The organism is Pedobacter terrae, assembly GCF_036946585.1.
GTDB lineage: Bacteria > Bacteroidota > Bacteroidia > Sphingobacteriales > Sphingobacteriaceae > Pedobacter > Pedobacter terrae_C.
In genome coordinates, this window is sequence record NZ_JAQIIV010000020.1 from 1 (window position 1) to 57671 (window position 57671).

Annotated in this window: 50 protein-coding genes and 2 tRNA genes (1 of these 52 running past the window's edge); 27 read left to right on the forward strand and 25 right to left on the reverse strand. The window is 38.4% G+C overall.

Annotation, left to right across the window (positions count from 1 at the left end):
- The 9 genes from PGN18_RS19395 to rodA form a co-directional block, all read left to right on the forward strand.
- Positions 1-1849, forward strand: a 1849-nt coding sequence (locus PGN18_RS19395; RefSeq protein ID WP_335321237.1) for a peptidase domain-containing ABC transporter, incomplete at its 5' end; no start/stop codon positions are given.
- A gap of 210 nt (positions 1850-2059) precedes the next feature.
- Positions 2060-3007, forward strand: coding sequence for an HlyD family secretion protein (locus tag PGN18_RS19400; RefSeq protein WP_335321238.1), 948 nt, complete (start codon positions 2060-2062; stop codon positions 3005-3007).
- Positions 3008-3011: 4 nt separating this feature from the next.
- Complete coding sequence (locus PGN18_RS19405) at positions 3012-3365, forward strand: HlyD family secretion protein (RefSeq protein ID WP_335321306.1); 354 nt, start codon at positions 3012-3014, stop codon at positions 3363-3365.
- Between the two features lie 179 nt (positions 3366-3544).
- On the forward strand, positions 3545-5071 hold the full coding sequence (gene purH, locus PGN18_RS19410) for a bifunctional phosphoribosylaminoimidazolecarboxamide formyltransferase/IMP cyclohydrolase (protein WP_335321239.1): 1527 nt from the start codon (positions 3545-3547) through the stop codon (positions 5069-5071).
- A 262-nt stretch (positions 5072-5333) separates the two neighbouring features.
- Entirely contained in the window at positions 5334-6356 is a 1023-nt protein-coding gene (locus tag PGN18_RS19415; RefSeq protein WP_010601761.1) for a rod shape-determining protein, read from the forward strand.
- An 80-nt stretch (positions 6357-6436) separates the two neighbouring features.
- On the forward strand, positions 6437-7276 hold the full coding sequence (gene mreC / locus PGN18_RS19420; RefSeq protein WP_335321240.1) for a rod shape-determining protein MreC: 840 nt from the start codon (positions 6437-6439) through the stop codon (positions 7274-7276).
- Positions 7269-7784: a rod shape-determining protein MreD gene (locus PGN18_RS19425; RefSeq protein ID WP_335321241.1), complete on the forward strand. Its 516-nt coding sequence runs from the start codon at positions 7269-7271 to the stop codon at positions 7782-7784. The genes mreC and PGN18_RS19425 overlap by 8 nt, the downstream gene beginning before the upstream one ends.
- On the forward strand, positions 7785-9794 hold the full coding sequence (gene mrdA, locus PGN18_RS19430; protein ID WP_335321242.1) for a penicillin-binding protein 2: 2010 nt from the start codon (positions 7785-7787) through the stop codon (positions 9792-9794).
- On the forward strand, positions 9794-11059 hold the full coding sequence (gene rodA, locus PGN18_RS19435; protein ID WP_205056604.1) for a rod shape-determining protein RodA: 1266 nt from the start codon (positions 9794-9796) through the stop codon (positions 11057-11059). The genes mrdA and rodA overlap by 1 nt, the downstream gene beginning before the upstream one ends.
- Positions 11060-11283: 224 nt before the next feature.
- Here rodA and PGN18_RS19440 read toward each other — a convergent pair whose 3' ends face one another.
- Positions 11284-12513 (reverse strand): hypothetical protein, encoded by a 1230-nt coding sequence (locus tag PGN18_RS19440; protein WP_335321243.1) that lies wholly within the window; start codon positions 12511-12513, stop codon positions 11284-11286.
- 666 nt (positions 12514-13179) lie between these two features.
- Between PGN18_RS19440 and PGN18_RS19445 the strand changes: the two genes are divergently transcribed.
- From PGN18_RS19445 to PGN18_RS19460, 4 genes are all read left to right on the forward strand, one after another.
- Positions 13180-13761 (forward strand): thymidine kinase, encoded by a 582-nt coding sequence (locus tag PGN18_RS19445; RefSeq protein ID WP_265850395.1) that lies wholly within the window; start codon positions 13180-13182, stop codon positions 13759-13761.
- A gap of 45 nt (positions 13762-13806) precedes the next feature.
- A complete protein-coding gene (locus PGN18_RS19450; protein WP_335321244.1) occupies positions 13807-14406 on the forward strand; it encodes a Crp/Fnr family transcriptional regulator in 600 nt (199 codons plus the stop codon).
- 128 nt (positions 14407-14534) lie between these two features.
- Positions 14535-15467 (forward strand): NAD-dependent epimerase/dehydratase family protein, encoded by a 933-nt coding sequence (locus PGN18_RS19455; protein WP_335321245.1) that lies wholly within the window; start codon positions 14535-14537, stop codon positions 15465-15467.
- Positions 15468-15514: 47 nt separating this feature from the next.
- Positions 15515-16333, forward strand: coding sequence for an NAD(P)-binding domain-containing protein (locus PGN18_RS19460; protein ID WP_335321246.1), 819 nt, complete (start codon positions 15515-15517; stop codon positions 16331-16333).
- Positions 16334-16651: 318 nt separating this feature from the next.
- Here PGN18_RS19460 and PGN18_RS19465 read toward each other — a convergent pair whose 3' ends face one another.
- The 12 genes from PGN18_RS19465 to PGN18_RS19520 form a co-directional block, all read right to left on the reverse strand.
- On the reverse strand, positions 16652-20038 hold the full coding sequence (locus tag PGN18_RS19465; protein ID WP_335321247.1) for a DEAD/DEAH box helicase: 3387 nt from the start codon (positions 20036-20038) through the stop codon (positions 16652-16654).
- A gap of 25 nt (positions 20039-20063) precedes the next feature.
- A complete protein-coding gene (locus tag PGN18_RS19470) occupies positions 20064-20369 on the reverse strand; it encodes a helix-turn-helix domain-containing protein (protein WP_335321248.1) in 306 nt (101 codons plus the stop codon).
- A 37-nt stretch (positions 20370-20406) separates the two neighbouring features.
- Positions 20407-20703 carry a type II toxin-antitoxin system RelE/ParE family toxin gene (locus PGN18_RS19475; RefSeq protein ID WP_335321307.1) on the reverse strand — a complete coding sequence of 99 codons (297 nt, stop codon included), beginning with the start codon at positions 20701-20703 and terminating at the stop codon, positions 20407-20409.
- 91 nt (positions 20704-20794) lie between these two features.
- Entirely contained in the window at positions 20795-21826 is a 1032-nt protein-coding gene (locus PGN18_RS19480; protein WP_335321249.1) for a GntR family transcriptional regulator, read from the reverse strand.
- A 42-nt stretch (positions 21827-21868) separates the two neighbouring features.
- Entirely contained in the window at positions 21869-23254 is a 1386-nt protein-coding gene (locus PGN18_RS19485) for an FGGY-family carbohydrate kinase (RefSeq protein WP_335321250.1), read from the reverse strand.
- 14 nt (positions 23255-23268) lie between these two features.
- The gene (locus PGN18_RS19490) at positions 23269-24549 is read right to left on the reverse strand and encodes a sugar isomerase (protein ID WP_335321308.1); all 1281 of its coding nucleotides are present in this window, start codon (positions 24547-24549) and stop codon (positions 23269-23271) included.
- A gap of 175 nt (positions 24550-24724) precedes the next feature.
- Complete coding sequence (locus PGN18_RS19495) at positions 24725-26845, reverse strand: bifunctional aldolase/short-chain dehydrogenase (protein WP_335321251.1); 2121 nt, start codon at positions 26843-26845, stop codon at positions 24725-24727.
- 21 nt (positions 26846-26866) lie between these two features.
- The gene (gene rhaT / locus PGN18_RS19500) at positions 26867-27961 is read right to left on the reverse strand and encodes an L-rhamnose/proton symporter RhaT (RefSeq protein ID WP_335321252.1); all 1095 of its coding nucleotides are present in this window, start codon (positions 27959-27961) and stop codon (positions 26867-26869) included.
- A gap of 291 nt (positions 27962-28252) precedes the next feature.
- On the reverse strand, positions 28253-29110 hold the full coding sequence (locus PGN18_RS19505; RefSeq protein ID WP_335321253.1) for an alpha/beta fold hydrolase: 858 nt from the start codon (positions 29108-29110) through the stop codon (positions 28253-28255).
- Between the two features lie 17 nt (positions 29111-29127).
- Positions 29128-29595 carry a nucleoside triphosphate pyrophosphohydrolase family protein gene (locus tag PGN18_RS19510; RefSeq protein WP_335321254.1) on the reverse strand — a complete coding sequence of 156 codons (468 nt, stop codon included), beginning with the start codon at positions 29593-29595 and terminating at the stop codon, positions 29128-29130.
- 277 nt (positions 29596-29872) lie between these two features.
- Complete coding sequence (locus PGN18_RS19515; protein ID WP_335321255.1) at positions 29873-30610, reverse strand: LytR/AlgR family response regulator transcription factor; 738 nt, start codon at positions 30608-30610, stop codon at positions 29873-29875.
- 68 nt (positions 30611-30678) lie between these two features.
- Positions 30679-31686, reverse strand: a complete 1008-nt coding sequence (locus PGN18_RS19520) for a sensor histidine kinase (RefSeq protein WP_335321256.1) — start codon at positions 31684-31686, stop codon at positions 30679-30681.
- 204 nt (positions 31687-31890) lie between these two features.
- Here PGN18_RS19520 and PGN18_RS19525 point away from each other — a divergent pair, with 204 nt between their 5' ends.
- Positions 31891-34308, forward strand: coding sequence for an outer membrane beta-barrel family protein (locus tag PGN18_RS19525; protein ID WP_335321257.1), 2418 nt, complete (start codon positions 31891-31893; stop codon positions 34306-34308).
- Between the two features lie 80 nt (positions 34309-34388).
- On the opposite strand, the gene PGN18_RS19530 is transcribed toward PGN18_RS19525, so the two are convergent.
- Positions 34389-34871 (reverse strand): GNAT family N-acetyltransferase, encoded by a 483-nt coding sequence (locus PGN18_RS19530; protein WP_335321258.1) that lies wholly within the window; start codon positions 34869-34871, stop codon positions 34389-34391.
- Positions 34872-34975: 104 nt separating this feature from the next.
- Here PGN18_RS19530 and PGN18_RS19535 point away from each other — a divergent pair, with 104 nt between their 5' ends.
- Both PGN18_RS19535 and PGN18_RS19540 read left to right on the forward strand, forming a co-directional pair.
- Positions 34976-35257, forward strand: coding sequence for a hypothetical protein (locus PGN18_RS19535; RefSeq protein WP_335321259.1), 282 nt, complete (start codon positions 34976-34978; stop codon positions 35255-35257).
- 64 nt (positions 35258-35321) lie between these two features.
- Positions 35322-35924: a hypothetical protein gene (locus tag PGN18_RS19540; protein ID WP_335321260.1), complete on the forward strand. Its 603-nt coding sequence runs from the start codon at positions 35322-35324 to the stop codon at positions 35922-35924.
- 68 nt (positions 35925-35992) lie between these two features.
- Here the strand turns inward: PGN18_RS19540 and PGN18_RS19545 are convergent, their stop codons facing one another.
- Positions 35993-37591, reverse strand: coding sequence for a S41 family peptidase (locus PGN18_RS19545; protein ID WP_335321261.1), 1599 nt, complete (start codon positions 37589-37591; stop codon positions 35993-35995).
- A gap of 361 nt (positions 37592-37952) precedes the next feature.
- On the opposite strand from PGN18_RS19545, the gene PGN18_RS19550 reads away from it, so the two are divergent.
- The gene (locus tag PGN18_RS19550) at positions 37953-38375 is read left to right on the forward strand and encodes an SRPBCC family protein (RefSeq protein WP_335321262.1); all 423 of its coding nucleotides are present in this window, start codon (positions 37953-37955) and stop codon (positions 38373-38375) included.
- A gap of 60 nt (positions 38376-38435) precedes the next feature.
- Here the strand turns inward: PGN18_RS19550 and PGN18_RS19555 are convergent.
- Together PGN18_RS19555 and PGN18_RS19560 are read right to left on the reverse strand one after the other, a co-directional pair.
- Positions 38436-38508: transfer RNA gene (locus tag PGN18_RS19555), tRNA-Phe, on the reverse strand.
- A 245-nt stretch (positions 38509-38753) separates the two neighbouring features.
- Positions 38754-38826, reverse strand: a tRNA-Phe gene (locus PGN18_RS19560).
- 227 nt (positions 38827-39053) lie between these two features.
- Between PGN18_RS19560 and PGN18_RS19565 the strand changes: the two genes are divergently transcribed.
- Both PGN18_RS19565 and PGN18_RS19570 read left to right on the forward strand, forming a co-directional pair.
- A complete protein-coding gene (locus PGN18_RS19565; protein ID WP_335321263.1) occupies positions 39054-40349 on the forward strand; it encodes a (Fe-S)-binding protein in 1296 nt (431 codons plus the stop codon).
- A 93-nt stretch (positions 40350-40442) separates the two neighbouring features.
- Complete coding sequence (locus tag PGN18_RS19570; protein WP_335321264.1) at positions 40443-41231, forward strand: (Fe-S)-binding protein; 789 nt, start codon at positions 40443-40445, stop codon at positions 41229-41231.
- 931 nt (positions 41232-42162) lie between these two features.
- Here the strand turns inward: PGN18_RS19570 and PGN18_RS19575 are convergent.
- A complete protein-coding gene (locus PGN18_RS19575) occupies positions 42163-42624 on the reverse strand; it encodes a hypothetical protein (protein ID WP_335321265.1) in 462 nt (153 codons plus the stop codon).
- A 50-nt stretch (positions 42625-42674) separates the two neighbouring features.
- On the opposite strand from PGN18_RS19575, the gene PGN18_RS19580 reads away from it, so the two are divergent.
- From PGN18_RS19580 to PGN18_RS19590, 3 genes are all read left to right on the forward strand, one after another.
- Positions 42675-43154, forward strand: coding sequence for an ABC transporter ATPase (locus PGN18_RS19580; protein ID WP_335321266.1), 480 nt, complete (start codon positions 42675-42677; stop codon positions 43152-43154).
- Between the two features lie 4 nt (positions 43155-43158).
- A complete protein-coding gene (locus PGN18_RS19585; RefSeq protein ID WP_335321267.1) occupies positions 43159-43446 on the forward strand; it encodes a YciI family protein in 288 nt (95 codons plus the stop codon).
- Positions 43447-43542: 96 nt separating this feature from the next.
- Positions 43543-45954 carry an AsmA family protein gene (locus PGN18_RS19590; RefSeq protein ID WP_335321268.1) on the forward strand — a complete coding sequence of 804 codons (2412 nt, stop codon included), beginning with the start codon at positions 43543-43545 and terminating at the stop codon, positions 45952-45954.
- 67 nt (positions 45955-46021) lie between these two features.
- Here the strand turns inward: PGN18_RS19590 and mtgA are convergent, their stop codons facing one another.
- Positions 46022-46750, reverse strand: coding sequence for a monofunctional biosynthetic peptidoglycan transglycosylase (gene mtgA, locus PGN18_RS19595; protein ID WP_335321269.1), 729 nt, complete (start codon positions 46748-46750; stop codon positions 46022-46024).
- Positions 46751-46981: 231 nt separating this feature from the next.
- Between mtgA and PGN18_RS19600 the strand changes: the two genes are divergently transcribed.
- Both PGN18_RS19600 and PGN18_RS19605 read left to right on the forward strand, forming a co-directional pair.
- Positions 46982-47791, forward strand: a complete 810-nt coding sequence (locus PGN18_RS19600) for a 3-keto-disaccharide hydrolase (protein ID WP_335321270.1) — start codon at positions 46982-46984, stop codon at positions 47789-47791.
- Between the two features lie 30 nt (positions 47792-47821).
- On the forward strand, positions 47822-48523 hold the full coding sequence (locus PGN18_RS19605; protein WP_335321271.1) for an SDR family oxidoreductase: 702 nt from the start codon (positions 47822-47824) through the stop codon (positions 48521-48523).
- A 469-nt stretch (positions 48524-48992) separates the two neighbouring features.
- Here the strand turns inward: PGN18_RS19605 and rplI are convergent, their stop codons facing one another.
- The 4 genes from rplI to PGN18_RS19625 form a co-directional block, all read right to left on the reverse strand.
- Positions 48993-49436, reverse strand: coding sequence for a 50S ribosomal protein L9 (gene rplI / locus PGN18_RS19610; RefSeq protein ID WP_090499059.1), 444 nt, complete (start codon positions 49434-49436; stop codon positions 48993-48995).
- Positions 49437-49448: 12 nt separating this feature from the next.
- Positions 49449-49712 (reverse strand): 30S ribosomal protein S18, encoded by a 264-nt coding sequence (gene rpsR, locus PGN18_RS19615; RefSeq protein ID WP_010599582.1) that lies wholly within the window; start codon positions 49710-49712, stop codon positions 49449-49451.
- Complete coding sequence (gene rpsF / locus PGN18_RS19620; RefSeq protein ID WP_090982636.1) at positions 49712-50068, reverse strand: 30S ribosomal protein S6; 357 nt, start codon at positions 50066-50068, stop codon at positions 49712-49714. Before rpsF ends, rpsR begins: the two co-directional genes overlap by 1 nt.
- Positions 50069-50375: 307 nt before the next feature.
- Positions 50376-50969: a hypothetical protein gene (locus PGN18_RS19625; RefSeq protein WP_335321272.1), complete on the reverse strand. Its 594-nt coding sequence runs from the start codon at positions 50967-50969 to the stop codon at positions 50376-50378.
- A gap of 182 nt (positions 50970-51151) precedes the next feature.
- On the opposite strand from PGN18_RS19625, the gene PGN18_RS19630 reads away from it, so the two are divergent.
- The 3 genes from PGN18_RS19630 (at position 51152) to PGN18_RS19640 (ending at position 55459) form a co-directional block, all read left to right on the forward strand.
- Positions 51152-52015, forward strand: a complete 864-nt coding sequence (locus PGN18_RS19630; RefSeq protein WP_335321273.1) for an AraC family transcriptional regulator — start codon at positions 51152-51154, stop codon at positions 52013-52015.
- Between the two features lie 751 nt (positions 52016-52766).
- Positions 52767-53525 carry a DUF1570 domain-containing protein gene (locus PGN18_RS19635; RefSeq protein ID WP_335321274.1) on the forward strand — a complete coding sequence of 253 codons (759 nt, stop codon included), beginning with the start codon at positions 52767-52769 and terminating at the stop codon, positions 53523-53525.
- A 107-nt stretch (positions 53526-53632) separates the two neighbouring features.
- A complete protein-coding gene (locus tag PGN18_RS19640) occupies positions 53633-55459 on the forward strand; it encodes a DNA polymerase III subunit gamma/tau (protein ID WP_335321275.1) in 1827 nt (608 codons plus the stop codon).
- A 78-nt stretch (positions 55460-55537) separates the two neighbouring features.
- Here PGN18_RS19640 and PGN18_RS19645 read toward each other — a convergent pair whose 3' ends face one another.
- Positions 55538-55945, reverse strand: a complete 408-nt coding sequence (locus PGN18_RS19645) for a hypothetical protein (RefSeq protein ID WP_335321276.1) — start codon at positions 55943-55945, stop codon at positions 55538-55540.
- Between the two features lie 591 nt (positions 55946-56536).
- Positions 56537-57671, reverse strand: the 3' portion of a protein-coding gene (locus PGN18_RS19650; RefSeq protein WP_335321277.1) for an NADP-dependent isocitrate dehydrogenase. 1085 nt of this gene lie beyond the right edge of the window; only the last 1135 of its 2220 coding nucleotides appear in the window; its start codon lies beyond the right edge, outside the window — the gene reads right to left on this strand; its stop codon occupies positions 56537-56539.

The following is a 57671-nucleotide window of genomic DNA, read 5'->3' on the forward strand; positions in this document are numbered from 1 at the left end:
AACAACCAGAGAAGGCAGTGGCCTGCAAGGGCTCAGCAATGCGGCAGAAAATTTAGGTTTTAGAACTTTAGGAGTTAAAATAGATTTTAAAACCCTGGTTGCAGATGCACCTTTACCTTGCATTGTACACTGGAATAAAAACCATTATGTAGTAGTTTATAAAATTGATAAAACTGAAAAAGTTTATATCTCGGATCCCAGTTATGGCTTAATCACTTACACAAAAGAAGAGTTTATTAAACATTGGATTGGTGAAAATGCGAACGAAGAAACCGAAGAAGGTATTGCACTTGTTTTAGAAACCAGTCCGTCATTCTATCAGGATGACTTTGAGGATGAAGAAAAAAAGACAAGTTTCACCTTTCTATCCCGATATCTATTAAAATATAAATCGCTCGTCATTCAACTTGCTTTTGGCTTACTTGCTGGAAGTTTGCTATCGCTCATTTTCCCGTTTCTTACCCAGAGTGTGGTAGATGTAGGGATACAAAATCAGGATATCAATTTTATTTATCTGGTTTTACTGGCACAGGTAATGCTATTCATCGGTAAAATGGGCATTGATATCATCCGTAGCTGGATATTGCTGCATCTTTCTACCAGGATCAATATCTCTATCGTTTCCGATTTTTTCATTAAATTGATGAAACTTCCCATCAGTTTCTTTGATACCAGAATGACGGGAGACATTATGCAGCGCATTAACGATCACCATAGAATAGAACAATTGCTCACAAGCTCTTCGCTGAGTACATTATTCTCTATGGTTAACCTGATCATATTTAGCATCGTATTGCTGATGTACGATTATCGTCTGTTTGCAGTTTATTTAATTGGCGCTATCCTATACATAGCGTGGATTACCTTCTTCCTTAAAAAACGAAAAGAACTAGACTACAAAATGTTCTCACAGTTTTCTCAAGAGCAAAGCGCTGTAATTGAGCTTATTAATGGCATGCAGGAAATAAAAATGCATAATGCGGAGAAACAAAAAAGGTGGGGATGGGAATTTTTACAGGTTAAATTGTTTAAAATCAGAATAAAGGCCCTTTCTTTAGAACAATGGCAATCTGTAGGCGGTGGCTTTATCAATCAGATTAAAGATATTTTAGTGAGTTTCCTTTCAGCAAAATTGGTACTTGATGGGAATCTTACATTAGGTATGATGCTTTCTGTACAGTATATTATCGGTCAGTTAAATAGCCCTTTATTACAATTGATAGATTTTATTAAACAAACTCAGGATGCCAAAATATCTTTGGAAAGACTTGGCGAAATTCATGATAAAAAGGACGAAGAAAATATTGAAGAACAATATATAACAGAAATCCCACAAAAAGACATTGCATTAAACAATGTATCGTTTAGGTACGTTGGCTCAGACACGTTCGTTTTCCAAGATTTGAACCTGGTTATCCCCTATCAAAAAACCACTGCAATTGTTGGTGCCAGCGGCAGTGGAAAAACCACGTTATTAAAACTGCTTACCAAATTCTACGAACCAGAAAAAGGAGATGTTCAGCTTGGAGGTACCGATCTTAAAAGCATATCACCCAGCCACTGGCGAAAACATTGTGGCGTAGTGATGCAAGAAAGTTATGTGTTTAACGATACCATTGCCAATAATATAGCCATAGGCGAAGATATGATTGAGAAGCAAAAACTGAGAAAAGCAGTCGAGATTGCCAACATCCAGGAGTTTATTGAAAATTTACCACTGAGCTACAATACTAAAATAGGCAACGAGGGCATTGGCATGAGTGGCGGCCAAAAACAAAGATTATTTATTGCCAGGGCAGTTTATAAAAGCCGGATTATATCTTTTTTGATGAAGCCACAAGTGCATTAGATGCCAACAACGAAAAGGTCATTATCGAAAATTTAGCGCAGTTCTTTAAGGGAAAAACTGCAGTTGTTATTGCACATCGGTTATCAACGGTTAAACATGCGGATAAGATTATAGTGCTGGATAAAGGAAGCGTGGTAGAGGAAGGCAGTCATCATCAATTGGTTGCAAAGAAAGGTGAATATTATAGATTAATTAAAAATCAGCTCGAACTTGGAAACTAAAAAAGATAAACTAGATGAGATTCAGCTTCGTTCTGAAGCTGTCCAGGATGTATTATCAAACCCTCCACATTGGATGTTCCGCTGGGGCAATGCCGTTATTTTGGGTATTCTGTTCATGATTTTGCTGATGAGCTATTTTATCAAATACCCAGAGTTTGTACCAGCTTCGATTATAGTTACCTCACAAAACCCACCAGAAAAACTTGAAGCCAGAATAGACTCTAAAGTGGAAAAAATCTTAATAAAAGATCACCAGCGCGTTCATAAAAATCAGGTTTTGATGGTGCTACAGTCGACGGCAAACTATGCGGACATTTTACAACTCATCAACATAATTGATTCAACAACTCCGGCTCAAATGGCCTCTTTTCCGGTGAATAAGGTATCAGCATTTAAATTGGGCGAGCTCCAAAGCGATTATAACAGTTTCGCAAAGGCATTCCAGGACGAGAAGTTATTTGCATCACTTAAGCCCTACGAACCAGAAAACAAAGCCGCTGAACAAAATATCACAGCCAACAGAAGTAGGGAACTCGCGCTTAAAAACCAAAAAAAACTAGAGCTGGCCAAATTTGAACTGATTAAGAAAAATTATCAGCGGACGTTGCAGCTTGTTAATCAAAAAGTAATCTCTACCGCTGAATTTGAAAATGAGAAGATTAAATTTATACAAGCCGAACAAAGCATACAGAATATAGAAATTTCCCTATCGCAAACCCAGGAAGCCATTGCAAACCTTAACAAAACCAGAAGTGGGATCAATATTAATCATGAGAAAGACAAAAGCAATTTTGCTTTACAAACCTTACAGTTATTTGAACAATTAAAAAAATCGTTAAGGCAATGGCAGCAAAATTATTTAATCACCTCATCAACAGATGGTATAGCCAGGTTTCCAGCAGTTTTGGGGCGAAAATCAGTTTTTAAAACGGGGTGATGCCATATTAACCGTACTTCCAGATAATAAAAAGGCGCTAATTGGCAGATTACTAGTTCCTGCAACCAATTCTGGCAAAATAGCCCGGGGCGAAAAGGTGCTCATCAAACTGGATAATTATCGTTTTCAGGAATATGGCATTTTAGAAGGCCATGTACAGAATATTTCCTTTACCCCAGACGAAAAGGGAAACTACTATGTAGATGTTAACTTGCCTAAAGGATTAACCACTACGTATAATAAAACCCTTACTTTTGACAAAGAATTAAAGGGTAATGCGGAAATTGTAACTCAGGATTTGAGATTAATAGAACGGTTTTTATACCAAATCCGAAAGTTATTGGGATACCAGAGTTAGCCGGAAAATAGTGATTACAAACGTAGAAAGAAGTTAATATAGCTACGCATTTGGATTGCTCCAATTACCTTAAACAAAACCGAAATAACTGTCGCAAATCTTATTCTTTTTTACTCTATCCAACATAATAAAAAAACCATCCGATTTTACTACCTTTGCGGCTCAAAATTTACAGTAGAATGAGTCAATCCATTAAAATCAAAAACGCTTTAATTTCAGTATATTATAAAGATGGTTTGGAGCCATTGGTAAAATTGTTGGCCGCACAAGGGGTTCAATTATTTTCTACGGGCGGAACAGAACAATTCATCAAAGATTTAAACCTTCCTGTTACGGCGGTTGAAGATTTAACAGGTTATCCATCTATTTTAGGCGGACGTGTTAAAACCTTACACCCAAAAGTATTTGGCGGGATTTTAAACCGCAGGGCATTAGCTGGCGACCAAGAGCAGATTGCTGAATACGAAATTCCTGAAATTGACCTGGTTATTGTTGACTTATATCCATTTGAAGAAACTGTAAAAGCTGGCGGAACTCCAGAAGAAATCATCGAAAAAATAGACATCGGTGGTATTTCACTAATCCGTGCCGCAGCAAAAAACTTTAATGATGTAGTAATTATCGCATCAAAAAACGATTACCCTACTTTAGAAGCCCAATTGGCAGCACAAAATGGCGAAACTACTTTAGCACAACGTAAGGCATACGCTAAAAAAGCATTCCATACTTCTTCTCATTACGATACTGCCATTTTCAATTATTTTAATACTGAAGAACCACTTGACGTTTTTAAACAGAGTGTTACTGAAGCCAAAACTTTACGTTACGGAGAAAATCCTCATCAAGGTGGCGTATTTTATGGCGATTTAGATGCCATGTTCACCAAACTTAACGGCAAAGAGCTTTCTTACAATAATCTGGTTGACGTAGATGCAGCTGTTGCTTTAATCGACGAATTCGAAGAGCCAACTTTTGCCATTTTAAAACACACCAATGCCTGTGGCATAGCCTCACGCCCAACCGTTAAACAAGCATGGATTGACGCTTTAGCTTGTGATCCCGTTTCGGCTTTTGGTGGCGTACTGATTACTAACGTTGAAGTTGACCTGGACACAGCAGAAGAAATCAACAACCTGTTTTTTGAGGTATTGATTGCACCCTCTTACCAGGCAGAGGCAGTGGAATTGTTCAGCAAAAAGAAAAATCGCGTTATTTTACAGCGCAATGAGGTTGAACTGAGCAAAAAACAATTTAAAACATTATTAAATGGTGTAATTGAGCAGGATAAAGATTTAATTATCGAAGGTCCGGAGCAAATGACAACCGTTACAGATAAAGCACCAACCGAACAAGAACTAAAAGATTTATTCTTTGCAAACAAAATTGTAAAACACACTAAATCAAATACCATTGTTTTGGTTAAAGACGATGTTTTAATTGCAAGTGGCGTGGGCCAGACTTCGCGTGTTGATGCCTTAAAGCAAGCGATTGAAAAAGCGGCTTCTTTCGGTTTCAGTGTTAAAGGTGCTTCAATGGCCTCTGATGCTTTCTTTCCATTCCCAGATTGTGTAGAGATTGCTGCCGATGCTGGAATTACGGCTGTGTTGCAACCAGGCGGATCAATTAAAGATGCCGATTCTGTTGCAAAAGCAAACGAAAAAGGTATCGCTATGGTAACTACCGGGGTAAGACACTTTAAACACTAGTTTTTAAGCTTGAAGCAGAAAGTCTAAAGCTTAAAGTGAAGATAAGCTGAAAAGAGTAAAGCTTAAGGCACAGTGCAAATCGCTTTATCCTTTCTGCTTTGGACTTTTACCTTTGGTCTTTCACCTTTTTATTTTCAAAATATTTTAATTGCCTTAAAAACAATTTAATAACTTAAGAAAATAAAACTTAAAACAATAAAAATCCTATTTTTACATTAGGAATAGTATAGATTTGATCAAATAAAGAAAACATACCTTATACATGGGATTATTTAACTGGTTTACGCAAGAAGTTGCCATCGATTTAGGCACCGCGAATACCCTGATTATACATAACGACAAAGTAGTGGTAGATGAGCCATCTATTGTTGCTTTTGATCGTACTACAAATAAAGTTATTGCAATTGGCCGCCAGGCGATGCAAATGGAGGGTAAAACCCACGATAATATTAAAACGGTACGCCCATTAAAAGATGGTGTAATTGCCGATTTCAACGCTGCTGAGGCGATGATTAAAGGAATGATCCGGATGCTTAACGGTGGTAAAGGCTGGATGTTCCCCTCTTTACGTATGGTAATCTGTATTCCCTCTGGTATTACCGAAGTAGAAAAACGTGCTGTGCGCGATTCTGCCGAAATTGCCGGTGCAAAAGAGGTTTACCTGATCCACGAACCAATGGCAGCCGCTGTAGGTATCGGGATTGATGTGGAAGAGCCAATGGGAAACATGATTATTGATATAGGTGGCGGTACAACCGAAATTGCAGTTATTGCTTTATCAGGTATTGTTTGCGACCAGTCTATACGTGTTGCGGGAGATAACTTTGATTCGGATATCGTAAATTATATCCGCCGTCAGCACAACATCATGATTGGTGACCGTACCGCTGAAAAAATTAAAATTGAAGTTGGTGCAGCATTACCCGAATTACAGGATGCCCCTGCTGATTTCGCGGTTCAGGGCCGAGATTTAATGACGGGTGTACCAAAGCAGATCACGGTTTCTTATACCGAAATTGCACACTGCTTAGATAAGTCGATCTCTAAAATTGAAGAAGCGATTTTAAAAGCTTTAGAGATTACCCCTCCGGAACTTTCTGCAGATATTTACCAAACTGGTATTTACTTAACCGGTGGTGGTGCGTTGTTAAGAGGTTTGGATAAACGTGTTGCAGCCAAAACAAAATTACCTGTTCACGTTGCAGAAGATCCGCTTCGTGCAGTAGTCCGCGGAACCGGCATTGCCCTTAAAAACATTGGTGGATATAAATTTTTAATGCAATAAAACAAGGAAAATGGAAGATGTATGATGGATGGTGTATTGCCTCCATTATACATTTCCCATCTTCCATTTTACCTTAAAATATGCGTAACCTTTGGATTTTCATCAGCAGATACAACGCATTTTTCTTGTTTATCATTTTTTTCGTTGTCGGCATTTACCTCACGGTTAAGAACAATGCTTACCAGCGAAGTGTGACCTTAAATTCCAGCAACGAGATTGTGGGCACTGCCTATGAAAGGTTAAACGTTTTTAAACGGTATTTAAACCTGGGCATGGTTAATGATAGTTTGGCCGCAGAAAACGCTAAACTTAAAAGCCAATTACTGGGGTTAACTACTGTAGATACAGCAAAAGATGTTAAAGTAGTAGATACATTTACTAACCAACAATATACTTATCTGGCAGCGAAAGTGGTTAAAAACTCGATCACTTTACGCAATAACATCATGACGATCAATAAAGGTACGGATGATGGAATTAAAAGTGGTATGGCCGTTATTGCCCCCCAACGCGGAGTTGTTGGCTTTATCCGGGATGTTTCTGCACACCTGGCCACCATTCAGTCATTATTGCATAAAGATACGAAGATCAGTGTAACCTTGAAAAAGAACCACGCACTTGGTTCGTTGGTTTGGGGTGATGGAAATTTTGATATTAAAAAGGCATTTGTGAAAGAGGTGCCCAACCATATTAAAATGTATGTTGGTGATACTATTGTAACTTCTGGCTATGGCTCTTTTCCTGCCGGGGTTCTGGTTGGAAAAATCAGCAGGGCAAATGTCGCCACAAATGATAATTTTTTATCGGCAGAATTGAATTTGTTTACTGACTTTAGCACATTGCAATATGTTTATGTGGTTAAAGATAAAAAAGCTGATGAGCAAAAAGCTTTAGAAAGCATGGCTAAACCGAATGAATAGTAGAATCATAATTGTAAATGTGATCAGGTGGTTTTTACTGCTTTTTGTGCAGATATTTCTGCTCAAGAATATGGGCTTTTACGATCTCTCCACACCATTTATTTACGTGTTGTTTTTACTCCTGCTCCCATTTGGCATCCCCAATATTTTGTTATACGTACTGGCCTTTGGAACCGGATTAACGCTCGATGCTTTTTACGATACTATGGGTGTACATGCCACCGCTTGCATAGTCCTGGCATTTGTAAGGATTTCTTTTATTTCCATAAGTTTAAACCGCGATGCCATTGACGACCCCGAACCGTCCTTAAGTTATATGGGTTTTCAGTGGTTTGCGCTTTATACTTTTCTTTGCGTGGTATCACACCACCTGGTGTTATTTTTTCTAGAAACATTTAGGCTAACCGAAGTTGGTTATACCTTAATGAGATGCGGCTTAAGTTGTATCTTTACACTGCTTATTATTTTTTTAGTAGAGTTTATATTCTATAGAAGAACATCACGCTAAATGGATCAGTTATTTAATCGGAAATATATCGTTCAAGGATTATTTATTGTAGTCGCCCTCATTTTATTGGGGAAGTTATTCTATATCCAGATTATTAGCGATAAAGCCTTTATTTCAGCTGAAAGTAACGTATTAAAAAAGAAATTCAAGTTCCCGGCCCGCGGGGCCATTCTCGATCGGAACATGAAGGTAATTGTACAGAACGAACCTGTCTACGACTTAATGGTGATCCCAAACGAGGTTAAACCGTTTGATACCCTCGGATTGGCCAAGGCTTTGGAAATTACGGTTGAAGATGTACGCAAAAAGTTGAAAAAAGCAAGAGTACAATCTCCTTATCAATCTACATTTTTTGAAAGGCAAATCTCGGTACAATCCTATGCGCGCTTACAGGAAATTATGTATCGCTTTCCAGGTTTTTCAACACAGGATAGAACGATCAGGCATTATCCCGACAGCATTGCCGGCCAGCTTTTCGGCTATGTTAAGGAAGTAAGCCCAGAAGATATTGAAAAATCCGAAGGTTATTATAAACCAGGCGATTTTATCGGCAAAAGTGGTTTAGAGCGGTCATATGAAGATTTTCTCCGCGGCAAAAAAGGTGTAGTAAATACACTTTATGATGTGCATAATGTAGCCCAAGGTAGTTATGCCGACGGAAAATATGATGTTAACGCCGTTTCAGGAGACCGTTTAATTTCTTCTATAGACATCAGGATTCAACGCCTGGGAGAAGAATTAATGAAAAATAAGGTCGGTGCTATCGTGGCCATTGAACCCTCAACCGGCGAAATCCTGGCATTTGTCAGCAGCCCTGGTTACGATCCCAACTTATTAGTTGGTAAAGATTGGGGAAAAAACTACATGAGTTTAATCGCAAATCCTTATCGCCCACAGATTGTAAGGCCTATTGCCGGACAGTATTCTCCTGGCTCTTCATTTAAGCCAGTTGATGCTTTGGTTGCCCTGCAAGATGGCGCCATCGATCCAAATACCACATTTTTCTGTCCAGGTTATTACATGGCCGGAAATCATAAGGTAAAATGCGAACACGTTGATGGTACCATTAACATGCAACGCGGTATCGCCCGCTCTTGCAACACCTATTTCTGTCATGTTTTCCAGAACATCATCACGAAAAATGGCATAAAAAACCAACGCCAAACTTATGCACAATGGCATGAGCAGATTGCAAAATGGGGTTTTGGCCGGAAATTGGGCATCGATATGCCTTTCGAAAAAAAGGGTATATTTTATCAGGCTGATCATTATGATAAAATTTACGGCAAACGCTGGGGATATACCACTGTAATTTCGCAGGCCATTGGTCAGGGCGAGATTACCTCTACCCCATTACAAATGGCCAACGTGATGGCGGCCATTGCCAACCGTGGTTATTATTTAAAGCCCCACTTAATCAAAGGTATTGGCGATAAAAATGTAGTTAAAAAGGAATATGTGGTTAAAAACTATGTAGGTGTAGATGAAAAATACTTTCCTATTGTAATTGATGGCATGCGGGATGCGGTGAACAGCCCTTGGGGAACGGCAAAGGAATCGCAGATACCCAATATTTTAATGTGTGGCAAAACCGGAACCGTACAAAATCCACATGGCAAAAACCACTCGGTTTTTATTGGTTTCGCACCTATGAACAACCCTAAAATTGCTATTGCTGTGATTGTAGAAAATGGCGGTTATGGAGGATCTTACGCTGCACCGATATCAAGTTTTATTGTCGAAAAATATTTAACTGATAGCATTAAGCCACGTGCCAACGGCTATACGGTAAAAGCATTCGCTGAAACCAATCTTTTACCGGCGTTGATTGATAAGACCAAAAAGTTTAAACCGACCAAACTAGACAGTTTAAAACTGAAAAAAGCCGATTCACTTAAAAAGGTTAAAGACAGCTTAAAAATTAAACCCGCTTTACTTAAACAAACCGTTGCTACCAAGTTAAAAGTAAATCAATCCAATATAAACAATAAACCTGTAACCAATAAGTAATGATTCAACAACAGGGAAACCGCTTCTTTTTCAATGTAGATTGGATTACTGTTTTAATCTATATGGCTTTATGTGCAGTTGGTTTTATCAATGTTTATGCTTCTATCTATAATCCAGATAAAGCAACAGGTTTCGATTTTGCAAGCAGTTACGGCAAACAATTAATTTATGTTATTACCGGTTTAATACTGGGTCTATCTATTTTATTGTTCGACGGTAGATTATTCAACGTATTTGCTCCCTTTATATACGGTGCCACTTTATTTCTACTTGTGGTGGTACTTTTTGTAGGGAGAAATGTTGGCGGAAACCAGGCCTGGATTCCCATCGGCTCGTTTAGGCTACAACCTTCAGAGTTTGCCAAATTTGGTACAGCCTTACTTTTAGCAAGGTATGTAAGCACATTTAATCCAAAATTCAGGGATATTAAATCCATTGTCATTGCGGGTTTAATTGTATTAGCCCCGCTGTTATTGATTATGCTACAACCTGACACAGGCTCTGCATTGGTTTTTCTGGCCTTTATGTTCCCCTTGTACCGGGAAGGGTTATCAGGTTATTTCCTGTTGATTTTTCTTGGAATGATTGTACTCTTTGTTGCCGATTTTCTAGTACCCACTTACATCTTGATCCTTATCCTAACCACAATTGGCGGACTTTTTATCTATAACAACAGGCGTAAACAGAAGATTATTATTTCTACCGTATTGGTCACCATTATTGCCATTGCTTATTTATTTGTGGTTAAAATTGCTTACGAAAAGGTTTTGGCACCGCATCAGCGTAGCCGTATTGAGCTGATGTTAGGTCTTAAAGCAGATAATAAAGGTGCCGGTTATAACGTCATCCAATCACAGATTGCCATCGGCTCGGGACAGGTAACCGGCCGAGGTTTTTTACAGGGTACCCAAACCAAATATGGTTATGTACCCGCTCAAAGTACCGATTTCATATTTTCTACCATCGGTGAAGAGTGGGGTTTTGTAGGCTGTTCAGTTGTAATTGGCTTATACATATTTTTATTGCTTCGGTTAATCAATCTGGCAGAAAGGCAGCGATCAACTTTTTCTAGGGTTTATGGCTACAGTGTGGCCTGTATCCTCTTTTTCCACGTATTTATCAACATCGGCATGACCATTGGGATCATTCCTGTAATCGGGATTCCGCTACCATTTATCAGCTATGGTGGTTCCTCATTATGGAGTTTTACCATCCTACTGTTTATCTTTTTGAAACTGGATTCTAACCGGATGGGATTTATTTAATAAGTTGGTATTTGGGGTAAGTAAAAGATATTCGTAATTTCGAAGAACATGCAAAGCAATTAAAAACCACGAAGTATTCAGCGAAGCTAAATCTAAATGAAATAGATCTCTCCCCGCCTGTACGGGCAGGCATTTCGCTACGCTTCAGTCGAGACGACGACCAGATTAGTAAAATAACAAGCATAATATTACGCCATTCGCCAATCACTCAGCGCTTTTCACCCCTACTTACTAAACCTTCTATTTAACAGTTCATAAAACTGATCGACAGTGGCCTGTTTATTGGCCCAGTTATTTTTAGCTGCATAATTATGCTGAAGGAAACTATCCACAGCTTCAAAACTGCTCATTTTGTTGATGATGTCGATTACTTCAGAATAGGCCAGATTATAACCGTTAAAAAGATCTTTAATGAAAAGCAACTTCTCATTTAAATTGATGGCCTGTTTTAAATCAGAAATTGGTGCTTTTACGGGTTCATCGCTTTTTTTATTTGTTCTGGCAAGCAAATCATTTAAACTTGGTGCAGGCTTAAATACTGCAGGTTGCGGATTCGGTTTTACAGGAACAGCTTCAGGCCTGAATAAAGGGCGCTCCTCTTCTACAGGTGGCGAAATAACCGAATCGTCAAACTTAACATCTTTCAGTGCCTCAATCGGTTGAGTAGCAGTTGAAAGTCTAGGTTCCTCCACCTGGGCTGCCACGAAAGGCTCTTCTGACTTAGCTAAAATAGGCTCCTCTTTTGCAATTACTTCAGGCTTATTTTCTTCGTGCGGAACCAAAAAAGGCTCTGGACCAATTTCATCTTCTTCAGTTGATAGAAGTTCTTCCTGACTAGATGATGCATCTTCCCTCTCGTGAATGATCTTTTTACGTGCTAAAATTTCTGCTTCTTCTTTGCTTAGAGGCCGATCAAAAATCTCTTCAACAGATCCATTGGCGATCGGACTTGCTTCGTAATCAAACTGATCGTTTTCATGATGTGTATTCAGTACAAATTCGAAAGTATGGTCGTCTTGGTCGGGTTTAAAGAAATCTTTATCTAAGAGCGAAGCAGCCTTTTCCTCTTCAAGAACCTCATCGTCAAGCACTTCTTGTTCTGGTTTTATATCCACACGTTCTTCCTCTTCCTGGGCAGTTACCACTTCTTCCAATTCCTGGGGATCGAAAGATTCATCATCCTCCTCATAACTTTTTTCGGCTTCTGGCAATATAATGGTATTCTGTTCGGCCAGTAATGTATGGTTTTCTGTTTCGGCTGACTTATTTTCTATTGTGGCATTTAATTTTTTGACAATATTAACATGATCAGAAAGGAAATGAGCATTGGCCAGAAACAGCTCCAGTTCCAAATCGTTTAATTGTTGAGGGTTTTGAGCCAAAAACTGGTATTGCTCATTCAGCTCCGTTAAAATACTACCTATCTTTCTGAAAATATCTTGTTGGTTCATCATAAAATTAAAACGAAATTTTAGTCGATTTATGTTGGTAACTATGTGTTCAAAAATAACACTTAATTTTAATATCTATTTTATCATGAGTGATCCTTTGGAAGTAACAATTTAATGCCTATAATAACCTCTCATTTTACAAAATAGCTCATTATATATCACAAACCTAATAATATCTTAATTGTTTTCCACGATCAAACCATACTTGCAATTTTTGGGAGGATTTGTATCCTCTTCATACTGAACATGTCCAACACAGCTTAATTATCGCGCTTTCATATTGATGATATTATTGTATTTTTATCAAGTTTATTTATAAAACCATAACAACTATGCGCTCAAAAACCTGTGCAATACTCTTGGGCATACCCGAAATCTTAGTGCTGTTAATTGGTGTATTAATTTTTTGGTCGGTAGCCAATTTTGGAAAGAATACTTCTTTGGGATTTTGGGGTTCACTACTACTCGCAATATTTACAACTCCAATTATTGCTTTTTTAATTATTTTAATTTTTTTCAGAAAACGATAGTAGCCTAATGTAAAGCAAGTTTACGAATAGCATTAAGCCAAAAAAGTTATTGATATATTTTTGACCTTTTTGACTACAAAATCCTCATATTTGTTCGGTTTAAAATTATAGAACACACCAGAGAAATAAAAAAGCAGGCATGTTATTTAGCGAACAGAATTTTAGGAGAAGAGGCGAATTTTCAGGAAGTATAGAAGTGGTGTGTGGTTCTATGTTTTCTGGTAAAACCGAGGAACTAATCAGAAGGCTAAAGCGGGCACAGATTGCTAAACTCAATGTCGAAATTTTTAAACCCCGTACCGATACCCGCTATCATGAAACGGCTGTGGTTTCACATGATTTAAACTCTATTAATTCTACTCCTGTAGATAGTGCTTCGGCCATTTTATTATTGGGCACCAACACCCAGGTAGTGGGTATAGATGAAGCACAGTTTTTTGACAATGAATTGCCCGACGTTTGCAACAAACTGGCACTTAAAGGCATACGCGTTATTGTTGCTGGCTTAGATATGGATTTTACTGGCAAACCTTTTGGCCCAATGCCTGCTTTAATGGCCATTGCAGAGCATGTGACCAAAGTGAATGCAGTTTGTGTTTGCTGTGGAAATCCTGCTCTCTATAGTTACCGCACAGTTGCTGATGAAGCGACCGTTTTATTGGGCGAAAAGGAAAGTTACGAGCCACGTTGCAGGGCCTGTTATAATCTGGACAAAGGATAACCATCACGGATTAATCTGTATCTTTATACCGGATTAAAAAGGGACATGAATAAAGAAGTTCAGCTAGAAGCCTTCAGAAAGGGTATTGCCCAATTTGTAACATTTAATGATTCAGAATGGGAAATCTTTACTCCATATGTTAGTTTTTCTATCCTAAGTAAAAAAGAACATTTTGCAGTTGAAGGAAAAGTGTGCGACTATATGTGCTTTATCACCCGCGGTGCCGTTCGCTACTACCACATTAAAGATGGGCAGGAAATTACCGGCTACTTTAGCTTTGAAAATGAATTGATGAGTGCTTATAAAAGTTTCCTGAAACGCACACCAAACACCAATTATATTCAGGCACTTGAAGAAACATCACTGGTGATGATTTCACATCAGAATCTCCAACAAATGTTAAACCATCCTATATTGGCTTTAAAAATGGAGCGTTTTGGTCGCTTAATTGCCGAATATTATATCTGCTGTTATGAAGATCGTGTAACCGCCTTTATTACCCAAAGTCCGGAAGAGCGTTACATTTCACTTGAAAAGACAGCTAAAGACATTTTCCAGCGCATTCCGCAACACTTTATTGCCAATTTTTTAGGCGTTACACCTGTGTCGCTTTCCCGGATCCGCAAACGTACACTTTTGCAATAAAAGAGTTGAAGCTATACAGCAAAAAGACCATTAATTTATCAACGCTGAATAATCTGAAATCCTTATCTTTTGTTAACGTTTTCAGCATTCTACACCGCATAACTTTGAATCAATCAAAAAACAAAGATATGCATACCATACTTGGAGCCGGCGGGCCAACTGCAAACGCACTAACCAGAGAATTGCTCAATACAAGCGAAACCATTAGGTTGGTTAGCCGAAAACCAATTTCTACAAACACCCCACAGGTAAGCTGGGTTAAGGCGGATTTATTAAGTGAAGCTGAACTTTTCGCAGCAGCCAAAGGTTCGAAAGTGATTTACCTGTGCGCGGGTTTGGTTTATGATGCCAAAATATGGCAACAACAGTGGCCGGTTATTATTCAAAATGTAATTAACTTAACTAAACGTACTGGCGCAAGGTTAATTTTTTTCGATAATGTTTATATGTATGGGCTGGTAAATGGCCCAATGACAGAAGATACCCCTTACCATCCATGTAGTTTAAAAGGTGAGGTAAGGGCAAAAGTAGCCGAACAATTAATGAACGAATCCAAAGCAGGCAAAATAAATGTAACCATTGCCCGTGCTGCAGATTTTTACGGCGCAGATTCCATGAACAGCTTTTTCGATATGATGGTGCTCAATAAGTTTGCTAAAAAAGAAAAAGCACAATGGATCGGAAACCCAAACACCCTTCACAGTTTTACCTATATTGAAGATGCAGGAAGAGCTTTATTTCTGTTAGGACAAACACCCGATTCGGGCAACCAGATCTGGCACTTGCCCACTGCCGCTCCTTTAACAGGGAAAGCTTTTATTGAAATGGCCGCTAAGATTTATGAAACCAAAGCTCAATATTTAACCGTTAACAAACTGATGTTACGTCTGATTGGTTTATTTAAAAAAGTAGTTGCCGGCACTGTAGAAATGTACTACCAATATGATCACGATTATCATTTCGATTCTACCAAATTTGAAAAGGCCTTCCACTTTAAGCCTACAGCTTATGATGATGGAATGCTAAAACTATCAAAAACAATGTATAAGAAACAGAATTGATATGAAATGGAAGAAATGATAAGCTAACTATTTATCTTTATCGCTAAATGATTGAAAATAACGAAAAGAATAGCAAAGTTCAAACCGTATCGATTCTAGGCTGTGGTTGGTTCGGAATGGCTCTGGCCAAAAAACTGATCAAGTTAAATTATACAGTCAAAGGTTCTACTACCAGTCAGGAGAAATTAGCAATCCTTCAAGCTGAACATATACAGCCTTTTTTAGTAAATTTTACGGCAGAATCGATCGTGGCAGATGCTACTTTTTTTGAAGCTGATGTCCTATTTATCTGTATCCCGCCAAAGCGTAATTCGAATGAATTACTTGATTATCCGAAAAAGATAAATTCAATTTTGGCCGCGGCAGAAAATAGATCAAAACAAGTGGTATTGATCAGTTCTACCAGTGTTTATGCTGACGAAAATAAAACGGTAAATGAAAACGGTGAAACGGCTCCAGATACGGACTCTGGAAAGGTCGTTTTAGCTGCCGAAATATCATTTAAGGAACGACTTCCAGTAAATTGTACGATCATTCGCTTTGCCGGCCTAATTGGCCCCGACCGTAACCCGGGAAGATTTTTTGCCGGAAAAAGCAACATTCCGAATGGTTTGGCTCCGGTAAACCTGATTCACCAAACAGATGCGGTAGGCATAGCAGTGAAACTTTTGGAGAAACAGGCATTTGGCAAAACATACCATGCCTGCTCTCCAAACCACCCTGCAAAAATGGATTTTTATGTGGAAGCGGCCAAAACATCGGGGTTAGCTGTTCCTGAATTTATTAAAGAAAAGAAAAATTGGAAAATTGTAGAGAGTTTAAATGTGCCCGAATTTTTGGGGTATGAATTTGAAGTTGTGATTTAGAAATCTCTTCTCACGTTCGTCACCCTGAACCGAGCCTTAGCGAGCTCACCTAAGGTAATTTATTTCAGGGTCTATTTTACAAGAAAGATGCTGACCACGCAGTAGCTACAAGGCAATTGAAAACGCTAGCGCTACTTGTAAAATAAATTCAGCATGACGATCGCGTAAGTTGAAGAGGCTTAAAATTATCACCACGAATAATTAGCAATAATTAAGGTCAATAGATTTCTCGACTTCGTTGCACTCCGCTCGAAATGACGCACTTTTTATAATAATAAAGGAGCACCTTGACTCATTTCTCCACTACCCCTAAAAGTTTTAACTCAACAACCCTAACAACTCTTTCTTGGTTAAATTTTTAAAGAAACTCCCCTCTGTTTGGATCAAATTCTTAACCAGATCCTTTTTAGTCGCCTGAAGTTTCATGATCTTCTCTTCAATCGTATTCGGGCAGATTAAACGGACGGCCATCACATTTTTATGCTGGCCAATTCGGTATGCCCTATCTATAGCCTGGTTTTCTACCGCAGGGTTCCACCATGGATCAACCAGGTAAACATAATCGGCTTCAGTCAAATTCAATCCTGTACCTCCCGCTTTTAAACTGATCAGAAACACAGGAATATCATTATTTTCCTGAAATGAGGCCACTGCTTCTGCCCTTTTTCTTGTTTGCCCGGTAAGATATTCATACCTGATTCCCTTATTTTCCAGTTGTTTTTTAATTAGGTCGAGCATGGTAACAAATTGAGAAAAAACAAGAATTTTATGTTTTCCTGCTCTGTTTGCTATCTGCTCCATCAGCACATCAATTTTTGAGGAAGCCTGCAGATAAGATTTTCCATCAGCCAGTAAGGCTGCCGAATTGCAGATCTGCCGTAAGGTGGTGATGCTTTTCAATACATGCATCGAACTTTTAGGCAGTTCATCTTCCTGTTTACCTAAAATATAATCCTGGATTTCCTTTTTATTGGCTTCATATACTTCTCGCTGCTCCTCACCCATTTCGCAATACAGTACAATTTCAGTTTTATCGGGAAGCTCTTTCGCTACCTGTTCTTTGGTTCTGCGGAGGATAAATGGCCTTATTTTTTTCTGGAGTTCCTCGGCTCTTTTACTGTCCTTAAACTGGTCGATCGGGGTAGAATATAAATCGGCAAACTGTTGTTTACTTCCAAACAAACCCGGGCAGGCAAATGACAGCTGCCCGTATAAATCAAAGGTATTATTCTCAATAGGCGTTCCGGTCATCACTACTTTATTACGGGATTGCAGCATCCTAACTGCTTTATAACGCTGCGAGTCCGGGTTCTTGATCAGTTGCGATTCATCCAAAAAGATATAGTTAAAGCGATAATCTTTCAAGAAGCGGATATCAGAAAGCAAAGTTCCGTACGAGGTTAAAATAATCTCATAATAATCAAAAGTGTCAGTTGTTTTCGTCCGCTCGCCAGCATAAATGGTTTTAACTTTTATGGATGGTGCAAATTTCTCTACTTCTGCCTTCCAATTAAATATTAAAGAAGCGGGCACAACCACCAGATTGGTATTGTGTTTTACTTTTTCACGCTGTGATAAAATGAAAGCCAAAACCTGAATGGTTTTACCCAATCCCATATCATCGGCCAAACAGGCGCCAAAGTTAAAATCATCTAAAAAATTGAGCCAGTTTAAACCATCTTTTTGGTAATGACGTAAAGTTGCAGTTAAACCTTTCGGTACCTCAACCTCTTGGATGAAACTGCTTTTTTCAAATTTCTGCTGGTACAGTTTTAATTCGTTTTTAACCTTACCATCTAACAATGCATCCTCATATAGCTCATTTATGGAAGCAAATTTAATTTTTGGCGTAAGAATGGCATATTCAGTCACTTCGCCGGCGCTGAAATAAACCGAAAATTTTTCTATCCACTCATGAGGCAGTATGCCTTGGGTTCCGTCATCAAGTGTTACAAACTTGCTTTTGTTCCTGATCGATTTATGGAGATGCTTTAGTGCTACCTGTTTTTTGCCAAACTTCACTTTTACTTTGGTTTCGAACCAATCTGTTCCGCTTAGTACCTCAATATTAATTTCGGCCTTAAATTCATTTAGTTTATTGTTTTTGAGTTGATTGAACCCTAAAATATGAATGCCTTTATTTCGCCATTCTTCAAAAGCATTTAGGAACCAGGCTTCTTCCATAAACCGTTTGCGATGCAGATAAAAAGAATCGTTGGTTTCCTGCTCGTAGAAATAGGGATGCTGTTTCAAAACGTTCCCAATGAATTGCAATTCTGCAGCTTCATCACGATGCAGGGTGAAGAGATTGCCCAGTTTATCTTGTGCCTGAATCTGCTTTTTAGAAAGCACAGGGATTTCCAGGTTCCCATAACGCATTACCGGCGTAAGGAGAATATAATCTTCAGATTCTGAAAGATAAATCAATTGCTCATTTTCGAGATCGAAACCTTTTTCTTCAATCTGACTTTTAGTGGCAGGTTTTAAATAAGAATAATCAACACGGATACTTCCTTCTAAAGGCACCAGAATATTTTTTTGAAACTCCAGATATTTTGTTTTGTGCAGGACTAATCTGTTGCTCTGTTTTTTGAAAAAACCGATTACCCGTAAAAAATCAAGTCTGCCAATTAGATAAAGTTGGTTGTAAAGTTTAACAAAGTACTGATGTACCAATACCAGGCTATCCAACTCGTATGATTTCCCTTCGATAATCAACCGACCTGTAATTTCGTAATAATCATCGCGTTGGTTCACCGAGAGGTGTAAATCTACGTCCAGCAAATGTGCGTCAACTGCGGTAATGGTAGCAGCTTGAATCGCCACAGATTGCTTGCTATCCTGTAAATAAAAAGGAATCTTTAATGGATTTTTAACAATCGCTTTTAAAGCTTCTATTTCAACCTCACTTTGATCATTATTGTAATTCTGTTGAAAAGTGGTAATACCACTATAAAACTTTAACTGATCGTGATCATTGGTTTTAAACAGTAAATCTGCCGGGTTAATTCCTTCAATAGGATTTTTAACCTTGCCAGTTTTGGTGGTTTTGGCTGCGAATAATTCTATCGTTAAATTATTATAATAGCGGTGCTGCCCAAAAACGAGGATCATTTGATCTGGCTCGCTTTTGATTGCTGCTTTTGCTTTGGATTTACCTGCTGGCAATAGAAGTTCCTGTAAATTTTGCTGAACTTCTTTATTGAATGGTTGGAGTGCATCCATTTTCGGCCTAATGGTAACCTGACCGTTTTCGTGACGAAGATTAAACAGCAGATCGAGATGTGGCTCTTTTTCTAATCCGTAATCGATTGCAATTTTGAAAAGTTTTTGTTTCCGCAGGTCACTATCGAAAAAAATAAGCAGATCCTGACGTTGAAGGATATTGTACAACACCCTTGCCTGGTGTTCGCATAATTTATATTTAGGTGTAGCACACCGGCAGGAAAGTTTTACGGCATTTTCATTTTGCTGAACCTGAACAATTGGAAAAGGTAATCCAGAGGCTTCATCGCTAAAAGCGGCAAAATCAATCTCAATCTGTTCCGGGAAAAGCTGATAAAAGCCTTTAACATCGGTATGGATCAATCCGCTCAAATGCTTTAGGATAACAATTTCGCTCAGATTTTTGAGGTTAAAATCCCTTAATATATAATCGTAAGGATTTTGTTCTGATGCTGGATGTGTAGTTACCTGTTCACTCATTTAAATTAAAATAGGATATTTGATGTTATAAACTTACGTTTAAATCCAAATGTCCACCTAACCCAACTTTGATAATTCGCATTAAAGTTGAAAGTCTAATGTCGCTTGCATTGTTCTCAATTCTTGAAATGTAGTTTTTTGTAGTACCACATTTTTCGGCAAGTTGCTCTTGTGTCATACCTTTTTCTTTCCGAAGTTCTTGTAGCATTGCCCCAAGTTTAAAACTTTCGAATTCTTGTTCATAATTTTCTCTACTTTCGGTACCTCGCATGCCATATTCGCTATCTAGATGATCAGCAAATGATGTCAATCTATTTTTATTCTTTTCCATCGAAATATTTCTTTTTAAGTTTCTCTGCTAATTCGATCTAAGCTTTTGGCGTTTTCGGACTTTTCTTCTGAAATCCATTGACCAGGATGATCAGTCGGCCTTTATCAAAAAAACTGAACACCCTGAAAATATCAGAATCGACTTCAACCCTGATTTCAAAAAGACCTGTAGATCCGGTAATATGCTTAAAGTATTTTTCAGGGATTTTTTCAAGCGTAGCAATTAGTTGTAAAGTCCAATTAAATTTCTTCTTTACGTTAGGCTTAAGCTTTTTATAAAAATCTAAATAATACGCTTCGAAATAGAAAATTTCCCTGATAAATTCTTTGTTAATTGCCCTAAATTAAGCTTAAACAAAGTTACCTCATTAGACAACAATTTCCAACATCTAATTGAATGTGTAAAATTGAAGAATTCTGGTATTTCTACAACGATTTCCTTAGGTTCAGATAAAAAGGTACTTCTATCCTTTCAGTTTTGCCGCCTAATACAAACTCTGCCGCTTGGACACCCAGCTTGCTAAAATCAGTTGAAATGGTGGTAATGCCGTCCAGGATGATTCGTTTTAAAGGTGTTTCATTATAAGAAATCACGCCAACATCTTTTCCTATTTTAAGTTTCTGGGCAATTAAACGTTCAATCAGGATCACCAGGTCGTCTTCCATGAGGTTAATGTATACTTCACCCGGACTAATTTCCTCATCTTTGATATTATGGATAACCTTATGATCAAAAGCATACTGCTGACAAAACCGGTAAAAACCCGTGAGTATTTCATGTGGAAAATAACTGTTTTTTGGAAAAATAATCTTTAAGGTGCGGTAATATGAAAGCCGGTCTAAAGCTTGCTCTAACGCCGCATAAATATCCTGAGCGAAATTTTCATAGGCCGCAGCATAATCGCCGGTTACACCAGGCAACAGTTTATCAAGAATAATCAGTTTTTCTTTTGGAATGGTATTGATAATTTCATGTGCATTTTCTCCTCCCTCCAAAAAATGTGGGATGATCACAAAGTGGGAATAATCACCACGCTTGGCTATGATCATTTTTTTAAACAGCGCAAAATCATTGTTGTAGATATAAAAATCAATAGCGGCACGCTCGCCCAGGGTTTTGGTAAAAGAATCGTAAATAATTTTTTTGTGTGTACTGAGCTTATTAAAGAGTAGACAAATTTTTAACTTACGGGAAAAATCAGTGTTGATGATAAAATAGCCTTTGCCAGGTACAGAATCTACTACGCCAAGTTTCTTCAGGTTACGGTAACCTTTTTCAGCAGTATCTCTTGATATTTCCAGGCTGAAACTCAATTCATTTATAGAAGGCAACAAACTATTTTTAAGCAATTTACCACTTTCAATGACAGCTAAAATGGCATTGGTTAATTGCTTATATTTTGGCGTAGACGAATATTCGTCAACATTAAGATAGGGGATTAAATCTTCTGGTTTCAAAATGGCGAAATGGATATTGCAAATTCTAATATAAGTAAATTCCTATACAGGTACCCTACGCTGTATGGCAGAATAGTATTTTAATTGGATCATATCCGCTGGAGCAGGATTTTCATTCCAGGCATCGTTTATGGCCAAAGCTGTACCTATTGCCGTAGCCTGTGAAACGGAAGAGGCGTAAACCTCGATTTCGGGGATAGCGATAGCCAAAAGATGCATATAGATGGCATTTTTACCGAAACCACCATCTACAAAAATCCTTTTTACACCAGCATTTAAAACCAATTTTAATGAATAAACCTGCTGTTTGATGAGGTCAAAAATCAATTGATGATAAGCCTCTTCTGCGGTTTGAAAGAGACTAAGATCGCGGGCCGGAAATGCGGAATTAGCAGAAAACTCCTGCTGTTCGCCTGCGTTTTCAGGAATTTTATTAGCCAGCCGTAAAACAATAGAAGGATTAAACTTCAAATGTTTAAACAGATAAGCCGCACGATCGAAATGTTCGGCAATGCGCTTAAGCTGCCCCTCATGCTCATAACCAGCGAAAATACGTGAAGCCTTAATGGCTTTACCTTTAAAATTCATGTAACAAAGGCAATCCTGTTTAAGCTGTTCGGCTGTTAAGGGTTCCTGGTTAAACGGATTCAAACTGATGCACCAGGTACCGGTTGAGATGAGCACAAATGGCGAGTTAAAATTGGCTAAATAAGGAATCAGCGCAGCAGAACTATCATGCAGGCCTACTCCGACCTGAATGCTTTTTCCTTCAAAATAGGTTTTCAGACTCGAATCGGCAGGCGTAAAGGTCCCGAACTTATCATCAATCTCTTCCGCTGAAACCCAACTGTGGTATTGGTTTTTACTAAAATCCCAAAGCTGTGTATGGCAACCAATGCTGGTGATATCGGCTACAGCCTTACCTGTGATCAGAAAACTTAAATATTGAGGCAGGTGTAAAGCCCACCTCACTTTTTTAAATATTTCGGGCTTTTCATTCTTCAGGCGATATAATTGCATGCCTGAATTTAAGCTACCCAAAATTGGAGAGGCCGTTTCTAACGAAACCTTCTCTTCACCTCCATACTTTACATAGAATGAATTTTTAAGTGATTCGGGGTATGATTTCAGGTAGTTATAAAGTGGTGTCAAAGGCTCACCATTTTCATCAAGGTAGACAAAACTGGCCCCGTAGGTAGAAAAATTAATGGCTTTAACATCATATGCTTTTAACTGCAAAACCTGATGCAGGGAATCGTAAACGGAAGAACGCAGGCTTTCCAGATTTTCGCACAGTTCTCCATCTTCATCAAGGGTTTCTACAAAACGGGCCGAACGCTCATAAACAATCTGGTAATTTTCATCGATCAGAAAAAGTTTTTTGTTGGTTTTTCCAACATCAAATATGGCAATAACAGGTTTTGGCATTTCAAATCTCCTCTTTACAAACCTGTAGCAAAGGTTTTCCCACGGTGATTTACTAACGTTTGGCGTACATCCAAATGACGGTATAAACCGATTGGGGATAGCGCTGCACCGGCTCTTAATCTGGCTTCAGCCACCAATGCCCTTAAATCGCTACGGAAGGTATCTTGCAGAATTTCCTGGGCCTTTGTCACATCATTATTTTGCTGTGCCTCATTTAATGCTTTTCTATCAACCAATAGCGCCTGTGCATAGGCAATCATGATGGCTTCAACAGATTGTAGTAAATCTTCTAATGGGTCTTTCACATTGTGTGAAGCATCAATCATCCATCCTAAATCTTTTGCATGGTTCATGCCTTTTGCATCCATACCCTCTACCAGCTCGTTAAAAATCAAGAACAATTGGTAAGGTTTAATGCTTCCGGCAGTCAGATCATCATCGCCGTATTTAGAATCGTTGAAATGGAAACCACCTAATTTCCCTTCCATTAACAATAAAGCAACGATCTGCTCGATATTGGCATTTGGAAGGTGGTGTCCCAAATCAACCAGTGTGTAAGCTTTTTCACCCAGTTTACTCGCATACAACAATGATTGCCCCCAATCGCCAACCGTTGTCGAATAAAAGTTAGGCTCAAAGGCTTTGTACTCTACAAACATTTTCCATTCCGGCGGCAATGCTGAATAAATTTCCTGCAGGCTTTCCAGTGTATTTTCGAAAGCCTTGCGAAAATTGAGCTGACCAGGGAAACATGAGCCATCAGCAAGCCATACGGTTAAGGCGTCAGACCCCAGCGCTATCCCATGCTTAATTACTTCTATATTGTGTTCAATTGCCTGCTTACGGATATCTCTATTAACATGCTGCAATGAACCAAATTTATAACTGTGGGCCGAACCTGCCTGGTCCTGGAAAGTATTCGAATTCATGGCATCGAACCTAAGGCCATAACCCGAAGCCAACTGCTTTAATTTTTCTGCATTTTGAGGAATATCCCAAGGGATGTGGAGTGAAATGGCACCACTGGCACCGTTTAATGCATGTAACAGACCAACATCTTCAATTTTTTCTTCGATAGTACGCGGCTCGCCACCGGTGATGGCAAAACGGCCAAACCGTGTTCCCCCTGTACCTAATGCCCAGCTTGGAATGGCAATCTGAAACTCAACCAGTTTTTGGATTACGCTTTCGAGATCAATGTACGCCCATTCTTCTTGCAAAAAAGTAAATTTACGCTGATGCGTGGTCAAAAGGGAGTCGTTATGTTTTTCTATTTGGTTCTGCTCAATATTCATGAGGATATCTGGTTTTATCAGGTTAATCATTTCGGCGATACAATCGCCGTTCTCATTCATCCTCGTTACAAACGAGGACGATCATAAAACTTATTCGCCGTGGTCTGTGTGCTCACAGACCACACTATTTATTTATGTTTCGGTTCGCGGGAACACAGACCGGGGAATTAAACTATTACCGCACAAATGCCATGGCCACACCGCCATCAACATTTAACACATTTCCGGTTGATTTTTGCAACAAACCACCTACAAAGGCGAAACAGGCATTGGCAATATCTTCTGGTAATATAATCTGGTTCAATAAGGTACGCTTTGCGTAATAAACCGGCAATTCTTCAACCGAAACGCCGTAAGCTTTTGCACGGCCTTCGGCCCAACCGCCTGCCCAAATGTTACTATCGCTGATTACCGCATCAGGGTTAACTACATTTACACGGATATTATCGGCACCCAATTCAGCTGCGTTTAATCTGCTCAAATGTAATTGCGCAGCTTTCGCACTGCCGTAACCTGCATTATTTGGTCCGCTTACCAAAGCATTTTTACTTACAATATTAATGATATCGCCACCAATATCCTGCTTTTGCATCGTATTTGTTGCAGCCTGGGTAATGAAAAACTGGCCTTTTACCAAAACGTCATATAATAAATCCCAATCTTTTTCGGTATGGTCGGCAATGGTTTTAGAAATGGATAATCCTGCATTGTTTACCACAATATCTACCCCACCAAAAGCTAAAGCAGCCGAATCAAAAGCTTGTTTAATAGCTGCTTCGCTGGTCACATTTAAGATTGTGGTACAATAAGAATCTTTGCCATATTGCGCTTCGAATTCCTTACCAGCTTCTTCCAACCGCTCGGCGTTCATATCATTTAAAATCACTACGCCACCTTCTGCTACAAACTTTTTAGCAACCGCTTTACCAATGCCGCCTGCACTACCTGTAATTAGTGCAATTTTACCGGTAAGTGATTTAGGTTTGGGCATACGCTGCAATTTTGCTTCTTCCAGCAACCAATATTCGATGTTAAAAGCTTCCTGGTGTGGTAAAGAAGTATATGTTGAAACCGCCTCTGCCCCTTTCATTACGTTTATGGCATTGATATAAAATTCTGCCGCTACCCTGGCTGTTTGTTTATCCTTCGAAAAAGTAAACATGCCAATGCCTGGATATAAAATAACCACCGGATTGGTATCGCGGATAGCTGGACTGTTTGGATGCTTACAGGTTTCATAGTAATCGGTATACATAACCCTGTAAGCTTCAAAAGCAGGCATCAAGGTCTCTTTCAATGCCTTAATATCAGATAAGTCTGCATCGCTGGCTAAACCTAAAACCAGGGGACTTATTTTTGTACGTAAAAAGTGATCAGGACAGCTTGTACCCATTGGCGCAAGGCGATCCAAATCATTAGAATTGATGAATTCCAAAACACGGCTATCATCGGTAAAATGACCGATCATGTGCTGTTTTGAAGAACACAGACCACGTAGCACAGGTGCTATAGCAGCCGCTTGTTTTTTACGCTGATCGGCTTCGGCACTTTCTACTTTTTGCCCACCGAAAACAGGTCCTTTCTTACCATAATTTTGATTCAGGTACTCGGAGCAGATTTCGATTACTTCTAGTGTATTCAAATAACTTTCATAAGCGGTATCACCCCAGGTAAATAAACCATGCGATCCCAGCATAATACCCCGGATACCTGAATTCTCATCTAAACACTGCTTTAATTGCAAGCCCAGTTCAAAACCAGGCTTTTTCCACTCTACCCAGCCGATGGTACCATTAAACAATTCCTGAGTGATCCGCTTACCATCTTTAGCCGCAGCAATAGCAATAGCAGCATCAGGATGCAAGTGATCGATGTGCGCAAATGGGAGGAAACCATGCAGAGGCGTGTCTATTGAAGGTGCTTTAGAACTTAAATCGAAAATGCAGTGGTTAAACAATTCAACCATCTCATCCTCATATTCCACACCACGATAGATATTTTTCAGGCTACGTAAACGATCAACATATAATGCTGCAAGACCACTTTTCTTTAAGGTACCTAAATCGCCACCAGAACCTTTAACCCACATCACTTCGGTTGCTAAACCAGTAAGCGGATCCTTTTCCAATATTTTACAGGAAGTATTTCCACCTCCGTAATTGGTTAGGCGTAAATCTGCACCCAATAAATTAGAGCGATAAATCAAGAGGGCAACTTCATCACCAGCCAGTTTTGAGGCTTCCTCTTCATCCCATAGATAGCTTACGTGTTTATAATTTTTCGTATCGATTGACATTCTTATATTTTTGTTTAGATTTTAACTTTTTATTGAATTACCATAACCTACAATAAGTACTGAAATGATGATGATTAAAATACCGGCCATAATCGTTACCAGCGTTTTACGCGATACACCTTTCCACTCTTTTAATATGAGCCCCCAAACGTTTGCAATTAAAATGATAAAAGCCATGTGCAGTATCCATGAACTGGCCCCATTGCCCATTTTGCTTTCGCCCATGCCATAGAAAAAGAATTGCAAAAACCAGGTGGTGCCTGCCAGTGCAGAAAAAACATAGTTTTTTATTAGTGGGGTCTTTGCATTGATGTAATCGCCAAAAGTTTTATTTCTGGCATTTAATACCATACACCAGATAAAATTGCTGGTTAAACCGCCCCAAAGCACAACAACATAAGTAACATTATTCTGAAATAAGAAACTACCAGTTTCAACAGGGTTTGCCGCTTTCCAAATGCTGTTTGCTGCATCGGCCATTGGTTTGCCAGCCTCGATACCAAAGTTGAAGCAAGCACTTAAAACACCAGAAATAATCCCCACCAATAAGCCCAGACCAAATCTGTACTCCGTTTTTACCTCCATGCCATGTGGATCAGTAATAGCGGATTTCATTTCTCTCTCTTTCATCATGCCTGCTTTACCGCAGATGACAATTCCAATTACACACACCAAAAGCCCAAGTAGGACCATACGCCCCCATGCGGTATGCAAAAACATAGAGAAAGTATCTTTACCTGCCTGCGGAAAAAAATCAAAGTAGATGGATGGTAAAATGGAGCCTAGAACCATACATAGCCCTAGTATGATACTACTACCCAACGATACGCCCAGATAGCGAACCCCTAAACCAAAGGTTAAACCGCCAATGCCCCAAAGCATACCAAAAAAATAGGTTAACCATAAAATGCTTCCGTTGGTGCCAGCAATAATTGCCGTAAAATTTGGAATGGTTAAGAAGGCAGCCAATGGCGGAACGATTAACCAGGAGAAAATTCCCCCAATAATCCAATAACTTTCCCATGCCCAGCCTTTAACCTTTTTGTAAGGGATATAGAAACTTCCGGAGGCAAAACCACCGAAAAAATGAAAAATTACACCTAAAATTGCTTGCATACGCTAACCTGTATATTTGGTTGCCCTAAAATAGCGTATGCCGTAACGTTAACTGTTATGCACTGTTATGGATGAGAAACAATATAGCCAATCGAAGATGTATAATGGATGATGGAATTAAAATAAGCCCGGAGAAAGAGGTCTGAAATTATAGTAAAGAAAATAGATATCATCCTTTCTGATGGTTTCCGTGATCAGATTTTGCCATCTGACACGTGATAAATATCAATCAGACAGAAGATTAGTGTTATAAGGTCGACTTCTGCCCAACACTTTAGTCCGCAAAAAGATTTATGGCATTGGAAGACTAGATATTCTCTCCACAATATCTTCAATTACTTCAGCAGATTTTAGGATTTTATAATGTCCTACATTTTCGAACGATTTAGCGCTTATTGTAGGATTTTTAGCTAAAAATTCTTTTAGGAATGGATATGGGGAGATATGATCATCAGGATCGTAAGCCAGAAAATGATCCAAATCGGGACCTAACTGATAAAGTTCGGCCAAGTTAAAGTGTTCAGCCGGAACTGGAAATTCCTTTGCAAAGTTACTGAAGAAGATATCCTGATCCTTAACTCCAATATTTACCGAATCCAAACTCTGTTCAAAGTTCTCTTTTAGCCTGATTAAGGGGGCAATGCTAATAAGCAGATGCGGTTTTAAAATAATCGCTTGAAAAGCAATTATATTGGCCATACCGCCAAGTGAATGCCCAATGAGGGCACTAGGTTGTGCATAGTTAAAGGCAATCGATTTTACTGAATCTGCATATAACATCAGGTTAGAAAATTCGGAGATTGAACTTCCGTTACCCGGCGCATCAAAAGCGATAATCTCCAGGTCTTCTATCTTCTGAAGTTCAGTGATCAGCTCATAAAAATCTAACGCTTTTGAGGCCCATCCGTGTGTAAGCAACACTTTTCGCTTTCCATTTCCCCAGCTAAAACAGTTAATGGTGACGTTGGCTTTTGTAAAATGGGCATCAAAAACCTGAAGGCTAAACTGTTTTGAAGCCGCAATAAGCTGTTCCTGATGCAGGCGTAAAGGCATTTTAGGCGAGTAAAAAATAAATTCGCGCATACGTGCGGCATCAGGTTCAGCCTGTGTTAACTTAAGTTCATTTATGATTTGTTTCAGCCTTTTCAACAGTAACTTATTTACATTTAAACTAAATGCGATTTTAAATCAGCTGGCGAATAGTTAATTGATTTCAAAGTCTTATCATCAGACTTTCTGAACACTAAAAACAGTCCGTCTATTTCCTTATAATAAGATTCGGTTCCATCTTTATCTAAATAAAACCGGATAGTTTGCTCGGCCTCCTCCACCGTTTTACAGGCTTTACTCATGTTAGAGCGGTGGACTTCGTCAAATAAAGTTTTAAATTTTCCGCCCAGGCCAAACTCGTGGATGGCACCCGCCAAAACATACTGTAAATCGCAAAGTGCATCGGCAACTTCTACCAGATCTTCATTTTCTACGGCTTCCTGTAATTCTTTCAACTCCTCTGCTAAAAGCGAAATGCGCAAATTGGCCCGCTGCTTTGCAGGAATTACCGGATTTTCAAGAATGGGATGTTTAAAAGTAGTGTGAAATTCTGCAACCTGATTTAGCGAATTTGTTTCTTGCATGATGGTGATCGATTTAATCTTTATGCAGCAAACTTAAACAAAAACGAAAGAAATATTGGGAGAATTTATGCACAGGTTGCTTAATTGGTTGATTGTTTAATTGGTTAACTGAAAATTGTAAACTGTCAACTGTAAATTGCCAACTGAAAACTGGTGAGATTGGTTAATCGGTTAATTGTTTAAATCGGTTAACTGTAAATTGCTAGGCATCAACTACAAATTGTCAACTGAAAACTGTCAACTGAAAACCGCAAACTGTCAACTGAAAACTAAAAAATCAGTTCCCACCCTTCTTCCCTTCCCTTACCACTTTAAAAAATTCTTCTTTATAGGTTTCGCCAACGGGGATGGCCTGATCGTTAATGTAAACCGTATTTCCGTCTATCATCTTAATTTTTTCCAGAGAAATAATATACGATTTATGGATCCGGTAAAATGGAGGTTGAGGAAGTTCCGTTTCCAGCTCACGCAGTGCCTGGTAAGTAACAATTCTTTGTGTAGCCGTATAAACCGACACATAGTTTTTCAAACCCTCGATATAAAGGATATCATCATAATTAACCTTAATAAACTTGTTTTTAGTATCGCCCTTAATGAAAATAAAATCATTTCCCTGCGTTACAGGCTTTAATAAAAATTCTTGCTGAACAGGCACCACAGGCATTAAAATCTGCTGTGCTTTTGTAGCGGCCTTATAAAAACGCTCGTAGGAGATTGGCTTAAGCAAATAATCTACCACATCAAGATCAAAACCCTCTAAAGCGTACTCGGGGTAGGCCGTGGTTAAAATCACTTTGCATTTACCGCCACAGATTTTCAAAAACTGGATTCCTGTTAATTCTGGCATCTGTATATCTAAGAAAACGAGGTCTACCTTACCCTCCTGGACCAGGTTAAGCGCTTCAAAAGCGTTGGTGGTGGTTCCAACCAAATCTAAAAATGGAGTTTTGTTGATAAAGGCAGCAATAATATCTGAAGCATAAGATTCATCATCAACGGCAAGGCAACGGATCATAGGTGATGGTTATGGGTTAACGGTTAGGGTTTGGCAGACTAAAATATTTCAATAATACAAATTATACATCAGAGATTTAAGATCAAAGTACTTTTATAGGTATTGCCATTATTTGAAATCAATAACTTATATTTATCGGGATAGATCAGATCTAACCTTCGATGGATATTGACCATGCCTACACCGCTTGAGTGGTCTTTCTGCGCATGACTGATTTTATTGCTTACTTCAAAACTTAATCTTTTATTTTGCACTTTCAGTTTAATGCGCACAGGTTGGGTTGCATCGTTTACCACACCATGTTTAAAAGCATTTTCAACAAATGGAATCAATATCAACGAGGCTATTTTTTGATCGGTAACGCCATCTGCTGTAAAATTAACATAAAATTTGGGTTCAAAACGCATCTTAAATAACGCCACATAACTTTCCAGATATTCCACTTCCTTATCTAAACTCACTTTACCATCCGGGCTATCGTTCAAGGTGTAACGCATCAGGTCTGACAAACGCAGAACAGCATTGGCCAGCTGATCAGAAACGGGAATGGCCAGCGAATAAACATAATTTAAAGTGTTGTACAGAAAATGTGGATTAATCTGCGATTTCAAAAATGAAAGTTCCGCCTTAACCACTTCTTCCTTAAGTTTACGGTTTGCCTGCTCTGATTTAAAGCTCTGTTCAATACCATACACCGCAGCTGGCACCACAATAAAAGCGATGCTCCAATAAATATTATCTGATATATAATTCCAGGCGGTAACTTCATCACTATAATTGTGGAAACCAAACCATTTTAAATATAGCACTTCTTCTATTAAATACCGCAGCGAAATAAATACGGCTATAGTAAACAGAATGGCACCAGTTAGCTGCAGTACTTTATCCTTTTTCAAAAAACGCGGGTATACCCAAAGGTAACAGATATAAAATTCGATCAACTGGATAAAATTCATGGAAACATTGAATGCAACCTTGGTAAAGGTAATTCCAGAAATTAAAGCGCCACCGTATATATAACCCAATACTAGTAACCAACATACGATATGAATAGAAATGGTTTTGATTGTTTTCATACCCTAAAACTATACAAAGCTTTCTTATCCGCCTATTTTCTTATTCCAAACATGCAAATAATTATCCCAACCTCTGCAATTTACGGATGAACAACATTTATTACCTCAAAGGGGATTGGGATAATAATTCTAAGGGTTGGGATTATATAATTTTTAGAGTGACGCAACCATATCATCTTTGAATCGTCAATATAAACGAACACAATGATGAACAACTTATTTAAATTTGTACTCTTTGCGCTATTTATTTTCAATTTTCAAATTGCTTTTGCTCAAAACATAAAGATATCAGGAGCGGTTACCGACCACAAAAATAAAACACTCGATTATGCATCAGTAGCGCTAATCCATTTACCCGATTCGGTTTCTGTAACGTTACAGGTTACCAATCAACAAGGTTTATACGAATTTAGTACCGTTAAACCAGGCACGTACCTGATTAAAGCCTTAATGATGGGTTATAGAAAAAACCAGTCTGCATCATTTGACGTAAAAGATATGTCAGTTAAAGTTCCAACAATAATATTGGCAGATGAAAGTCAAAACCTGAAAGAGGTAAACATTATATCGAAAATGCCTGTAATAGACCAAAAGGCAGACCGGGTAATTGTAAATGTAGAACAGATGAATACAGCAGGTGATAATGCATTGGAAGTAATCAGCAGGTCGCCAGGCGTAAAACTGGATAAAGACGATAACATTATACTTAAAGGTAAAAAAGGTATTAATGTTATGATTGACGGTAAGATGAGCTATATGGCAGGCCTGGAATTAACCACTTACCTAAAATCACTGCCCGGATCTGTATTGAGCAAAATAGAATTGATCTCTAATCCACCATCTTCTTTTGATGCAGCAGGCACAGCCGGGATCATCAACATTAAACTAAAGAGAAATAAAATGCAGGGATTTAACGGAAACATGAACCTTGGAGGTGGTTATGGCCGTTATGAAAAAGTTTATGGAGGTACCAACCTCAATTATAATATCGGCAAGGTAAGTGCCTATCTACGTTTAGATGCCGGACACTACAACTCATACAACAGGCTCACATTAAACAGAACCATTGGCGATGAACAATATAACCAGCTTAACTTCTGGCATCCAATAACCAACAGCTTAAATTATGCTACAGGTGCCGATTATTTCATCAACCAAAAACATACATTAGGGCTGATGGTAAAAGGCTTTACCGCTCCTGAAGAGACCAAGGTAAACAGCAATTCGGAAAATTATAATAACGCAGGTGTAAAAATGGGTGGCACATCAATGTTTAATCCACAAAACAACACCGAAAAAAACCATGCGCTTAACCTAAATTACCGTTTCAAAACAGATACGCTGGGAGGAGAACTAGGTTTTGATGCCGATTACGTAAGGTTCGATAATAGCAAAAACGAAACTTTCACCAATAATTATCTCGATGCAAATGAGCAGCTGATTGGCAATCCAATCGATTTACGCAATAAAGGGATGGGAAATGTTTCTATCTACTCTGTCAAGGCTGATTATAGCTTAAATTTTTCAAAAACATTAAAAATGGAAACCGGCTGGAAAAGCAGCTGGGTAAAATCGCAGAGCGATGTCCGCTTCGACTCATTAAAAACTGCGGGTTGGCTCAACGATCCCCGCAGAACGAATGCCTTTTCATACAACGAAAATATAAACGCAGGTTATCTTTCCCTCGATCAAAGTTTTAAAAACCTACAGATCAAAGCAGGCCTTCGTGCAGAAAAGACTTTAGGTAACGGCAGCTCGTCAGGTACCAATACCTTGATTGACCGAAAATACTGGAAGCTTTTCCCAACGCTTTTTGTTTCCTTAAAACTCGATTCGAACAACCTCATAACAGCCGCATACCGTAAGAGTATCAATAGACCATCATACAGTAGCTTAAATCCATTTACCTTTTATTCCGATCCATACACTGCCCTACAAGGAAACCCCTTACTCCAACCATCATATGCCAATAGTTTCGAATTTAATTACTCGATTAAAAACTTCAGGGTGCTTACTTTAAGTTATTCGGTTAACAATGGTTCGATATCTGAAGTGGTTTATCAGAACAATAATACCAAAGAAAGTATCTCCAGACCAGAAAACCTGAACCGCACCGCAAATTTTTATATGGCCACAGGCAGTCCATTCGATATAAACAAATGGTGGAACAATAGTACCGAGGTATCAGCAGGATTTAACCGAACCGAATCAGCTGTACAGGGTAATGGTTACAATGCTTTTTCCTGGAACTGGTCGGTGGTCATGGATAATACCATCACCTTACCAAAAAACTATAGCTTAACCACCTATGCCTTTTACGATTCGCCATCTGTTTATGGCCTTTTCCACAATTTGGGAAGTTATCAACTTAATATTGGTGCTAAAAAATCATTCTGGAACAAAAATGCAACGTTGGCACTAAAAGTAAACGACATTTTTAACACGAGTAAGTTTAGGGCCAACCTGGAATACAATAACATTAAAACCTACTGGCAAAACGAGTGGGAAAGTCGCAGGGTAAATCTAAGTTTCACCTATAAATTCGGGAACATGAAAATTAAAACCGCACGTAAAAGACAAACCGGAACTAGCGAAGAAGAATACAGGGTAGGCAAAAATTAAGAATGAAGGTAAAATAAAATCGGTTAACTGAGTTAGATTGATACAGTTAACCGATTAACCAGTTTAAACAATTAAACCAGCTACAAAACTAATAACATCCAAATATTGCAGGCAAAATGACCGGAATTGCCCAGCGGACCAGCGAGTTTTTTAAACCCGGCTCTTTCGTACATGGTAATGGCTTTGGCAAGTTCCGGAAAAGACTCCAGATAAATTTCATTATAACCAAATTGCTGAGCAGACGCTATACTTTTCTCCATCAGCATTTTACCAATGCCTTTACCACGCGAAGCCGGAAGGGCATAAAATTTAACAAGTTCAACACATCCCTCTGGTAAACCGTCTGTTGGATAAATACCGCAGCCACCAATGATAACTCCGTCCTCTTCTGCCAGCCAATAAGCAGATTTAGGATGTTCGAAAAGTGTTGACAAATCATCAGTTGTAGGATCAGTATAAACAGTACCTGGCTTGTCTACTTTGAATTCTCTTAGAACCGTCCTGATCATTGAAGCCGTAGCAATGTTATCTTCCGGAGTTATTTTCCTAATGGTTATGGCCATATCTTATCATTTTATGCAAAATTAAAAAATGGCCAATTGTTTTAAAATAAAAGCAAACAAAATACAATCGAATTCCATTATACATATTAAAACAGATTTACACCATGGAAAACGAAGAAAATAAAAAGGAGACCACACCAAATAGCGATCATCCAAAACCAACAGATGATGTACAGCTGGAAATAGAAACTGTAATCCCCTCAACTGAAAAGGAGGCGCCTCAACCAGATGAGCCCGGACAAAAAAACGGAGAAACTGAGGAGCAGGAAAAAACAAAACTAAATGATCAGGCTGAAGAAGAAGGAACAGAAAAACCCCTTGAAGAAAGTAAAACTGACGGTGACGATAAACGAGACGATATTGAAACCACTACGCCAAGTGCCTAAGTTAATTTTGGTTAAACCCATATTGCAGCTGAAATAGTTTTAGTATTTTGGCGTTATGAATGATATGAAAAAGAAAATATTGCTTTTTTTGTTTACCATAACCACTTTTGGTTGTGGAATAAACAGGCAGGCGCAGCAGATAAAAGCCCTGGAAGACTGCACTTATAAAATTACTGGGGTAAAACAGGTAACTATAGCTGGAACAGATGTTAAAAGCTTAATTGATCAGCAAAGTTTTAGTCTAACCAGTTTACCAGGGGTGGCATTAGGCTTGCTAAGAAAAGACATTCCTTTAAAAGCCAACCTAAATTTAGAAATAACCAACCCATCGAGCAATTTAGCCGCTATTAACCAGTTTGAATATAAAATATTGGTTAATAATACCGATTTGGCAGAAGGCATTGTTAATCAGAATGTGAGCATTTCGCAAGGTCAAACTGTTACTGTTCCCGTGCAGTTGATGAGCAATATCTACGGATTAATTTCTAATGGCAATGTTTTTAATGACATTATCAAGGCTGCTCAAAAAGGGTCATCTTCAAAAGATGAAAAATTAGGCTTATTAACCATTAAAATAAGGCCAACTTTTATGCTGGGCGGTACACCTGTTAAATATCCGGGTTATATTACCATCAATAAAGATATCAGCAGTAAAATATTGTTGTAAATATGATCATAAACGAAAAATGCCAGCCTAACTATATATGTTAAGCTGGCATTTTTATTAGCGCTTCATTAAAATCTCTTGTGAGGTGCCATCACCATTCCTTTAAAACCATTTGGATCCAGCTTTTCGTCCAGCTCCCTTAATTGAGCTATCGATAATTTTGGTACTGCTGTGGTCGCTGTACTCAAACTGGCTGTTTTTTTCCCCGTAGTCACAAAATTACCGTTCCTGGCATAAGTTAAAGCGTAATTTAGCAAGGTCTCGTTTTCATCGCCCCATGCTTTACTTAAATCCTCTGGCGATTCTTTATCAACTGTAAGGCCAGAATAATAGCCACCAACACCAAGTTTGTTTTTGGTTTCAAATTCCGGGATATACATGTCTACTTTATCTATCCTGATCGGAAAGAAACCAACAGGCTTACCATACGTGGTCCTGCCAATTAGCTTTACATCCATTACTGGTTTCAAGCTATTAATGGTGAGCTCACTGGCCGATGCAGTAGCGCTCGTTACGATGAAATAAACCCGGTTTAATGTTAAACTACCTGATTTTGCAAATTTTTCTACATTGTCTGCTGCTGTTGGTGAGTAATTTAAATCAGCATAAGTTGCATACTTTCCGTTTACCCCAGTGGTAAAGGTTTGCAATTTACCTGCATCATCCAATAATGGTTGGTGTGCCAAAACAGAGGTTTTGCGTTGGGCGATAGTAATGTTTTGCAGATAATCATTATAATAAGAAGTAAACATGGTATTACCGTTTTCTCCCGACGGCGCCATTAAATTGATCATTTCAATAGCTGTTGAAACGTAGCCGCCGCCATTATAGCGTAAATCAACAACTACTTCACTAACACCCTGCGTAGCAAAATCAGAAAACACTGCACTTATTGCAGAGGAAGCATTATTGGTAAAACTATTAAATACAATATAACCTACTTTCTTTGTACCAACTGTATAAACATTGGTAAACAATATCGGGTTAACCGTATAGATACCACTTGATATAACAGCTGTTTTAGGGTTACCTGCAATGTCATTAAAAGCTAGGGTAACCGTTGCATTGGTACCAAAGATAGCGTTATTCAAAAAATTAACTGCACCAGGATAGGTCAAATCCGTTCTTCCGTTCACACTGGTTATCCTACAACCACGTGTTAACCCCTTCAATGCCGCCGGCGAGTTGGGATAAACATACTTCACCATCAAATCAGTAGCACTATTGTAATTATACTGAACAGAAAAACCATAGTCATTGGCCGAACCATTTACATCTGCTTTAAGCGCTCCTGTTTTTCCTGTAGTAGCTGCTGTATAGTCGAAAAACGAATATTTAGGTTCACCAGAATTGCTTACATATTCATATGGCTTGCCTGTTGCCGGGTCTAATGAATACTGTGTCATAGCATATAGTTCAGCCTCATTCGAACTGAATCTCCTTGGATTGAATACCTCGTAGGTTGGAAGCGAAGTATTCCAGTAATAAAGTTCCTTTCCGTATAAAAAAATAGAATCTTTGGTCAGTTCATCCCGCGTTCCGCTAGGCGTAGTTACAGCCGGCGGTGTTTCGGTCTCAGGTACCGTACTGCTCTTTTTGCAGCCGCTAATTGCTCCGAAGCTTAAAAAACCTAGTATCACCAGGGAAAGGAATTTTTTATTTCTCATAGAAGTTATAGTAGTATAATATTCAACATACGTATTAGGCAGTGGTAAGGTTGTTTAAAAATGAAGTTTTATCTATCCAAAACTCCATCTCATTCTAAATACTGGGCCTGTACATAGATGTGAATGAACTACGTAAATCTACCGATTAAATTACTTTTCACAACGATATTTATTAAATTTCAAAAGATATTTAAATCTATCTTCAACGTTAGTCCTTATCCCCCCATAAATTGTCGCCTTTGCACCGCTTTAGTCGGCTAATTTATTTGCAAATTTGATCTAACAAATTATTAATCAATATTATTCGATATAATTTCTAATTAATCCGAGTGAAGAATAACGAGAACTTAAATTATACCTTATGGAAAAAATTCAATTTAAAACCACAATTAACGCACCAAGAGAGAAAGTTTGGGATGTACTTTTTGGGTTAAAAACCTACCCTGAATGGACCGCTGTATTTGCTGAAGGATCGCAAGTGGAAACTGACTGGAAAAAAGGAAGCCGGGCCATTTTTGGAGATGGCAAAGGAAATGGGATGGTTGCGGTGATCCACGAAAATATACCCAATCAACACCTGTCCATTAAACACATCGGCGAAATAAAAGATGGCAAAGAAGAGCTACACGATTGGGGCGAATCTTTCGAAAATTATACCTTAAACGAAAAAAACGGCATAACCGAACTACTGATCGATATGGATATGGTTAAAGAATGGGTCGAATATTTCACAGAAACATGGCCAAAAGCTTTAGCTAAAGTGAAAGAAATTGCCGAAAGATAAAGATTTAAAGAGACATATAATAACCAAAAAAGCCTTTCATTACTGAAAGGCTTTTAGAAGTGGTGCCACCTGGATTCGAACCAGGGACACAAGGATTTTCAGTCCTTTGCTCTACCGACTGAGCTATGGCACCATCCGTTTGGGATTGCAAATGTAGTGTTCTTTTTCTAAAATCCAAAAAAGGATTTCAGATTTTTTATATAAATGCATAGATAACGCGTCAACTTTTTGATCAGCAGAAAGATGCGATAAAATATTTTTATTCATTTATCCAAAATCATCAATATAAATGAATCTGCTGTTTCCGCTAAACTTCGAGCATTTCAAAAAACTACCAAAAACGAAAAAAGCCTTTCATTGCTGAAAGGCTTTTGGAAGTGGTGCCACCTGGATTCGAACCAGGGACACAAGGATTTTCAGTCCTTTGCTCTACCGACTGAGCTATGGCACCATCCGTTTGGGATTGCAAATGTAGTGTTCTTTTTTCAAAAGCAAAACTTTTTTTCGATTATTTCATTGTGACGCTGATTATCAATAAATTAATTTTTCTTTTTTCGAAAAGCACATGGTCATCCTTGCTTAGAATGAATACAAACAAAAAATTTTTAAGATTTTTTATGCATGCATAGTATTTTATTTGGATTAATATCCTATTTTAGCATGACAATCTAATTTTGCATGGTAGCACAGATCCTTTTTCTAGTACTTACACTTGCAGCAATTGCGCTGTTTACAGTTAACCTGCGTAAAATAATTCGCAACATCCGCTTAGGCAAACCGGTGAACCGACAAGATCAGCCGCAAAAAAGATTAATGACCATGCTTCGGGTGGCTTTTGGTCAATCTAAAATGGTTGTTCGCCCTATCCCTGCCTTTCTCCATTTTTTTGTTTACATCGGCTTCGTGATCATCAACATCGAAGTATTGGAAATCATGATTGACGGATTATTCGGCACGCATCGTATTTTTAATGGTCTGGGCGGTTTGTATAATTTCCTGATCGGCTCTTTCGAAATCCTGGCCTTTACCGTTTGGGTTTCCTGCGCTATTTTTCTTGTCCGTAGAAACATTTTAAAACTCAAACGCTTTAGTGGCGTAGAGATGAAAAGCTGGCCAAAATCTGATGCCAACTATATTCTCATCACGGAGATTTTGTTAATGAGCGCTTTCTTGTTCATGAATGCAGCTGATGCAAAACTACAGCTCATGGGGGCCAGTCATTATATTCATGCCGGTGCATTTCCAGTAAGCCAGTATTTAATGAACATTTTGCCATCATCAGAAAACACCTTGGTTATTATCGAACGCAGCTGTTGGTGGTTCCACATCATTGGTATTTTGGCTTTCTTAAATTACCTGCCCTATTCAAAACATTTCCATATTCTTTTTGCTTTTCCAAACACCTATTTTTCAAACCTGGAACCTAAAGGTGAGTTTACCAACATGGCTTCAGTTACCAATGAGGTAAAAGCGATGCTCGATCCTTCTTTTGTTCCAGCAGAAGCTGAACCAGGTAAATTTGGTGCCAACGACGTGACCGATTTAAGCTGGGTAAACCTGATGAATGCTTATACCTGCACTGAATGTGGAAGATGTACATCGGTATGTCCGGCTAATATTACTGGTAAACTTTTATCTCCGCGAAAAATCATGATGGACACCCGCGACCGGATAACCGAAGTGGGCCAGAATATTGATAAACATGGCGAAGCACACCAGGATGGGAAATCATTATTGGACGATTACATCAGCAGAGAAGAGATCTGGGCCTGTACCAGCTGTAACGCCTGCGTTGAAGCCTGCCCGGTAAATATAGATCCTTTACAGATTATCATGGAACTGCGTCGTTTTGCCGTAATGGAAGAATCTCAGGCTCCGGGAAGTATTAATGCGATGCTGGGCAATATTGAGAATAACCAGGCACCTTGGAAATACTCTCCAGCTGACCGCTTTAACTGGGCGAAAGAAAGTTAGCAGTTGGCAGTTTTCAGTTTTCAGTTGACAATGAATTAAATAATAATCATATCAAGTCTTTATACTTGTTACTTGATACCAGATCATAAACAAATGGAATTTAAAGTACCTACAATGGCCGAGTTAATGGCTGCAGGTGAAGAACCGGAAATATTATTTTGGGTAGGTTGCGCTGGAAGTTACGATGAAAGAGCGCAGAAAATTACCCGCGACATTTGCAAAATCTTACATCATGTAGGTATTAAATATGCTGTTTTAGGAACGGAAGAGAGTTGTACCGGAGATCCTGCCAAAAGAGCTGGGAACGAGTTCCTTTTTCAGATGCAGGCCATGACCAATATTGAGGTATTGAATGCTTATAACATTAAAAAAATTGTTACCGGCTGTCCGCATTGTTTCAACACCATTAAAAATGAGTATCCCGGTTTAGGCGGCACTTATGAAGTGATCCACCATACGCAACTAATACAGGATTTAATTAATGAAGGCAAGCTAAAAGCCGAAGGCGGCGAAAGTTTCAAAGGCAGAAAAATCACTTATCACGATCCATGTTATCTGGGTCGTGGCAATGGAATTTATGAAGCACCTAGAAAAGCGTTAGAGGTACTTGATGCACAGTTGGTAGAAATGAAACGCTGCAAAAGTAATGGCTTATGCTGTGGTGCTGGTGGCGCCCAGATGTTTAAAGAACCAGAGAAAGGAAATAAAGACATTAATGTTGAACGTATTGATGAGGCATTAGAAACCAATCCACAGGTTATTGCAGCAGGTTGTCCGTTCTGTATGACGATGTTAAGTGATGGTATTAAGCTAAAAGATAAAGAACAGGAAATTAAGGTATTGGATATTGCAGAGATTACCGCAAGGGCAAACGGACTTTAACAACCGTTTCACCTAAATAAAGAAGCTGTATCATTAGAGTGATTGTTATCCTGGGGTTAGGTTTCGTTATTGCGAACCAGATTGAGAGCCACGTAATAGTCATGAATACTTTTAAAAAAATTAATAAACAATCTTAATTCACATGCTTCAAGATTTCCGCCCGCGAGAAAATGACTCCACACGATACTGTACTCCAAAACAAACAGTTTTCTTAAAATTATGATCTAATGGCGTTATTTTTAGGAAAGCAATTTCGACAATCCTTAGGTTATTTTCTTCCTGCTCTACCTCATGCCATGAAATGGCATCCGTTCGATCAGGTTTAGATTGGTTGTTTTTCTGCTACTAGGTCAGTTTTCCCGTTGCACAGAACTAAATTTATAGCCCTGATCGCAGCGGCATCCCCAGATCCTTCATCGGGGATAAAGCGGAGAGCAGGAGTAACTTAAAAAAAAGCGAATAACATTGCGCTCCGAAAATAACCAAAAATCTTTTTATAATATAATTGTTGCTTAGTCTTAGAAAGTAATTTCAGCAATCCTTAGGTTAATTTCTTCCTGCTCTACCTCCTGCCATGAAAAATGGCATCCGTCCGATCAGGTTTAGCTTAGTTTCTTTCTGCTACCAGGTCAGTTTTCCCGTTGCACAGAACTAAATTTATAGCCCTGATCGCAGCGGCATCCCCAGATCCTTCATCGGGGATAAAGCGGAGAGCAGGACTAAAAAAAATGAGAATGACCCTGCGCTTCAAAAACAAACAACAAGCTTAATAACCTGAATTCGATAATTATTTGCTAAAAACAGTGCTTTAAAAGTGAATGATTTAGCGCTATTCGTCATGCTGAATTTATTTCAGCATCTATTAACAGGAAAGAACCTGAAATAAATCAGGGTGACGACTTTGAATTAAAAATATCTGAAATGAGTCCTTTCAGAGATTAATTTTATTCAGCTTATCACGAATGAGATTTAAATCTTCAGCCTCCATATTTTTTAAAGGGATAACGATCTGCGTAGCCATCGAATCCACATCCCCTCCCCTATCTTTATAGGTCTGCACAATCACATCATCTCCTTTGGTATGAATATATAATTTACCTGCAGTGGTTGTACCATAATAATCCATATCCTTAAATTTCGAGAGCTTGAATGCGAAATACTCTGTTTTACCGTTATTAAAATATCGCTTATAACGGCAAAAGCCATTGTTGGTAACATTTAATTCGTAGCGTTTTATCCGATCGCTTTCCTGGCTGTTATCATAATGATCGGTGAAGGTTTTATGGAGATAGCTGGCACACTGTTCCATAGATTCGGGATCTGAAAAAGCACATAAAAACATACAAAAAGCCGGAAATAGGGACATTTTCAAGCAGCGTGTAAACTTTTTCATCGGGTTAGCGTTTTAAACACAGCAATTTAATTAAAATCGTAAATTTGTATATGAGTTTTTCTCCACAATCAAGAGTTTGGATATACCAAAGCGATCGCAAATTTACTTCTACTGAAGAAACTGAGATCTTAAACAAGCTAGCAGCTTTTACTAACCAATGGAAAGCACACGGAAATGAATTGCTTGCAAAAGCAGAAATACGTTATGGCTTTTTTATTATTCTAACCGTCGATGAAAGTCAGGCTGGCGTCACCGGTTGTTCGATTGATAGTTCAGTTCGCCTTATTAAAGAAATTGAGCAGGAATATCATGTAGATCTTTTTAATCGTTTCAACATCGCCTATAAAGTAAATGGAGAAGTGGTGGTAAATAACAAGGAAGACTTTGAAACTTTAGTAAATATAAAACAGGTAACCACAGAAACGATTGTGTTTAACAATATGGTTCAAAACCTGGCTGAGCTTGAAACGAAGTGGGAAGTTCCTTTTAAAAATAGCTGGCATTCTACTGTTTTTGCACATTTATTATAAGCTCATGTTCATCGTAGATCTTAAATATATTGTTCCACTCACTGAGTTAGATGCGCATATGGAAGCCCATGTGCAATATTTAAAGAAATACTATAAGAAAAATATTTTTGTGGCTTCGGGCAGAAAAGTGCCCCGAACCGGTGGAATTATTTTGGCCCTGGCTAAAGATGAAGCTGAATTAAAGAAAATTTTGATGGAAGATCCGTTTTATAAACACCGATTGGCGGATTTCACCATCACACATTTTCTTACCTCCCAATACCATCCTGATCTGGAATCGCTTTTAAGCTAATCTATTCCTTGAATTGTTCTTATTCCAGCTATTTTTATTGTAAGCCAAACAATTAGCTAACAAAAAACATTATATTGGTTAAATCAAATCATGTTTATGAAGCGCTGGCTTAAAATCTCTTTAAAAATCCTATCGGTTTTCGTTATCCTGATTATTTTAACCTGGCTTGCAGGCGCTTTTTACATCAGCAGAAATAAAAAAGAAGTATTGGCTTCTATCCTCTCGCAACTGAATAAAAACTTAAACGGACAGATTACCGCCACCAGCATGGAGCCTACGCTGCTGAAAAGCTTCCCGGGGGTTTCTGTTTCGTTAAATGGGGTTTTATTAAGAGATAGCTTATGGGCACAGCATAAACACGACCTGCTAAAAGCACAGGATATTGATGTTTCATTAAATGTACTATCCCTTATTATAGGCAATATCAACATTAAACAGATTGCCATTAACAATGCCTCCATTTATATCTATACCGATTCAACAGGTTATAGCAACACCAGCATTTTTAAGAGTAAACCGAAAACCGATAAAAAATCGTCACCAAAATCTTCCGCCCTGGAAGTTAAAAAAATTGATTTTAACCAGGTGAGCCTGGTATTGGACAATAAGAAAAGATTTAAACTGTTTAATTTTAACATCGATCAGATCCAGGGCAGAATGGAATACCCGGATAGTGGGTGGACAGGTAAAATTAAGTTACAGACTAAAGTAAACAGCTTTGCCTTTAATACCCGTAAAGGTAGCTTTTTAAAAGATAAAACTTTAGATGGCACCCTGAATGCGCATTATAGTCGTGATTTGGATGCGATTATACTAAGCCCCAAAATCCTGAAAATTGGTGGCCACCCGTTTAAAATCGGAGCCAAAATAGACTTAGCTAAATCTGCTTTTGCCATTAGCATTGCTGTTGACGACATTTTATTCAGGGATGTTGCTTTACTTTTATCCCCCAACATTTCCTCCAAACTGCTAAAATTTGGCATTGAAAAACCAATCGATATTAGGGGTAACATCATTGATGACGGATCAGGAAAATATGGAGATCCTTTGATCAACGTTGGCATAACGGTAAGAGACAATGTGGTTTCTATCCCGGCAGGTAAATTAACAGCCTGTAATTTTGATGGCTCATTTACCAATCGCGATACCGTCGGCGGCATTATTGGCGATGAAAATTCTTCCATTAAGTTCCACAGGCTTACGGCAAAATATTTTAATGCACCGCTTAAAATTGACACTTTTACGGTTAACAATCTTTCCCGTCCTATTGCCACAGGGTTGGTCACTTCGCAATTTCCGCTAACCAACCTAAACAATTCATTGGGCACGAACGATTTTGAATTTAAAAACGGTACTGCCAACTTAAGGTTGTATTGCAAGGCTGATATTGACAATTTCAGGTTTACCAAACCGGTTGTATCGGGTAAAATACAGATTGCTGATGCTGATATTCTTTACATACCAAGAAAACTCCATCTGGTAAAAAGTGCTTTAAATATCAATTTTAACCAAAATGATTTATCCGTACAGAACGGGCATTTCCAATTGGGTAAAAGCGAACTCAATGTAAGCTGTAACATTGCCAACTTTGCCAACCTGTATTATACGGCTCCGGAAAAAATATTGGTGAATTTAAAAATGTCGAGCCCCCAACTCTACCTAAAAGAGTTTTTACCTTTCTTAGGACCAAGAACGGCAAAGAAAAAATCGGGTGGCAATAAAAAAGTCGTTTCGAAAGAGCTTAGCAATGTGCTGGAGCTCTCCAAAATGAACATCCGTTTAACCGTAGATAAAGCCATTTATGATAACTTCCTGGCCAAAAACCTCGATGCCGATATTTCTTTACGTGGCGGAGGTATATTCTTTAATAAAATAAGTGTTATACATGCAGGCGGTCAATTATCGCTTAATGGGAATATTATGCAGGAAGCGTCATCAAATAGCTTTAAGGTCAACTCAAAGATCAGCCATGTAAGCGTAAAGGACTTCTTTTATTCGTTTGACAACTTTGGGCAAAACACCATTACCAATAAAAATTTAAAAGGTTATTTGTCATCGTTAGTTAACATTTCTGGTAGAATATCGCACACAGGAAAAATTCTGCCAAGATCAATCAACGGTAAAGTAGTGTTCAACCTGAACAATGCCGCATTGGTTAATTTCGAGCCGATGGTTAAGGTAGGTAAATTTGCCTTTGCCAACAGAAACCTATCAAACGTAGAAATCAAAAATCTTGATGGAACCCTTAATATTCATGGAGATAAGGTAGAGATCAGTCCGATGCAGGTTAACTCCAGCGCTTTAAACTTTAATGTAAAGGGTATTTATGCTTTAGGTACCGGTACAAATGTACAAATGGACATTCCATTGCGAAATCCAAAGGGAGATGAAAACCTAACTAAATCAGAAAAAAGAGAAGCCCGTATGCGAGGTATCGTATTGCACTTAAAAGCTATTGATGATGAAAAGGGCGGGATAAAGATCAGGTGGAATAAAGATCATGACTAGTATCAGTCCATAGTCTCAAGTCCTAAGTCGATAAACGGACTGAAGACTCAGGACTTGAGACTCCAGGCTAAAAATCCAGGGGTCCCAACCTGTTCATATTTCTCAAAATCAGGTACTGGCGATGCCTGATATAGGGAGTTGCATTTTTGGGTGTCCACCTTCTGGGGTTTGGAAAACAAGAAGCAATTAAAGCGGCTTGTTTTTTGGTCAATTTTGTACACGATTTGCCATAATATGCTTGAGCAGCGGCCTCGGCACCATAAATTCCGTCGCCCATTTCAATTACATTGAGGTAAACTTCCAATATTCGTTCTTTGCTCCAAAACAACTCTATCAACAAAGTAAAATAGGCTTCAAAACCTTTTCTGATCCATGATCGGCCAGGCCATAAAAAGACATTTTTAGCAGTTTGCTGTGAAATGGTACTTCCACCTTTAATCTTTTTTCCTTTGGCATTACTGGCAAATGCTTTTTCTATGGCTTTCATATCAAAACCGATATGGGATAAAAAAAGCTGATCTTCAGCAGAAACTGCTGCCCTTTTCATGTTATCAGAAATATCATCAAATTTGACCCATTTTTTTTCTGTTTTAAAAGGTTTTCCATCTGCTTTACGCTCAATATTTCGGAGTACCATTAAAAGGGTAATAGGTGGATTGATGAAACGGAGCGCGATAACCCAAAACACAGAAACCAATAAAAAATAGATGAATACTTTTGTAGCCGCATTGGTAATTTTCTTCAGCAGAGGATGTTTTGCTTTACTTTTGGTCTTGGTTGCCCGTGTTTTTGCCATAAACGCAAAGGTAATTAAAGAGACTGAAAATGAAAGCGGGAATAAAGGCCTTAATCGTGAAGATACTAACTATCTGCAGGCACAAGTACCATCAATTTCTTTCATCACAGGGCTAATTTATACCGATAAATAAGTTTGTTTATGTATTTTAGACCGGCAATGAGAATCAACTGTTCTCATTCCCTATGCCAAACGAAAACCCGAATATCAGAACCACGAACAATTAACCAAATGAAAAAACTAAGCTACCTATTTCTCGCCCTTGGCTTATGGAGCTGCAGCACCACTAAAAATATCAATAACAAATCTGAAAAGTGGATCATACTTTTTAACGGGAAAGACATTAAGGATTGGAATGTTAAAATCCACCATCACGACTATAATGTAAATTTCGGTAATACTTTTAGGGTTGAAGATGGCATCATTAAAGTACGATATGATCAATATGGCGATTTTAATGATCAGTTCGGCCACCTTTACTATAAAACACCTTTTTCATGTTATCATTTGAAGTTGAAATACCGTTTCGTAGGCGAGTTGCAAAAAGGAGCACCAAGTTATACGTTACGCAATAGCGGTGTGATGTTCCATTCTCAGGATCCGAAAACAATGCCCAAGGAACAAGATTGGCCAATTTCGATTGAGATGCAGTTTTTAGGTGGCTTGAGTGACGGTCGCCCCCGCCCAACGGGAAATATGTGTTCCCCAGGTACCGACATTTTTTATAAGGGTAAATTGTACGACAGCCATTGCCTGGACTCTAAATCTAAAACATATGACGGTGATCAATGGGTATCTGCAGAATTGATTGTATTAGGCGATTCACTCGTTACCCACATCATCAATGGCGATACCGTTTTACAATATAGTAAACCCCAGATTGGCGGAGACGTGGCCAACCGTTACGACCCTAAAATTAAAATAGATGGCAAAGCACTTAAATCGGGTTTTATTGCTTTACAAAGTGAAGGACAACCGGTAGATTTTAAAGATATCCAGATTATGGAGCTTCCTCACCATAGTATGAAAAAATCTAAGTAAACATTTTTCGATATCATACGTTACAACAACATGAAAGTTGCATTAATTACAGGCGGAAGCAAGGGAATTGGTTTCGGCATTGCCGAATCACTTTTAAAAGAAGGCTATAAAGTAGCCATTACAAGCAGAACGATTGCCAGTGCAAATCAGGCTGCATCTCAATTGGTAGCGCATGGTGATGTGTTGGCTATTGAAGCAGATGTGGTAGATTTTAAATCTCAGCAGGATGCTGTAAACCTGATACTCGAAAAATGGGGACAATTGGATGTACTGATTGCCAATGCCGGTATTGGTCATTTTGCTCCGGTTGATGAATTGGACATTAATCTATGGAAAGAGACGATTGACACCAATTTAACAGGTGTTTTCTACAGTATCAAAGCCTCGGTTGAAGAAATTAAAAAGACTAAGGGGCATATCTTTACGATCTCCAGCTTGGCAGGGACCAACTTTTTTGCGGGAGGATCAGCTTATAATGCCAGTAAATTCGGCTTGACAGGTTTTACACAATCGGTAATGCTTGATTTAAGAAAATATGGTGTAAAGGTGAGTACCATTATGCCGGGATCGGTAGCGAGCCACTTTAACGATCATCAACCCAATGCTGAAGATGATGCCTGGAAAATCCAGCCAGAAGACATGGGCAAACTGATTGTCGATTTGTTAGCGATGCCAGCAAGAACGCTGCCAAGTAAGGTAGAAATCAGACCAACTACGCCGAAAGGATCATAAGGACGGATGATGGACGGTGGAGGTAATTGTACAACCTAATAGATTACCATCATTTTTATACTGCGGGGAGCGATTAAGCGTTTCCCATACACTTTAATAATTTAACTCAATATCAGTTTATTGCATTATTCATTCAATCCAAATGACCTGACTTTATTACAAAAAACATATCAATTTGGGTTGACTTTGTTACAAAAACGAAATAAAATGGGTTGACTCTATTACAAATCGAATTAAAAACACCCTTAAGCTAGAAAAAACAATTACGACATCAGGAAAGCCATATTTGTGGCTAAACCTTCCATATTATTCAGGAACGCGCATAGCAGAATATGCGAAATGGTTAACAGATCAAACACTTTAGCCATACAGCTTAAACTGCCTTCGTGATTCTATCTTACATTATTCATCTTCCATAAAAAAAGTCTCGATGAAAATCGAGACTTTTTATTGATTCTTTAAAGAATGCTTATTCAGCAATTACTTCGAAAGGAACCTGAACTTTAACTTCTTTGTGTAAGTTTAAGTTAGCTACATATTCGCCAACAAATTTAGGTTCAGTTTCGAAAGTGATACGACGACGGTCTACATCAAAGCCTTGTGCTTTTAATGCTTCAGCAATCTGGATGGTATTAACCGCTCCGAAGATTTTTCCGCTTTCGCCTGCTTTGGCACCGATTGAAAGTTTAACATCAGCTAAGCGCTCAGCCACACCTTCAGCATCTTTCTTAATTTTATCTTGTTTAAAAGCAGCTTGCTTTAAATTTTCTGCCAACACTTTTTTAGCAGAAGAAGTAGCTAGTGCTGCAAATCCTTGAGGGATTAAATAGTTACGGCCAAAACCTGGCTTTACTGTAACTACATCATCTTTCTCTCCAAGGCCTTTAATATCTTGTTTTAAAATAATTTCCATATCTCTAGCCTCCTATTTTAATTGATCAGCAACGAAAGGTAACAAACCGATATGACGGGCACGTTTAACGGCCTGTGCCACTTTACGTTGGAATTTTAACGAAGTACCGGTTAAACGGCGTGGTAACAATTTACCTTGATCGTTAATAAATTTCAACAAGAAGTTTGCATCCTTGTAATCAATGTATTTAATGCCATTTTTCTTGAAACGGCAATATTTTTTACGGTTATCCTCTACTTTAGGGGCAGTTACGTATTGTATTTGTTCTCTTGCCATTACGCTGCAACCTCCTTAGTTTTTTTGTTAAAAGCACCACTACGCTTTTTCTCATTGTAAGCAACAGCGTGTTTGTCTAAACGGATAGTTAAGAAACGTAACACACGCTCATCGCGTTTTAATTCAAGCTCTAATTTTGCGATCAAATCTCCTGAAGCTTTGTATTCAGTTAAGTTGAAGAATCCATTTGATTTTTTTGCAATTGGATACGCTAATTTTCTCAAACCCCAATTATCTTCCTGGATAATTTCGGCTCCGTTATCAGTTAGAACTGCTTTGAATTTAGCTAATGCCTCTTTCGCAGCCTCTTCAGATAACAACGGGGTTAGAACGATAACAGTTTCGTACTGATTCATTGTTATAAATTATGTTTTTAATTTTTTAATCCCGAGGTATATTACGGGGATGCAAAAGTAACAATATATTTCTTAAAATCAAATGATTAATTGGATTTTATGTACTGAACTAAAATATAATGAGGTAAAATGGAAGATGGAAATAAAACCAGTCTTGTAACATCATCCATCTCACATAAAAAATAATCAGATTTTATCTATACAGGGCAGTTTTACAACATCAGCCAATCTTACCTCTCCCATCATACATAAAAAAGGGAGTTCGTCTATCCGACAATCTCCCTATATCAATTAGCTGTAAAGATTTTTAATAGGTTTCTATCGTTTTTACAAAACTATCATCATTGTACTTAACCACAAAGGTTAACTCTTTAGAATCTGTTTTGCCGACATTGAATTTCTTTATCAATTGTGATTTATCCTTGAATACTTCATTGTAAACCACATCGTTGTACTCGTTATACACGCTAACTTCTACCGGATTGTTTTCCAGGTTTTCAAGGTTAAGCGTAATGACCTGATCCTTTTTAGTATAAACTGGCCTGAATACATTGGATATCTTTGGCTCAGAAACAATCGCTTCACCATTTTTGATTATTACATTGTATTTAGCAACTTTTTCACCTGATTCTGCTTTAAGCGTATACTTTCCGTCAGGAAGTTCATTAAGGTCATAGATTTTGCTGGAAGCTGCCGGAGCATGAATGGTTTCTTCAAACAATACTTCATTATCCGCATCAATTAACGATACATTAATATTCTCTGCTTTATCTACAGAAAAACGGATAAATTTTTCCTTTTCACCTTTTACTTTTAAAGTAAAATCACCATCGTTAGCGTATACACCCGTAGCAGTAAAAAATAAGGCTGCTATTAAACCGATTTTTAAGAACTTTTTCATAACCAATATTTTTAAAGAATTAATAACTATATGATACCACTAAGGTAAGGAGGCAATTGACAGATAGTTGATTGCATATTTTCCAATATCTATGTTATATTACCCTTATTAACCGGCTATTTTAACAAAAAGCATAATAAAGCATATTTTTTATGTATTTTAGTATAATAATTTAATAGGATATGAAACCAAGTTTTGAGGTTGTTGAGCCTTCTTTCGGAAGTTCATTTTATTATTCTAAATATGTAGAAAATGCCAACAACATGGCTCACCTTTGGCATTACCATCCTGAAATTGAAATGGTATTTGTTAACGGCGGCGCCGGAAAAAGACAGATCGGCAGTCACGTTTCTTATTATACCGAAGGCGATCTGATTCTCATTGGCAGTAACCTCCCCCACTGTGGCTTTACTGATACCAATACCGGCAACAAAAACGAAACCGTTATCCAAATGAAACCTGATTTTCTGGGCAGCGTTTTTTTGGGCCTGCAGGAGATCAAAGGAATACAAGAATTGTTTGATAAATCAAAAGCTGGAATAGCTTTTGGCACGGAAACCATGCAAGCAGTGGGCCACAGTATAGAAATGATGGACGATCAGCCGCCTTTTGAAAGACTTTTATCCCTGCTTGGTATATTAAATGAACTTGAACATGCCAAAGACTATAAAATTTTAAATGCCGACGGATTTTCGATGGAAATGCAGGTACAGGATAATGACCGGATTAACATGGTTTTTAATTATGTAAAAGATCATTTCCAGGAACAGATTAGCTTACAGCATGTAGCAGAAATGTCAAGCATGACCGTTCCATCCTTTTGCCGTTACTTCAAAAAGATCACCAAGAAAACATTTACACATTTCGTAAACGAGTATCGGGTAGTACATGCGTCAAAGCTTTTAGCCGAAAAACAGACCAGCATTGCGAATATTTCTTACGAAAGCGGTTTTAACAACTTTAGCCATTTTAATAAATTATTTAAGGAGTTTACAGGCAAAAGCGCTTCAGAATATAGGAATGAATTGAAGGCTATTATAAAATAACAGCCTATTTTCATAAATATAGGTGTATTCTCAGCGTTTTCTCTTCTAGGTCCTTCGACAATGAAAACGAAATTTTTTATCGATACTCACCAATCTGCACGGACTTACAAGTCTTGTAGTTATTTCAAAGCTACTGTCTTAAATTACTTTACAAGTATTATTAGAAATCTGATCGAAATACTGAATTGCTATTCCATCGTTACTAAAACGACAATACGCTTCCTTGGCAGTTAAATAAACAGACTCACCCAACAATTTACCTGTACAACCATAACTCTTTTGAACCAACTGCTCATATTTCAATTTACCACTACTTTAATGATAAAATTATTTATTACCTGAAATCGATTAATAGTTCAGCTTTAAATGGCCCCCGTAAGATATTTTCAATTCAGAGTCGTCCTGAACCGAGCCTTGGCGAGCTCACCGAAGGTAATTCATTTCAGGGTCCTTCATGCTAAAGATGCTGACCATGCAGTAGCTACAAGGTAATTGAAAACACTAGCGCTACTTGTAAAATAAATTCAGCATGAATAATAGATCAAAATTGATCACTTTTACAACACTATTTTTAACAAATAATTATCAAATTCAGGTTTATCGGCTCTTTTTTACAGGAACATTAGATTAATAATAAGCAGGATAGGATGCAATGGATGAACGTTTGACTTTTCATGAAAATATTTCACGAATATATATTTTAGTTATAAATTAATAAAACCATTTTTAACGTTTCATTCCATAATCAACCATGAAAAAACTCCTGCTACTGGCCATAGCCAATATGATTTGCGTATCGCTTTTTGCTCAATATGTCGACATCAACCTGGTCAATTGCAAAATAAGTGATACTGAACAAAAGAAAATAGAAAAACTAATCGCCTATGAGCGTATGTTCTGCAATGAAATTTTTGAAACAAGGGAAAACATTACCGCCCCTGTAAAACTAAACCTCTACGGAAAAAATAAAGATTACAGGTTAGTGCAAAAAACATACAAAGCACCCATTAACAGTGCTGGATTCTACATAGCAGCAATTAATGAAGCCTTCGTATACAAAAGCAGCGATTTTATTCCGGTTGCACTCCACGAGGCCAGTCACAGTATTTTTCAGTTCAATTTTAAAAATTCGCCTAAATGGCTGAATGAGGGATTAGCGGAGTTTTTTGAAACTCTTGACTTTGACAGTGAAGGAAATTTATATGCTTACCCACAAAGCGCAAGAATTAAAAGCATAAAATCAGGAATAGATGTTAAAGATAGTGAAAGATTAAAAAACTTCTTTAAAATATATAGTGGTTCATTTTATGGCCATGATATAGATGATAACTACAATACCGCGTATAGTGTGATTTACTTTTTTATCAAATCAAAAAGAACGGACATGCTTAAAAACATCATTAAACTAAATACGCGGGGTTATGACACAGAAAAAGCAATCGAACTTACTTTTGGTAGTTTTGACAAATTTGAAGAAAGATATAAACAGTTTTATTACTATCATAGATAATCTTTAATGTCGGCTGACAAGGGAGCTTCTTTCTGATCACATTTCAACTTTTCCACATTCCAACATTTCAATCTAACAACACCTAAATTTTTCCTATTTTCGTGCCGATGGAAAATTTTATCGTTTCTGCCCGTAAATACCGCCCAGCCACCTTCGAAACCGTTGTTGGCCAGCAGCATATTACCGGCACGTTAAAAAACGCCATTAAAAACAATCAACTTGCCCAGGCATTTTTATTTTGCGGGCCTCGTGGAGTGGGTAAAACGACCTGTGCTCGTATCCTGGCCAAAACCATTAACTGTACCAACCCTACAGCCGATATGGAAGCCTGCGGCCAATGCGACAATTGCCTGTCTTTCCAAAACGGACATTCATTTAATGTACACGAATTAGATGCGGCTTCAAACAACTCTGTTGATGATATCCGGAGTTTAATTGAACAGGTTAGAATACCGCCACAAGCTGGAAAGTATAAAATCTATATCATTGATGAGGTACACATGTTATCTCAAAGCGCATTTAATGCGTTTCTGAAAACACTGGAAGAACCACCATCTTATGCTATTTTTATCCTGGCTACTACCGAAAAACATAAAATCCTGCCAACCATTTTATCACGTTGCCAGATTTTTGATTTTAACCGCATCCAGGTAGAAGACATTGCCAGTCACCTATCCAAAATAGCCCAACGCGAAAACATTGCTTTCGAAAGTGATGGCCTGCATATTATTGCGCAAAAGGCCGATGGTGGATTACGTGATGCGCTTTCGATGTTCGATCAGATTGCCAGTTATGCAAACAAGAACATTACCTATAAGGCGGTAATCGATAACCTCAATATTTTAGATTACGATTATTTTTTCAAGCTCACCTCCTATTTAACAGCAGCAGAAGTGAGTCAGACCTTGCTCCTGTTTGATGAAATTTTGAACAATGGTTTTGATGGCAACAATTTTATCAATGGTTTGGCCAGTCACTTCCGTAATTTATTGGTCGGTAAAGATGCTGCTACCATTAAATTGTTAGAGGTTAGCGAAAATATTAAACAAAAATATCTGGATCAGTGCAGGCAAACCGAATTGTCATTTCTGTTAACGGCATTAAATTTAGCCAACACCTGCGATTTAAACTACAAAAACTCTAAAAACCAGCGTTTACAGGTAGAGTTGGCCTTGATTAAAATGTGCCATATCCGGTCGGTCGTCAATTTAGCACAACAGCCTTTAAGCCCCAATAACACAGCAACTGACGCAGATCAGGATAAAAAAAAAACTAATGTTATAGCTGAAAAAGCTGAAAATACGAAGCCGACAGCCGAAAGCGAAAAGACCATTCCTGAAACAATACCTGCCTTTAACACCCGTGTTCAGTCCAGCCCCCCTGTAGCGGAAAAAGCAAAAGAAAGCCCGAAAGTAAGCATTCCTTCGCCCTCTGCAACTTCCATCAGCATCAATATCCCAAAGGCAAGCGCAACAAGTATGCTGATCCCATCTTTGAATGATTTTGACCGCATCGCAAAGGAAGAAGAAGACAAAGGACCGAAAAAAGCAACCGGTGAAGCAAGGGAGCCTTTTAGTTACGATCGTTTACTGGAAGTATGGAATACTTTTACGCAAAAGATGAAGGCTGCCGATAAAATTAACCTTTTCACAATCTTAAATAATTTTGCACCAAGACTTTTAAATCCGGAGCTGATCGAAATTTCGGTAGAGAGTAAAACACAGGAACACCTGGTACAACAAGAATCTGTTGAACTATTAAATTTCTTACGGAACGAACTTAGAAATTTTGGTATTGAAGTTACTTATAAGTTAACCGAGCGGAAGATAGAAAACAGGCTCTACGGTAATCGCGAAAAGTATGATTACCTGGTCAACAAAAACCCAAAATTGGATGAGCTGCGGAGAAGGTTTAATTTAGATATTAACCCTTAATTAGTTGGCCATTCTTAATTTTCAGTTGGCAGTTTTAATTTGCAGATAACTGAAAACTACCAACTGAAAACTGCCAAACTAGTCTTTTGGCGAATCATTAATCGGATAACCTTCTTCATCCAGATCATCACGGTTATCTTCTGGTGTACGGGCAAGAATTTCATCCTCCGGACTAAGTTTTACACTCTCTCCGTTATCAACGTGCATACCTAGTTCTTCTAAATTGTCTTCAGCGATCTCCTCATCGCGTGCATATTCATCACCAACGTAAGGGTTTGCTTCATCATACGTAGAATCATCATCCCTTGCGCCTGCAGCAACGGTTTCATACCCCATCGGATGATCATATTCTTTATCCGTTCCCTTTACATCAAGTTCGTAACTCTCTTTATTTTCGTCGTACGATAAATTTTCCCGGTTAATTTCGCTACTTTCTGTAGTGCTGTGTATTTTATCCTGCGATCCTTTATTTTCGTTAATATCCATGGTATAGGTCTCCTTTAATTTATATTCTTATAACAAGGCGGTATAAATAAGGTTTTCGTTAGCCCTACAATTTTCTTATTATTTGGGCGTGCCCCAAGCTGCGCAAAGGTCGGGCTATACACTTCAAGTCCTCGCCGTTGTTCCTCATGGCTGTGGGCTTTCCGTTGCTATCCCTCACGCAGCAAAGCGCCGATAATCGTCAGGCTTTAAGCTATAGATGAATATCACATGGAGACTGCAGTTATTTAATCGGGTCCTCGTTTCGGCCTGAGGGGATACAGGCCGAGGCCCTGGTAATTAATATCGACGTAAATAGTAAGTAATGACCAATCCACCTAAACCCGATCAAAGCGGGATGCTACCGATTTTTCATCGGGAGCAGAAGCGGGAGCGGGACTGCTGTAACCCAAATGCTTCTGCATCTGCTTTCCAAATAAATAAGAATCCTCAAATTCCAGCAAAATGAATAAAAATTCGGAATTATGCATCACAAAAAAGCGTCCTGATTTTTTACATCAGGACGCCTAAATATTCTAAGAGTTGTCAACTTCCATACTAGCAGTATATTGAAGTTGACAAATCAAGTTTAGCTTATAAAGAAGCCAAAGAATTATTTAATGTTTCGCTTGGACGCATGGCTTTGCTGGCCAACTCATCATTAGGGTTATAGTAACCACCAATGTTTTGAGGTTTGCCCTGTGCACCGATCAGTTCTTCGTTAATTTTTGCCTCATTTTCCAATAAGGTCTTAGCCAGTGGTGCAAATCTAGCCTGTAAATCAGTATCCTTATTTTGTGTTGCCAAAGCTTCAGCCCAATATAAAGCTAAGTAAAAGTGAGAACCACGGTTATCGATAGTACCTAACTTTCTGCCTGGCGATTTATCAGTTGCCAAAAATTTAGCATTAGCCTCATCTAAAGCATCAGCCAATACCTGGGCTTTTGCATTGTTCTGGGTTTGTGATAAATGCTCTAATGAAGCTTGGAGTGCCAAAAACTCACCTAGCGAATCCCAACGCAAATAACCTTCCTCTATAAACTGCTCAATGTGTTTTGGAGCAGAACCACCTGCACCGGTTTCGAACAACCCACCACCATTCATTAAAGGCACAATCGATAACATTTTAGCAGATGTACCTAATTCCAAAATCGGGAATAAATCGGTCAAATAATCACGCAAAACATTACCAGTAACCGAAATGGTATCTAAACCTTTGCGGATTCGCTCCAAAGTAAATTTAGTGGCTTCAATCGGAGCCAGAATGCGGATATCTAAACCTGTAGTATCGTGATCTTTTAAATAAGTATTTACTTTGGCAATAATCTCTCTGTCGTGTGCCCTTTGTTCATCCAACCAGAAAACTGCGGGCGTTTCTGATAAACGCGCCCTGTTTACGGCTAATTTCACCCAATCCTGAATCGGTGCATCCTTGGTTTGGCACATGCGGAAGATATCGCCTTTTTCTACTTTCTGATCGAAAAATATCTTGCCATCGGCATCAGTAACGCGGATGGTTCCTGAACCTGTAGCCTGGAAAGTTTTATCATGTGAACCATATTCTTCAGCTTTCTGCGCCATTAAACCAACATTTGGTACCGAACCAATTGTTGTTACATCGAAAGCACCATTTGCTTTACAATCGTCAATGGTTGCAGTATAAACGCCGGCATAACAACGATCTGGAATTAAAGCAATGGTATCCTGAAGTTTACCTGCTGCATTCCAC

Coding starts and splice junctions, on each gene's coding strand:
- purH (WP_335321239.1), top strand. CDS start 3,545: ATGAGTCAATCCATTAAAATCAAAAACGCTTTAATTTCAGTATATTAT.
- PGN18_RS19415 (WP_010601761.1), top strand. CDS start 5,334: ATGGGATTATTTAACTGGTTTACGCAAGAAGTTGCCATCGATTTAGGC.
- mreC (WP_335321240.1), top strand. CDS start 6,437: ATGCGTAACCTTTGGATTTTCATCAGCAGATACAACGCATTTTTCTTG.
- PGN18_RS19425 (WP_335321241.1), top strand. CDS start 7,269: ATGAATAGTAGAATCATAATTGTAAATGTGATCAGGTGGTTTTTACTG.
- mrdA (WP_335321242.1), top strand. CDS start 7,785: ATGGATCAGTTATTTAATCGGAAATATATCGTTCAAGGATTATTTATT.
- rodA (WP_205056604.1), top strand. CDS start 9,794: ATGATTCAACAACAGGGAAACCGCTTCTTTTTCAATGTAGATTGGATT.
- PGN18_RS19440 (WP_335321243.1), bottom strand. CDS start 12,513: ATGATGAACCAACAAGATATTTTCAGAAAGATAGGTAGTATTTTAACG.
- PGN18_RS19445 (WP_265850395.1), top strand. CDS start 13,180: ATGTTATTTAGCGAACAGAATTTTAGGAGAAGAGGCGAATTTTCAGGA.
- PGN18_RS19450 (WP_335321244.1), top strand. CDS start 13,807: ATGAATAAAGAAGTTCAGCTAGAAGCCTTCAGAAAGGGTATTGCCCAA.
- PGN18_RS19455 (WP_335321245.1), top strand. CDS start 14,535: ATGCATACCATACTTGGAGCCGGCGGGCCAACTGCAAACGCACTAACC.
- PGN18_RS19460 (WP_335321246.1), top strand. CDS start 15,515: ATGATTGAAAATAACGAAAAGAATAGCAAAGTTCAAACCGTATCGATT.
- PGN18_RS19465 (WP_335321247.1), bottom strand. CDS start 20,038: ATGAGTGAACAGGTAACTACACATCCAGCATCAGAACAAAATCCTTAC.
- PGN18_RS19470 (WP_335321248.1), bottom strand. CDS start 20,369: ATGGAAAAGAATAAAAATAGATTGACATCATTTGCTGATCATCTAGAT.
- PGN18_RS19485 (WP_335321250.1), bottom strand. CDS start 23,254: ATGCCAAAACCTGTTATTGCCATATTTGATGTTGGAAAAACCAACAAA.
- PGN18_RS19490 (WP_335321308.1), bottom strand. CDS start 24,549: ATGAATATTGAGCAGAACCAAATAGAAAAACATAACGACTCCCTTTTG.
- PGN18_RS19495 (WP_335321251.1), bottom strand. CDS start 26,845: ATGTCAATCGATACGAAAAATTATAAACACGTAAGCTATCTATGGGAT.
- rhaT (WP_335321252.1), bottom strand. CDS start 27,961: ATGCAAGCAATTTTAGGTGTAATTTTTCATTTTTTCGGTGGTTTTGCC.
- PGN18_RS19510 (WP_335321254.1), bottom strand. CDS start 29,595: ATGCAAGAAACAAATTCGCTAAATCAGGTTGCAGAATTTCACACTACT.
- PGN18_RS19515 (WP_335321255.1), bottom strand. CDS start 30,610: ATGATCCGTTGCCTTGCCGTTGATGATGAATCTTATGCTTCAGATATT.
- PGN18_RS19520 (WP_335321256.1), bottom strand. CDS start 31,686: ATGAAAACAATCAAAACCATTTCTATTCATATCGTATGTTGGTTACTA.
- PGN18_RS19525 (WP_335321257.1), top strand. CDS start 31,891: ATGATGAACAACTTATTTAAATTTGTACTCTTTGCGCTATTTATTTTC.
- PGN18_RS19530 (WP_335321258.1), bottom strand. CDS start 34,871: ATGGCCATAACCATTAGGAAAATAACTCCGGAAGATAACATTGCTACG.
- PGN18_RS19535 (WP_335321259.1), top strand. CDS start 34,976: ATGGAAAACGAAGAAAATAAAAAGGAGACCACACCAAATAGCGATCAT.
- PGN18_RS19540 (WP_335321260.1), top strand. CDS start 35,322: ATGAAAAAGAAAATATTGCTTTTTTTGTTTACCATAACCACTTTTGGT.
- PGN18_RS19545 (WP_335321261.1), bottom strand. CDS start 37,591: ATGAGAAATAAAAAATTCCTTTCCCTGGTGATACTAGGTTTTTTAAGC.
- PGN18_RS19550 (WP_335321262.1), top strand. CDS start 37,953: ATGGAAAAAATTCAATTTAAAACCACAATTAACGCACCAAGAGAGAAA.
- PGN18_RS19565 (WP_335321263.1), top strand. CDS start 39,054: ATGGTAGCACAGATCCTTTTTCTAGTACTTACACTTGCAGCAATTGCG.
- PGN18_RS19570 (WP_335321264.1), top strand. CDS start 40,443: ATGGAATTTAAAGTACCTACAATGGCCGAGTTAATGGCTGCAGGTGAA.
- PGN18_RS19575 (WP_335321265.1), bottom strand. CDS start 42,624: ATGAAAAAGTTTACACGCTGCTTGAAAATGTCCCTATTTCCGGCTTTT.
- PGN18_RS19580 (WP_335321266.1), top strand. CDS start 42,675: ATGAGTTTTTCTCCACAATCAAGAGTTTGGATATACCAAAGCGATCGC.
- PGN18_RS19585 (WP_335321267.1), top strand. CDS start 43,159: ATGTTCATCGTAGATCTTAAATATATTGTTCCACTCACTGAGTTAGAT.
- PGN18_RS19590 (WP_335321268.1), top strand. CDS start 43,543: ATGAAGCGCTGGCTTAAAATCTCTTTAAAAATCCTATCGGTTTTCGTT.
- mtgA (WP_335321269.1), bottom strand. CDS start 46,750: ATGGCAAAAACACGGGCAACCAAGACCAAAAGTAAAGCAAAACATCCT.
- PGN18_RS19600 (WP_335321270.1), top strand. CDS start 46,982: ATGAAAAAACTAAGCTACCTATTTCTCGCCCTTGGCTTATGGAGCTGC.
- PGN18_RS19605 (WP_335321271.1), top strand. CDS start 47,822: ATGAAAGTTGCATTAATTACAGGCGGAAGCAAGGGAATTGGTTTCGGC.
- rplI (WP_090499059.1), bottom strand. CDS start 49,436: ATGGAAATTATTTTAAAACAAGATATTAAAGGCCTTGGAGAGAAAGAT.
- rpsR (WP_010599582.1), bottom strand. CDS start 49,712: ATGGCAAGAGAACAAATACAATACGTAACTGCCCCTAAAGTAGAGGAT.
- rpsF (WP_090982636.1), bottom strand. CDS start 50,068: ATGAATCAGTACGAAACTGTTATCGTTCTAACCCCGTTGTTATCTGAA.
- PGN18_RS19625 (WP_335321272.1), bottom strand. CDS start 50,969: ATGAAAAAGTTCTTAAAAATCGGTTTAATAGCAGCCTTATTTTTTACT.
- PGN18_RS19630 (WP_335321273.1), top strand. CDS start 51,152: ATGAAACCAAGTTTTGAGGTTGTTGAGCCTTCTTTCGGAAGTTCATTT.
- PGN18_RS19635 (WP_335321274.1), top strand. CDS start 52,767: ATGAAAAAACTCCTGCTACTGGCCATAGCCAATATGATTTGCGTATCG.
- PGN18_RS19640 (WP_335321275.1), top strand. CDS start 53,633: ATGGAAAATTTTATCGTTTCTGCCCGTAAATACCGCCCAGCCACCTTC.
- PGN18_RS19645 (WP_335321276.1), bottom strand. CDS start 55,945: ATGGATATTAACGAAAATAAAGGATCGCAGGATAAAATACACAGCACT.